The sequence below is a fragment of the Rhizobium sp. FY34 genome, from assembly GCF_005222845.1.
Lineage (GTDB): Bacteria > Pseudomonadota > Alphaproteobacteria > Rhizobiales > Rhizobiaceae > Neorhizobium.
The window spans coordinates 282,886-335,972 of sequence record NZ_STFZ01000006.1 but is presented as its reverse complement, the minus strand read 5'-3'; the positions used below and the strand labels follow the sequence as shown (position 1 = coordinate 335,972).

Below are 53,087 nucleotides of genomic sequence, written 5' to 3'. Positions count from 1 at the left end.
GGCGCAAACTCGAAAGCCAGCCATGGCGGATCATGTCTATCGGACGCAGAGAATGGGCCAATGGGTTCTGATCAATGAGGACGCGTATAAGGTTGGATCGATCCTCAGGAAGATGATCAGATCATACATCGCTTCAAGCGGAGTACCCCATTTGAGTGCCGAGCCGGACAGGACCCAACCGGGCGCTCTTCCCATGGCCGCCTCAAGCAGCGATAGCCGCTCTGGAACGGCACGAGGCGTTCTGTAGGGTGGATCGGTTGGCATCCAGAAGAAATCATCCGTGTCGAGATGTACAATCTCGAGCCGTTCTCCCAGCATTCGCCCGAGGGTCGTGGTGCCAGTACCGGAGGCACCCATAATGTGTATCCGTGTCATCTGCGCCTTCATTTCCACCCGCTATTCAACCAGACGGAATTCCAGCATCAGGTTGCGCTGCAGCATCGAGTGATTGTCATCGGAGACGAGCATGATGTGGCTGCGCCCATCGGCGCCGGCGACAACATCAATGCCTTCCATATTGTCGATCTGATAGGCCATATCGGCCTCGATCTGCACCGGTCCGTCGAGCAACGCGCCGGGGCGGATATCTTGGCCGGCGATCCGCCGGATGCGCATGCCGACGCCGCCAAGAAAACTGAAGCGGCGCTCCAGCAGCAGAAGGTCGCCACCCGGCAGGAAAGCGCCGTCCGTGACATCCCACGGATCATTACGCACCACCTTGAACTGACCCCGCACAGGCCCTTCCAGAATGGCGGCAAAAAGATTGCCGTTCCGATCGACGCTGTTCTCGGCAATGGTCAGCACGGTACCGCTGTGCGGGCTCTGAGGCGGCGCAACCACCACAGTCTCCAACCCGCCATTGCTGCGCAGCTCGCGTTTTGGAATAAGGATGTTGAGGCTGCGTAGTGGCCTTTGCGTCTCAAAGCCCGGATCGGGATAGACATCCACGCGGTGATCCCGCTCGAAGCTGACAAGAACCTGCCCGTCGCGCAGCGCAAGCCCCTCGGCATCGATATCGCCCTTGTAGTGGGGAATATTGCCGCGCGCATCGACCATGGAACTGATCGACAGGTCTGCAAGACCGGCCAGAAAGCCCTCACCATCGCGGGTGATACGGCCTGTCAGCCAGTGGCCGGTGTCCAGAACGGACACGAACTGCGAGCCATCCGGCCGGAAGCGGATGCTCGACAGCGATCCGAGCAGTTCCTCGCTGGAGGTGAATTCCAGCCCGCCAAGGAACTGGAAGGAGCCGAACCGCGTCTCATCCGAGCCGGATTTGAACTGCGTGATGCGCTTGACTGAGACCGGTGCCGCCAGCGTTTCCGCCATGACCGGAAACGCCGTGCAGAGTGCAGTGGACAGAAACAGCGCCGTCAGCGTCAAACGAGAAATGGCCAAGAGATATCAGCCCGCCCGCCGCCGACCGCGGCCAGAGCCTGCGGCATTTTCATCAAAGAGCGAGGCCAGCTGTTCCGTCATCGCGCCCGCCAGCTCATCGGCATCGACAATGGTCACGGCACGCTTATAGTAACGCGTCACGTCATGCCCGATGCCGATTGCCAGAAGCTCGACCGACGAGCGGTTCTCAATCTGGTCGATCACCGCACGCAGATGGCGCTCCAGATAATTGCCGGGATTGACCGAAAGCGTCGAATCATCGACCGGCGCGCCATCGGAGATCATCATCATGATCTTGCGCTGTTCTGGACGACCGATCAGCCGGTTATGCGCCCACATCAGCGCCTCGCCGTCGATGTTTTCCTTCAGCAGGCCTTCGCGCATCATCAGGCCGAGATTGCGGCGCGACCGGCGCCAAGGCGCATCGGCAGACTTGTAGACGATATGGCGCAGGTCATTCAGGCGACCGGGCGTCGGCGGCTTGCCACCCGCCAGCCATTGCTCGCGGCTCTGGCCACCCTTCCAGGCCTTGGTGGTAAAGCCAAGGATTTCCACCTTCACGCCACAGCGCTCCAGCGTGCGGGCCAGAATATCGGCACAGGTTGCCGCAACCGTGATCGGCCGTCCGCGCATCGAGCCGGAATTGTCGATGACCAGAGACACGACCGTATCGCGGAATTTCGTATCGCGCTCGCGCTTGAACGACAAAGGCTGCATCGGATCGATGATCAGCCGCACAAGCCGGGCCGGGTCGAGATAGCCCTCTTCAAGGTCGAAATCCCAGGAGCGGTTCTGCTGTGCCATGAGGCGGCGCTGCAAGCGGTTTGCCAGCCGGCCGACGGCACCCTGAAGATGCGACAGCTGCTTGTCGAGAAAGGCGCGCAAGCGATCGAGTTCGGCTTCGTCGCACAGTTCTTCTGCAGAAATCTCCTCGTCAAAGGCTTCCGTGAAGATGTGATAATCCACCTTCTCGTTGAAATCGTCGAAAGGACTGTTGGGGCGGCGCGTCTCGCCGGGCGTTTCGGACTGGTCGTCATCCTCATCCGACATATCGTCGTCGGAGATTTCGGCGCCATCCATTTCGCCGTCTTCAAGCTGTTCTTCGGCAGCACGGCTCTCTTCGGCCGGCGCCGCATCAGAGCCCGCATCCTCCTCGACCTCGTCATTCTCGGTCTCGTTGCTGCGCGGCTGCTCCTCGTCGTTCTCGTTCTCCATCTCCTCCGTCTGGCTCTCGTCGTCACCATAATCCTCCGCCATCTGCATGGAGGAGAGCATGTGGCGCACCAGCCGGCCAAAAGCCTGCTGGTCTTCCATCACGGATTTGAGGTTTTGAAGTTCGGTGCCGGTCTTTTCCTCGATGAACGGGCGCCAGAGATCCAGCACCTTTCCGGCACTGGCCGGCGGCTTTACGCCCGTCAGCTTTTCGCGCACCAGCATGGCCATGGCCTCGCCGAGCGGCGCATCTTCCTGGCGCTCGACGCCGGAAAAATTCGCCTTGGAATATTTTTCGGCATTCATGCTGGAAATATTGCTGGCAACGCCTGCCATGCGCAGCGAGCCGAGCGATTCGACGCGCGCCTGCTCCACCGCATCAAACACCGCGCGGGCATCCGTGCCCTGCGGCGCCATCGTCGCATGCACAGTGGTATCGTGGCAGGCAAGGCGAAGCGCCATGGAATCGCCTAGACCACGGGTCACGGCAAGTTCATGGGCGGTCGGCCGCTTGGAGATTTCCGGCAGGCGAATGCGTTCGCCTGCCATGCCCGGCCGCTCGTTGGCGAAGGAAACCTCCACCTCGCCGCTGCCGGCAATCGAGCGCACGCATCCGGTGATTGCCCGGCGCAGCGGCTCGGTATCCACCGGTCCGCCTGCCTTCGCCTTGGTGTTGTCGCCGCGGCCTGCCATGTGCCTCTACCTTGTCAGTCTGCCCTACTGCCTCAAGCGCCGAGAACCATGTTCGCAGCACTTTCCTTCAACTCCACGCCAAAGGCGCGCTGGTACTGTTCGGCCACCAGCGTGCGCTCCAGTTCGTCGCACTTGTTGAGGAAGGTGATGCGGAACGAGAAGGCCACATCGCCGAAGATTTCGGCATTTTCCGCCCAGGTGATCACGGTACGCGGGCTCATCACGGTCGACAGATCGCCATTGACGAAGGCCGAACGCGTCATGTCGGCAACGCGCACCATCTTGGATACGGTTTCGCGACCTTCCGCCGTCTTGCCGAAGCTCTTCACCTTAGCGGCAACGATATCGACTTCCTTCTGGTGCGGCAGATAGTTGAGCGTGGTGACGATGGACCAGCGGTCCATCTGCGCCTGGTTGATCTGCTGCGTGCCGTGATAGAGGCCGGTCGTATCGCCCAGACCCACCGTGTTTGCGGTGGCAAACAGGCGGAATGCCGGGTGAGGACGGATTACCCTGCTCTGGTCGAGCAGCGTCAGGCGACCGGACGATTCCAGCACGCGCTGGATGACGAACATTACGTCCGGACGGCCGGCATCATATTCGTCGAAGACCAGCGCCACATTGTGCTGATAGGCCCAGGGAAGGATACCGTCCTTGAACTCGGTGATCTGCTTGCCATCCTTCAGCACGATCGCGTCCTTGCCGACGAGATCGATACGGCTGACATGGCTGTCGAGATTGATACGCACGCAGGGCCAGTTGAGGCGCGCGGCGACCTGCTCGATATGGGTCGACTTGCCGGTTCCGTGGAAGCCGGAGACCATCACGCGACGATTGTGGGCGAAGCCGGCAAGGATAGCCAGCGTCGTATCACGGTCGAAAAGATAATCGGGGTCCAGCTCGGGCACATAGGGGTCGCCGTTGCTATAGGCCGGGACCCGCAGGTCCGAATCAATGCCGAAGACATCCCGAACAGAAACAGTCGTGTCCGGGAGGTTTGTAATATCAAGATCGATTTTGCTCATCACCACTCCACGCCGCACCTTCTCCGGTCCGGCTGCAATCCTTGCTGCCATGCACTTAGGGTCTGTTGACTATCAGGATTCACTGAATATGCGACGCAAATCCGGATACTGAACAGGCCCCAGAACGACTTAGCAGAAACCAGCCTGCTTTAACAATTGGTAGGCTTGGATGACAGCGCGAAAACGTTCTTCCGAACCGCGATCGCCGCCATTGGCATCCGGATGATGCTTCTTCACCAGTTCCTTGTAGCGGGTCTTGATTTCCGGCGCCGTGGCACCGGCCGTCAGCCCCATCGTATCGAAAGCCTTGGCTTCCAGGGTCTTCAGCTTGCGCACAACCGGCTGCGCCGCCCGCGCCCCCGCTTCACCGCTACGCACAAAACCGAAAGGATCCTTCACATGATGGAAGCTGCCGGCGGAACCGGAACGCGTTGTCGCATGCAAAGGCGCATGCTTGGCAGCCTTGTTGACGCCCACCGTCCAGGTGGGACGATGGCCGGTAATGGCTTCCTTCTGGTAGCGCGCGATCTCGCCGTCCGAGAGGCCGGAAAAATAATTGTAGCCCTTGTTGTATTCCTTCACGTGCTCGAAACAGAACAGGAAGAACTGGCCTTCGGCATTGCGACCCACGGGTGCGCGATGGGCACCCGGCTTGTCACAGCCGTCCCAGGTACAGGTCGGTGCTTCGGCAACCGGGTCCTGCTCTCTTTTCCGGCGCGTCCGGATACGGTCGAAGTATTTGGAATCCAATTTCATGTGTCACCATTATGGGGTGCAGCGAAGGGCAGGGCAAGAATTGACAAAGCGGTTTGTTGCTGGTTGATGGGACGCCCTTTGCCAGCGCAATGAATTTGACATCTGATCCCCGTTCGCGGAACGTTCTCGGATGAAATCTCGGGCTAGAACCACCAGCCTCCAGGAGCAAGCCATGTCTGTCCGTTCCCGTATCGAAGCAACATTGCAGCAGCACCTGTCTCCACAGCGGCTGGAGGTGATCGACGAAAGCCATCACCATGCCGGCCATCAGCCGGATATTACCGGCACCGGCGAAACGCATATGCGGGTGCGGCTCGTGGCAGAGTGCTTCTCCGGCATGACGCGGTTGCAGCGGCATCGGACCGTCAACGACCTCTTGAAGCCGGAACTGGATGCCGGCCTGCATGCGCTTGCGGTGGAAGCAGCAGCGCCGGGCGAAACGACGCGCTGGTAGGAAGTCAGAAAGGCCCGTCAGGCTTTCGGCGGCAGGTCTTCGGCCGGGCGGATGCGCAGCTTGGTGATGCGGTTGCGCTCCCGCTTCATCACCGTGAAGCGCTTGCCATGGAAGGTGAAGCTCTGCCGTTCATCGGGGATCAGTTTTGATTCGTGGATGACCAGGCCGGCAATGGTTGTCGCCTCCTCATCCGGCAGGTTCCAATCCAGCGCACGGTTGAGGTCGCGAATCGGCACCGACCCATCGACAACGATCGAGCCATCGGCCTCTTGGCGCACACCCTGGATTTCCAGATCGTGCTCATCGGCAATATCGCCAACAATTTCCTCCAGAATATCCTCAAGCGTCACGATACCCTGCACCTCGCCATATTCGTCGACGACAACGGCAAAATGCATCTTGCGCCGCAGGAAGGCGTTCAACTGATCCTTGAGGCTTGTCGTATCGGGCACGAACCAGGGTTTTTGGGCGATCTTGGAAATATCGAGATCACGCGGCTCCATGTCCGGTTCGGCGAGCGCCCGCAAAAGATCCTTGGCATGCACGATGCCGATGATGTTTTCCGTCGATATGCGCCAAAGCGGCATACGGGTAAACGGGCTTTCCAGCACCGCGCGCACCACCACTTCCGGCGGATCGTCGGCATTGATCGCCCGCATCACCGTGCGGTGCTTCATCACGTCGGATACTTCCAACTCCTCCAGATCGAGAAGCCCGCCTAGCCGGTCGCGGTCAGCCTTGATGAAGGAACCTTCCCGATGCAAAAGGTCAAGTGCGCCGCGCAGTTCCTCATGCGCCGTCAGCATCGAGGTGCCCGCCGACAGGTTGATGCCGAATAGCGACAGCAGAAAGCGCACCATGGCGTTGACGCCGCTCGACAACGGCCCGGCTATGGCCACATAGATCCGCACCAGCGGCGCCACGAACATCGCAAACCGGTCCGGCGCCGAAATCGCCCAGCTCTTCGGCAGAACTTCGGAAAACACCACGAGCAGAACAGTCATGACGATCGTTGCGACCGCCACGCCCGTCTGACCGAACAGGCCGAGGAAGAGGCTCGTCGTCAGCGACGAGGCCAGAATATTGACCAGATTGTTGCCGATCAGAAGCGCGCCGATCAGCCGATCCCGCCGCTCGATCAGCTGGCTCACCAGCCCCGCCCGCGCATCTCCATTGCTTTCCAGTGTGTGCATGCGCGCCCGCGAAGCAGCCGTCAGCGCCGTTTCCGAACCGGAAAAGAAGGCTGACAGAATGATCAGCAGCAGGATCGAGACCAGCGTCAGCCAGTAATCGGAGAGGAAGATCCATAAATCCGGCAAGCTCACCTCATCAGTGCTTCATCAAGGAAGGTCTTCACTTCGGAAGTCGGCACATCATCGGCCACGAAGGACTGGCCAATGCCACGGGTCAAAATGAAGGTCAGCTTGCCGCTCTTCACTTTCTTGTCCTGGGCAATCGCATCCATGAGGAGTTCCGTCGAAGGAAGCTCTCCAGGTATGTCGGACACTTCGGTTGGCAGGCCAACCGCCTTCAGATGTGCTTCCACACGCCGCGCATCATCCGGGCTTGCAAGGTTCATGCGAGCGGAAAAACGATGGGCCATGACCATGCCGATGGACACGCCTTCCCCATGTACCAGCCGGCGGCTGTCATACTGGGTGGCGGCTTCCAGCGCATGGCCGAAGGTATGGCCGAGATTGAGAAGGGCGCGACGGCCGTTTTCACGCTCGTCTTCCACCACCACATCGGCCTTGGCCTGGCAACTGGTGGCAATCGCTTCGGCGCGCGCGGCACCACCCGCAAACACCTCGCGCCAGTTCTTCTCCAACCAGTCGAAGAAGTCCGGCTTGTCGATCAACCCATATTTGGCAACTTCTGCATAGCCGGCGCGAAACTCGCGTTCGCTCAACGTATCGAGTGCGCCGGTATCCGATAAGACGAGATCCGGCTGATGAAACACGCCGAGCAGGTTCTTGCCGTGGCGGCTGTTGATGCCTGTCTTGCCACCTACGGAACTGTCCACCTGCGACAGAAGCGTCGTGGGGATCTGCACGAAGCGCACCCCGCGCCGGACAATGCCGGCGGCAAAGCCGGCCAGATCGCCGATCACGCCGCCACCCAGCGCGATAATACAGTCATTGCGCTCAATACGCGCCGAAAGCGCCATGTCGCAGACGGCCGCCAGCGGCTCCAGGCTCTTGGTCTTTTCGCCAGCGGGCAGGGTCAGCGACACGGCTTCGATGCCATCCGTCTGCAGGCTGTCCATCAGCGCTTCCAGATAGAGCGGCGCCACATGCTCGTCCGTCACGATGGCCGCCCGCCGGCCCTTCAGCCGCGCGGTGATCTCGCCGCCAGCATGGGTGATTAGATCCGGCCCGATGAGAATGTCATAGGCGCGCTCGCCAAGCGGAACATGAACCAGGCGTTCGGTATTGCGGGATGCATCGATGGTCATGGGGTCTTGCCTTCCTCAGCCAAAGCGGCGATGGCAACAAGTACATCATTCGCCATGGTTTCCTTGCGAACGTCTCGGGATTGGACGGTCATGTCGGCTTCAGCATAGATCGGGTAGCGCTGGTTCATCAGGTTTTCCAGCGTCTGCTTCGGGTTCTCGGTCTTCAACAGCGGCCGGTTGTCCCGCTTGTTGACCCGCTCCCAGAGAATGTCCAGTTCCGCCTTCAGCCAGAGCGATACACCACCGCCCTTGATGGCGACGCGCGTACGCTCATTGATGAAAGCGCCGCCGCCGGTCGAGACCACCCGAGGGCCGCCGCCGAGCAGGCGCTCGATGACGCGGGTTTCAAGCGCGCGAAACTCGGCTTCGCCATAGGTGGCAAACAGTTCGGGAATGGTCATGCGCGAAACCCGTTCGATTTCCGCATCCGTATCGACAAACGGCAAGGACAGATGCTGCGCGACCAGCCGTCCGATCGCCGACTTCCCGGCCCCCATCAGGCCGACAAAAATCAGGTTGCGATGGCCAAGGCCGGCACGGGCCCGGTCGGCGAGCGACAGGCTTGCCGTCGGAGGTTTGACAAGATCGGGCATGGTGAGTTCCAAACTGTCCTCTCGCAGTCCTTTTCCCGCACCCTATCGACAAATGCCACGGGAGCGTCAAGCCAGGAGAGACGTGAAAGCTTGAGCAATCGGCGGTTCTTGCGCTTGTCTTTCGCATTCCTCATAAGGGTAGCTGAACCTTCGGGAGCCTCAATGCCTACTCTTTTCCGTTTTCTTCTCGTTCTGGGCATCCTTGGCGGCACAGTTTATGGCGGCATGGTCGCGCTTGTCTTCCTGGTCGAGCCGAGCGCACGCGAGATCACCGTTCGGTTGCCCTCCGAGCGTCTTAACCCACCCCAGCCGTGAGGCATGAATTGACCGATCTATCCGGCGCCCATGTGGAAGCCTTTCTGGAAATGATGAGCGCCGAGCGTGGGGCAGCCGCCAACACGCTTGAATCCTACCAGCGCGACCTTGTGAACCTGCGCGATTACCTGACACGCCGGAAAATCAGCCTGATTGCGGCAACCACCGCAGATCTATCCGGCTATCTCGGCCATCTGGCAGCCCAGGGCTTTGCCGCCTCCTCGCAGGCGCGGCATCTTTCGGCCATGCGCCAGTTCTATAAGTTCCTCTATGCAGAGACCCTGCGCACCGACGATCCGACCTCGATCCTCGATGCCCCGAAGAAGGCGCGCTCGCTTCCCAAAGTGCTGAGCGAGGCGGATGTCAGCAAGCTTCTGGCGCGCGCGGTGGAAGAGGCCGCAAGCGAGGAGCCCGGCCGCATCGCCCGGCTGCGCATGCTGGCTCTGCTGGAACTGCTCTATGCAACGGGCATGCGCGTGAGCGAACTCGTCTGCCTGCCCGTGAAGGTTCTCGATCATGAGGGCCGTTTCCTGATGATCCGCGGCAAGGGCAACAAGGAAAGGCTGGTGCCCCTGTCGCGCAGCGCCATTGCAGCCCTTGCTGCCTATGGCAGGGCGCGGGCGAGCGCCGGCGAGACCGATCGCCATGCCGACAGTCCCTGGCTGTTTCCCTCCATATCCAAGGAAGGCCACCTGCCGCGCCAGGTCTTTGCCCGCGACCTGAAGGATCTAGCCGCCCGTGCCGGCATTCGCGTCGCCGCAATTTCCCCGCATGTGCTGCGGCATGCCTTTGCCAGCCACCTCTTGCAAAATGGCGCGGATCTGCGTGTTGTGCAGGAATTGCTGGGCCATTCGGACATTTCAACGACACAAATCTATACGCATGTTCTGGAAGAACGCCTGAGAGAAGTGGTGGAAATGCATCACCCTCTTGCAAAAAGCGCCAAAAACCCTGATTAGAGCCCGGGCGGAGGGCGGCAGGACCGCCAACACGATCGGAAAACGGAGCTCATGCAGACTTATCTCGACTTCGAAAAGCCCATCTCCGACCTGGAAGGCAAAATCCACGAGTTGAAGAAGCTCGCGGCGGAAGATGAGAGCATTGACACCTCGGACGAGATCCAGCGCCTGGAAGTCCGTGTTCGCGAGGCGATGCAGGACATCTATTCCAAGCTGACCGCCTGGCAGAAGACGCAGGTCGCGCGCCACCCGCAGCGACCGCATTTCGTCGACTACGCCAAGCGCCTCTTTACCGAATTCACGCCATTGGCCGGCGACCGCTCGTTTGGCGAAGACGCCGCGATCCAGGCAGGCCTTGGCCGCTTCCGTGGCCAGCCGGTGGCGATCATTGGCCAGGAAAAGGGCCATGACACCAAGTCGCGCATCAAGCACAATTTCGGCAGCCCGCGCCCCGAAGGCTATCGCAAGGCGATCCGCGTTATGGAAATGGCCGAGCGCTTCAGCCTTCCCGTGATCACGCTCGTCGATACGGCCGGCGCCTATCCGGGCGTTGGTGCCGAGGAACGCGGCCAGGCGGAAGCAATCGCCCGCTCCACCGAAATGTGCCTTTCCCTGCATGTGCCGATGGTCTCCATCGTCATCGGCGAAGGCGGTTCCGGCGGCGCCATCGCCATTGCCACCGGCAACAAGGTCTTCATGCTGGAGCACTCGGTCTATTCGGTGATTTCGCCGGAAGGTGCCGCTTCCATCCTGTGGCGCGATTCGACGCGCGCACGCGAAGCCGCCACCAATATGAAGATCACAGCCGAGGACCTGAAGGGACTGGGCGTCATTGACGACATCATTCCTGAACCGCTGGGCGGCGCGCATCGCGACCCGGATATCGTCATCGACGCCGCCGGCGCCTTGCTGGAAAGCACGCTTGCCGAACTCGGCCAGATGTCCGGCGACGAGGTCCGCAAGGCCCGCCGTCAGAAATTCCTGGCAATCGGCCGCAATCTCTGAGAGCCTGAAGACCGGGCGGCGGGGCTTACCGCCACCCGATCACACAATTGTGCTGGCATAGCCGGCACGTTCGGTTAGGATAATGTAAAGCTTACCGCTTTATTATTGTCCGCAGAATGCGGTAAGAGCAGGGTGAGCCTGCACCCGTTTGTCGACCACATGATCTGAGTCCCATGCGCTTGAAAAACATCGCTTACGTGCTCCTGATGGCAACTGCCCTGGCCGGCTGCAACGATACGATCGACAGTGCTGTCGATCTGTCGACAGTCAAGAACAAGGTGGAACAGCCGCTGCCGGATCGGATCATCACCGAGATGCAGAAGCGCGACATGCCGCGCAATTCGCCCATCATGATCCGCGTCTTCAAGGAAGAAGGCGTGATGGAGATCTGGAAGGCGAAATCCGATAGCCGCTTCGACAAGATCGCCCAGTACCAGATCTGCGCCTGGTCAGGCAAACTCGGCCCCAAGGTGAAGGAAGGCGACCGCCAGGCGCCGGAAGGCTTCTACAACCTGACGCCCGCCCACTTGAACCCCAATTCCAAATACTATCTCGCGATCAATACGGGCTTTCCGAACCGTTATGATGCCGCCAATGGCCGCACCGGTTCCAATCTGATGATCCACGGCGCCTGCTCGTCATCCGGCTGCTATTCGATGACAGATGAGCAGATTCTGGAAATCTACGCCTTTGCCCGCGATGCCTTCAAGGGCGGTCAGGGTACCGTCCAGCTGCAAGCCTTCCCCTTCCGCATGACGGCTGAAAACATGGCGCGCCACCGCACCAGCGAGCATCTGGACTTCTGGAAGATGCTGAAGGTTGGCTATGACAATTTCGAAGTCACCAAGCGTCCACCCGAGGTGAATATCTGCGAACGCAAATATGTGTTCAACCAGCAGCTTCAGGGAACTGGTTCCTTCCAGCCCGGCGCTGCCTGCCCGCCCATGTCGACGCCGCCGGCGCTGACGGCGGCTCTCGGTTCCTATGACAAGGAATATCAGATGTCCTATGCCAAGGCGTTGGACAAGCTGGATGGCAAGGTCTGGTACGAGCCGACGGAAGCTGAGCGCAAGGCCGTGGTTGCCGCCAAGCGCAAGGGCCGTGATCTGGCCTATGCACCGACCGGCACATCGCTGGAAGCCGGCAAGCTGGTCGAGCCGCAGGAATTCGAAGTCCTGATGGCGGCCCGCATGGCAAAAACCAAGCCTGTGGCCGGCACTGCACTGGCCTCAGCCGCGCCCGCACCGTCGAGCAGCAGTGCCGTGAAACAAAACCGTGTCACGCCCGTTCAGGGTGCAGCACCGGGGCTTCGCACGACCATGTCCGTGCAGACGGCAATGGCACCCACTTCAACCGCGCCGCAGCAGGCCAGCGCACCGGCGCCGGTGAATGCGACGACAACCGCTTCTATTCCGGTTCCGGCGCCCAACCCTCTGGCCTATGCCGCTGTGCAGCCGGCGAGCACGGATGATGCCAAGAAGCCTTTCTGGAAGTTCTGGTAGGCGGCGCATGGCGCCTGACCCATTACATCTGGACCTGAAGGGGCTGAAATGCCCCCTTCCCGTACTGAAGACTCGTAAGCGCCTGTCATCCATGGCAGCAGGTGAGGAGTTGTCGGTTGCGACCACCGATCCGCTGGCCGGCATAGATATCCCGCATTTCTGCCATGAGGACGGCCATGTGCTCGTGCTCAGCGAGCGCCAGCCCGATGGCCATCGCTTCATCATCCGGCGCGGTGACGACGCCCAAAAATCCGATATCGAAAAAACCTGATCAGAAGCGCATGCCGGGCACGGCCAGCGGATTGTCCTCGAGCGCCGCCCGGTCCGGCCGGTCAATGCGCGGCTGGCCGGTAAAGGCTGCAAAGAGATCCGTCACAAAGCCTTCCTCCAGCCCTTGCGTGATCAATACCATGCGCGTCAACCGCTCGGACCCTTCCGGCCAGCGCGCCAGCCGCTCCGGCGGATGGAAGATCGTCTGCACGCCATGCAGCACCAGCGGACGGTCCGGATTGTCGGAAAGCTGCACGATCGCCTTCATGCGCAACAGCTTGTCACCATGCGCCGAGCGCAGGAGATCGATGAACATCTCGATGGCCATCGGATCGATAGGCCTGTCGTGAATGAGCGAAAACGAGCGGATATCATCGCCGTGGCGGTTCACATCATGATGGTGATGGGAATGATGGGCGGCATGCCCCTGATGCGATCCGTGGTCGTCGCCATCACCATGATGATGGTCGTGATCATCGTGACTGTGATGCACATGCGTGTGAGCCTCCTCATCATGCGCATGCTCCTCGCTCAGCCAGCGCGCCACATCGGCAATCTTGCTGTCGGGATCATAAAGGCCATTGATCAGCATAGCGACTGTGCCCGCCTCGGAGCTATCGCCATCAACGCGGGGCGCGCGCGGATTAAGCTCAGCCAGGCGGCGCATCAGCGCTGAAACCACAGCTGGCTCGGCAAGGCTTTGCTTGGCAATCACCAGTCGGTCGGCAACCGCCACCTGCTTCAGGGCCTCAGGGTGGCGGGCAAGCGTCGAGAGACCATGCACCGCATCCACCACGGTCACCATGCCATCCAGCTGAAAACTCTGGGCCAGAACAGGATTGCCCATCACCGCCTGCATGACAGGGGCGGGATCGGCAAGACCTGTGGTCTCGATCACCACGCGGCGGATCGGCTTCAGGCGTCCGGTCTGGATCTGGTCGATGAGCGAGGCAAGCGTCTCGACCAGTTCGCCGCGCACGGTGCAGCACAGGCAGCCATTGGAAAGCTCCAGCAGCGTATCGCCAGACGTTTCCACGAGAAAGTTATCGATCCCCACCTCGCCGAATTCATTGATGATGACAGCCGTATCGCGTGCCTGCGGATCCTTGAGGATACGGTTCAGCAGAGTGGATTTGCCCGCGCCGAGAAAGCCGGTCAGGATGGAAACCGGAATACGTTCGCTTGGCAGGGGCATGAGCAAAATTTCCTGGGTAAGGGATCAGAACGTCGCCGGACGCGGGATCGGCACCGGCACATTGGCGATCTGGCGGGCAAGACCCGCACCACCGGTCGCGCTCTTGGCCTCATCTTTTTCAGGCGTCGGTGGGGAAATGATGGTGGCCTCGCTGAATTGCGGCGGACGCACCATCTCGGTAATATAAGGCGAATGGACGACCATCCGGCCGGCATCGTCACGACCTTCGCTGCGCACCTTGGCCGCCTTCGGATTGCAGATGTCGGCGCTGATATCCACCACCGCATCCCGATCCGGCCCATAGGGTGCAAGCGATGCCAGCGGTTCGCCCGTTCCCTGCGGCGCTGTCAGTCCCTTTTGCAGGAGATCGGCGGATTCGTCGGCGCGGCCGGCAAGGCTGTCGGAACCGAGGACGACCGAAATGACACTGCGGCCATTGCGGGTGGCAGAGGAGACCTGATTGAAGCCAGAGGCGCAGATAAAGCCCGTCTTCATGCCGTTTGCGCCATCGAAGCGACCGATCAGCATGTTGAAATTGGGATAGGTCTTGGCACCGGTGGCAATGCCTTCGAGCGCGAAATAGCCGGCATAATCGGGAAATTCCCGCTTCAATTGGACGGCCAGAACTGCAAGGTCACGCGCCGTCGTATACTGACCCTTGCCGGGAAGCCCATGCGGATTGATGAAATTGGACGACGACATGCCAATCCGCGCCGCTTCCGCATTCATCATGGCGACGAAATTCTCGGTCGATCCGCCAACGGTTTCGGCCACGGCCACGGCCACGTCATTGGCGGACTTGACGAGCAGGATCTTCAGCGCCGCATCGAGCGTCATGGATGCACCCGGCTTCACATACATCTTGCTGGCCGGCTGATCGGTGGCGCGCTTGCTCATCACCACCGGCGTTTCGAGCGACAGACGGCCGCTCTTGATCGCCCGGAAGGTCACATAGGCCGTCATCAGCTTGGTCAGCGAGGCCGGATACCATTTACGGAAGGCTTCCTGATGGGCAATCACCCGGCCGGTTCCCACGTCGATAACCATTTTCGGATTGGCAAACGCAGTGCCGGACGCGCTGAACGCCATGGCGGCAGCCAGGAGGGTAGCGAGCGACATCTTGACGGCAGGCATGCGCAACAACCGGTAATGCAAGGAGAGACCTCGTCGATCGAACGGAATTCGCATCGCGCTTATACCGTTACTCTGGCCAACCAATGGCAAATATCATTGATTCCGTCAATTCCGCGGCGCAATATCAAAGCTGCGGGCGCTTCGCCTAAGCCTTTGCCAGACACAGGAATTCCAATGCCGATCTTGAACAGAGCCGCCGAAATGCAGCAGGAAGTCAGCGCATGGCGACGTCATATCCATGAAAACCCAGGCCTTTTGTATGATGTGGAAGAGACGGCTGCCTTTGTGGAGGCAAGGCTGCGCTCATTCGGGGTTGACGAGATCGTGACTGGCCTCGGCCGCACCGGCCTTGTCGGCATTATCCGCGGCCAGGGCTCGAGCGACCGGGTGATCGGCCTGCGTGCCGATATGGACGCACTGCCACTCGAAGAAATCAGCGGCAAGCCCTGGGCCTCCAAGACGCCCGGCAAAATGCATGCCTGCGGCCATGACGGACATACCGCCATGCTGTTGGGAGCGGCCAAATATCTGGCGGAAACGCGCAATTTCAACGGCTCGGTCGCCGTCATCTTCCAGCCGGCAGAAGAAGGCGGGCGCGGCGCGCTTGCCATGGTCGAAGATGGCATGATGGACCGTTTCGGCATTCAGGAAGTCTATGGCATGCACAATATGCCGGGCATGGCGCTGGGCAGTTTCGCCATCCGCAAGGGCGGCATCATGGCAGCACCGGACAAGTTCTCCATCCGCATTACCGGACGGGGCGGCCATGCGGCCGAACCCCACCGCACCGCAGACCCGATCGTTGTTGGCGCGCAGGTCGTCGGCGGGCTGCAGATGATCGCCGCGCGCAATGCCAATCCGCTGCGTTCCGTCGTCGTCTCTGTCACGCAGTTCCATGCCGGCACCACCCATAACATCATTCCGGAAGAAGCTTTCCTCGCGGGCACCGTGCGCAGCCTTGATGAAGCTGTGCAGGACCTGGCCGAAAGCCGCATCCGCCAGATCGCCGAGGGCATTGCTGCGGCCAATGATTGCGTGGCCGACGTCGAGTATGAGCGCGCCTGCCCGGTGACAATAAACCATCCCGACGAAACCCTGCATGCGGCAAAGGCCGCCATCGAGATTGTTGGCGCGCGAAACGTCAATACGGACGTCGATCCCAGCATGGCCGGCGAGGATTTCGCCTTCATGCTGCAGGCGCGACCAGGCGCCTATATCCTGATTGGCAATGGCGAAAGCCCGGGGCTTCACAATCCCGCCTATGACTTCAACGACGAAGCCATCGGCTATGGCATTTCCTACTGGGTAAAACTTACCGAACAGCGCCTGAACGACTGAAATGAGACCTGAAAGGGGAAAAGCCGGGCCACGCGGCGGCCAAACTTTTGCAAGCACACGGCTTGTATCTTGTCCGCCGCGCCGGGCTGAGCTATGTACCGACACGAGCTGCCCACATAGCTCAGCAGGATAGCGCACAGGATTCCTAATTCGATGCTCTTGATCGGAGAAGGCTAATCGGATCATAAGCATAAGCCTCTACGGTATCGACCAAGTACCGAATAGGCACCGAAAACTGCCAAATTGGTCCCGTAGCTCAGTAGGATAGAGCGCGAGATTCCTAATCTCGAGGCCACTGGTTCGAATCCAGTCGGGATCACCACCTGCACTTGTGACCGACCCGGATCATCAAGGTGTCGTGGAAACGCTCAAAAGGTTTGTCCCTACGAGCGCTGATATGTCCCTGACGCTTTAATAGGTCTGTCCCCAACCCTTCGATACCCCAGGACGCGCTCGAGTACCCGCATAGCGCCTATGCTGGCGGGACAACTCTAGACTTCGAACGCATCAGAGCCCGAGCGCAAGCTGATTGCGCAGGGGGTGCTGACTACCGCCTTATCCGAGCTGTCGATCAAGGAAGTTGCGGCGGGCCTCCTCTAGAAACTTCATTTTCCTTCGGGAGACAGATACCTGTGAGTCATGGGCGGCTATCTGAGCCAGCAGGACCTTCTGCTCCTCGGCGCTCGGAACATTGATCCTATAGTCGCTGACGAATTTCGCTGGCACACGCTTCTGACCGCCCATTCCAGTCATGTGAGGCGTTGCCTCGGTACGAAATGCGGCTGTTTGTATGAAATTGTGAATGATAACCGGATCGAGGTCACCTTTGCTTCGCAGCACGTGAAACTCGGTTGTGCCGAAACCGATACCATTTTGCAACTGAGTTGCGAGCGCGCCTTTTCCGTTCTCCATGCAAGGCGTAATCTTCGCGAAGAGCACGTCATTTTCACGGAAGTAAGTGTAGCCCTTCTGCACTTCCCTAAGCGGGCGCACCGTACGCTCTGTAATCTCACCCTCGGTGTTAACCGCGGCCATTGGCAAGAATGTAATCGCCGTGTCGCCATCAAGTCCCATAGCCTTGATCTCCGACTTGCTGGGGTTGAGCGTGAAGACATCTCCGATATGTAGAGCCTCACGTCCAGTTGCGGGCCGCAACGCCGCACGAACGATATCGTGCTTTGCCGTGATGGACGCCAAGGCTTCCTGCTCGCGGATTGCGACTGCTTGCTCAAGGTCGTTAAGCCGTTTGATTAGCCTTCTCTGCTCTTCTATGGAAGGTAAAACAATCTCAATGCCTTTGATCGCATCTTGCCGCAATTCGATCTGACCGCTTTGCCCCTTTGCCAGTCGTTCGATCTTGTCAAATCCATAGTGCCACAGTGCGTAAAGAACGTATTCCGGGAGGGCTTTTGATGGATCGATCCGGAGAATGGTGACGTGGCTATCGACCGTGACCTTGCCTTCGTCACGATCATAGAGAGTTACCCTGCCTGCGGTGCCCGTGCCTGTTGAATTTACAAGGATGTCGTCTCGCCTGAGCAATTTTTCTGGATCAACCCGGAAATCGGGATCGAGGTAGTGGCGCTCCGACAGGTCGATGGAACGCATACCCTTGAGTTGCCCCGACTTCAGAACGGCGATCGACGTCTTTTCCGTAGCATAGGAGGGCGATTTGCCCCTCGCGCAAAATGTTACCAGGTCACCGATCGTCGTGACCGGCCATTTCCCAGTTTTGGCTTTCGCCGCAACGGCGGTCGAGATCGTGTTTTCGAAATCAACAGCGCTGAACGACAGAAGCTCTGAGAGGCGCACAGTCTGCGCCCAAGACCTGAGTTCCCGAGGAACTTCGATCTGCTCCTTTCTGAACGACCGCCGGATCAGCGTGGATATCTTTCCCTCGGCGCTTCTGTCGTTCTCGTCGTAAAGCATTGAAGAGTTTGGCTTTCCCTCGTAAGGCCATAGCCCCTCGAAGCCCATGCGTTCCTTGAACTCATATCCCAGAAAGCGCTTCTGCTCAGCTGCCGTTGTCGGCGAATTCACGAGCAGCGTTCGCTGTGCGTAGGACAGGAGGAAGAAGAGGACCTTCTCCCTTTCATGGTCCTGCACAAACTTCAGAAAATCCGCCGACGCTCGCGATACGTCGGCTTCGGCCGACGTTTTACCTTTCGATGAGGTATAGGCCTGGCGATAAGCCATGTAGAGCTTGTGCGATGAAGACTGACCGTCCCGGACGATCGCCACGTATTCTTCAGTCGATATTCCCCAGACTGATTGCACGTACGTGGTCAGAGGATTCGCTATGCCGTTGATCGTGATTTCGGCAAATGTCTTAAACATCACGTCGACGAGACGTTGTACCGCCTTCCAGGCATCGTCTGGCTTCCTCCTAAGGAATAACGTTGCCGTCGTTACGTTAGCCTTCATGAAGGTCATCGAACCGAGGACCACGATGGAGACGATATCAAAATATTTCAGAAGTATCTCACGGGCACCACTCTCGATACCGATGTTGGAGAGGATGCTGACCGGGAATATGACGCCTGCAACACCGCCATCCTTCAAAAGCTGTTTGGTACGCTCTGCGAAGAGGCATTCGATGTCGTCGCTCTTTTCGGTCAACTTCGGCCAAAGCGTGAATGATTTTTCACCGTCCTTGATCGTCTGGCGGCATTGAGCGACCGAGTAAGGTGGGTTGGCCGCTATGATGTCAAAAACCTGGTTGTCCATTCCCCCCTGGTCAGAGTGGACTTTCAATATGCCGTGATACTCCTGGCTGAGCTGAAAATTGTCGAGCCCATCACCGCGAAACAGGTTGGCCTCACCGTCACCGTTCAAAAAGCACGATACCTTCGCCGTCTTGGCCAGGCGGTAGTCCTTCTCGATGCCGTAAACGAACTCTTTGGCCCACAGGTAATTCTCACCCCAAGCGCGAAGGTTCGCACGCTGGGAATTCGTCAGCTCTTTCTCATTTGTGGACTTCAACACCTCGTCGACACGATCCATGCCTTCGGTCAGAAAATGACCACTGCCGGCTGCATAGTCGAGGATGTAGGGAAGGAAGTTCGGATCAGCGCTCGAGATTTTGTCCCTGACAATGTCTTCGACGGGCAGACTGTCCATCACGAACCGAGCAACAGGAATTGGAGTGAAGAATTGACCGGATTCCTGTTTTACACTCGTGTTTAGGAGGCGCTCAAAGAACTCACCCATGAATGGTTGCTTATGTGTATACCGGAGCCGCTTACCCTGGAGGAGGCGAACGACATCACGAACAACGGCGGCGTTCTGCTGGAACGTTTTCCGGTCGTAGACTTCGATGAACGCGAATTCATTATTTTTGTAGAGACGCAGTTCGGTGAACATCCGCTTGATGTCCGCCTTGTCATCGTCCTGGAGAGTGACCAGGCGGCTCTCGATTTCAGAAACGGAATGGTCCGTCACGACCATTTTCAGGTAGTCTTTCAACCCTTTGCGATACAGATCGTTGAGCCTGCTAAGCACTTCCTCGGGGCTTTCCTCCGGAAGCCACTGGAAGTCCAGAGCAGCGTCTTTGTCGGATTTTTCCTCGTCCTTTATCTTGCAGATAAACAGATTGAATATCTTGTTGAAAGCGTTTGGCTTATCCGAAATGACATGACGCCTGAGAATTTCTGCGAAAGCGTTGAAAACCTTCTTACCGTCGTCGGACGCCATGTCGTGGAGGTCCGAAACGCGAAGCCGGCGCTGTTTGGGCTGATAGGGAGCCCCCTCGAAGATGCCCGCCTCGAATGTATGTCCATCCCAGGAGGCGTGCGTTTCACCGAGGTTGGAACCTGATAGACCTAGTGTCTCCAGAGAAACATATTCCCGCTCGATTTTCCCCCCGGAAATCTCCGAGGTGTAGAGGACGAGGTAGAGCGCGTCCCGATCCTGCAGCCAGTAGCTCAATAGCTGCCCACCTCGGCTGATAAGGTCGAATTTCGCGGAACCGTAGTCTTTACCGGGAGCCTTGCATTCGATCATCATAAACGCTTTTCCATCGCGTTTGATGAGTATGTCCAGGTACTTGTCGCCGACCCCCACCGGATAGGACTTTTCGAGCACAATACATTCGGGCGCATAGCCCTGCATCAACAGCTTGTCCACGCATTCAAGAACGACCCGATTTTCAGGCTTGGAAAGATCGCTTATCGTCCGCCTGTTTTGTTCAATCGAGCCGTAGTCAACGACCAGACCGCCGTCTTCGCGCTCCGAAATTTCCAAGCAAAAGCCGCCCCGGCCGTAACGCTTTGACCAAGTCGATTTCTTGCCATCGGACAAGGAAAAACCCAGCAGTTCGACAATGTCTTGCGGTCGGCTCATTGTATTCTCTTCTCTTCGGCGGATACCCCGATTCTATTGATAGAAGTCGGCGTAAGGCAAATTTCGCATTTCGCCGACGACTATGTCGTTTCAATCGTTTCCATCGGGTTCATGATTGATGAACTATTTTGGCATCCGACCAGATCGGTGTAATTCCTGAAGCCAGGTACCCGAGTTTATGACCGCTAGAAGTTGGGCGACATCTCATCTGCTTCGGTCACGGCAAACACCTCAAACTCCTCCCTGAGGTCTTCGAATGACATCGGATCGCACCCGTAGGTGCTGACGTCGGCAAGATTGACGATGTAGTCGGACATGATGCGGTTGGCACTGAACATGGCATACGTCTCCTGTTCCGCGCGCCGACGGCGGCGGGTGTGGGTCTCAATCGAATTGGAGCAAGGCGGCGACCCCTCTCGGGATCAGCGACCTATTCGAAACGGGAGACGGGCAATGGACATGCTAAAAATCCCTGATGACTGACGAGTGCGGAAAACGCCGACGCGGCGTGAGCCGGCACGGTCATATTCGCGCGGTAATCCTGCGAACCTGGTTCATCAATTTTGTCCTTTGAGCGGAATGGTCGTCGCTCAGGCCGTCGACAGATAAACCGGATTTGCGGGGTGTCAACCGGGCTCCTCCCGAAAAAGTTGACGAATCTTTTTTTGCAGGGCCCGGTTGATTTTCACTTTTTGTTCGCTATTTGTTTTCGCTATGACCCAACATCAGCATCACCTCATACGAATAGGTTGACCCCCGCCACCGCGATGACCGCGGTGACGTCCAACCCTTTTTGACCGAGGATGCCATGGGAATTGCCAAGCAGGCCGCAATCTTGCGCGCCGCCAGAAACTCCGCGTCGATCAGAAGCTATCACCCTGCGGGTACCGTGAAGTGCGACGGCGTGCGCCTGTTCCGCTCTCAGGCCGCACGCGATGTCGGCTGCATTCTCGATGTGAACCCTTCGGTCACCGCTTGGCGATGCATGCCATCCCCGTTCGGCGCTGACGGGATCGCCCATGTTCCCGATTTCCAGGTCTTCGACGAGGACGGCCGCACCCGTTATCTGGACGCCCCTGATCGCATTGTTTCCGTGGATGTCGCAATCATCACGGCGGAAGCCAGGCGTATCGGCGCTCACTACAAACTGCTCGATCGTTCCGAAATCTACGATGGATTCAGGCTGCGCAACGCGCGGGACCTGTTGCGCTATGCCGCCCATGAAACACCTCTCGGTGACAGGGTCCGCCTGCTGGCGGCGCTCGACGAACACGGCTCCCTGCCGCTCGCTGAATGCCTCAAGGCATTCCAGGAAACGAAGCCCGTCCCGGGCATCGCATCTCTCATTCTCCATGGCTTTGTCGAGGTCGATCTCGACGAGGCCCCGCTCGGCCCCGAGACGGCCGTCAGACGGATATCGCGGTGACGTCATCACCGCTGCCGTCCCTTTGCCTATGGAGAAGCTCCCAATGTCCTACGGATTTGCCAACCGGCCGAAATCCCCGCCACATCTGACTATCGCGGTTGCGCGATGCGGCGTCCGCGCCGCTCTCAGGCCTTTCCTTCGCCGCTGGAGGCTGGCCTTCATCGCGGTGCTCGTCACTCCGGAGAGTACGGCCGACTATTACCGCCGCGCCGTCTCCAGCCTCATCGACGACCCTACGAATGTCGACGAGTACGGGAATGATGCCGCCGTCGTGTTCACCGTTGCGGAAACCACAATCGACCCGCGCACTGTCTTCGATCGCATCAAGAATGCGCGCCAGGTCGTCGTTGTTACCGAGAACCGTGACTACCTCCCGACCGACTTCATCGCGGGTGCCGATCTGGTGGTGGACATCGCAAGTCCGACACCCGAGCACTTCATCGCGGCGGCGAGGGAGGCCAAGATGCCCGGAATGACCCTTGCACATGCCGAGTACTTATCGACGAAGTCGCTGGATGCCATCCTGGCAGGTGTCAGGCCGACACGGCCCCTGATGAGTTCGGTGCGCCAGATGAAACGCATGGAGGCGCAGGCAGTTGAGCCTAAGCCCCACCCCGCGAAGCCTGCCCCGCTGGGTCTCGCCGACATGCATGGCTACGGCAAGGCGAAGGACTGGGGCCTCCAGCTTGCCGCCGATCTCGATGCATGGCGCGCAGGCGAGATCGCATGGGAAGACGTAGACCGCGGCGCGCTGCTGTACGGTCCGCCAGGCTGCGGAAAGACCTCCTATGCAAGGGCTCTGGCAACGACCTGCAATGTCCACCTGATCGTGGCCTCGGCCGCGCGGTGGCAGGCGCAGGGGCATCTCGGCGATTACCTCAAGGCGATGAGAACGGCCTTCAAGGACGCCAGGAAGCATGCGCCAAGCCTGCTCTTCATCGATGAGTTCGACTCCTTCGGCGATCGTGAAAGCCCCACCTCCGATGATCATCATCGCGACTATCGTCGCCAGGTCATCAACGGCCTTCTGGAATGCCTTGACCCGTCCGAGGGCCGCGACGGTGTCGTCGTGATCGGAGCCACGAACAATCCCGACGGCATCGACCCCGCCCTGCTTAGATCGGGCCGGCTCGAAACCATGATCGAAATCCCGCTCCCAGACGCGGCCGCGAGACTGGGCATCCTGCGCCAGCACCTGAAAGGCCAGAAGATCGAGGGCGATCTCGGAAAGGTCGTTTCAACAACACGGTCGTGGTCAGGTGCCGACCTCGAGAAGCTTGCCCGCGACGTCCGCCGTCTCGCACGCCGACGCCGTAGCGCCATCACCGACAGCCTGCTTCTGGAAGTAATGCCCAAGCGATACGTCATGACGGATGACGAGCTTCGCCACGCTGCCGTTCACGAGGCCGGACACGCCATGGTCGGCGTACTGCTTGAGTGCGACGTGCTGATCGGTGTCCACATCGAACGCGACGTTGCCGCAGGCGGTGTGCGACAGAGTGCCGGCCGCGCCAGTTTTGAGCCTGCCGATGGCATCATCAGGACGTCTGTCCACTACGACGACAGGATCGCCATGCTCCTCGGCGGCATCGCGGCGGAGACCGTCGTGTTCGGGGCTTACGCCGACGGCGCGGGAGGAGCGCGTGGTTCGGACCTTGCTCTCGCCACGGATTTAGCCACGCGCGCGGAGCGCCACTATGGCCTTGGCGCGACGCTGTCGGTGGAACTCGGCCACGGCAGCCATCCGCTGGAGAGCATCCGCAAACGCGATCCCGAGCTTCGGCGGCTCGTCGAACACCGCCTTCGCAAGCAGTTCGACCGCGCGGTCCGGATTCTGACGGAAAGACGCTCCGCCCTCGATGGCCTCGTAGATCGCCTCGTCGCCCATGGACATGTCACAGGCGACGAGGTCCGCGCGATGCTGTCGAAAGGCTCCAGAGATACCGCATCCGTCGCCCCTTGACGGCTAGCGGGCGGTGCCGAGCCTCGTCTCCGGAGGCTCGGCACCGAAAAAGTTAATAAAGCACGCGTCCGCGGGTCAGACTTTAAGAACCTGTTAACTTCTGACGCGTAGGTAGCCGGTCCGGCCGAGGTGCACCATAACAGTGCACCAGAGCTCAGGATCAAAACGCCCTGTTATCGGGCGGCACGAAAACGGAGAAGCGAAATGCTCATACTACGAATAGGAGGTTTTGACTTCTCCGAACGAGGCTAGTCCTCTTTGTGAAAAGGCATCTCCTCCAGCCAATCTTGTGTGTCGCGTAGTGACAAGATGGAAGGAGCCGAGCTTGAACATCACCCATACCGTCGCGCGCAACATCGCGCTCAAGAAGGCCGGACTCGGCTTTGTCGTAGACCATCGCCGTTCCGCGGTGCCTGCGGCCGCATCCTCGCGCCACTACGAGTCGCCTGTGCTCCAGCTCAAGGTGAAGCACGGCCGTACCGAGGCCGGGGGCTGTAAAATATCGCGGCGGTTCTGACGACAGTCAGAACCGCGAAATTCCCCTTTACTGGAACGAGCCTACCGAAGGGCATGCCACGCGGCGTCCGGCGCTTCGTCAGGCGAAGACCGCGCGCGGCTTCACGATCTTCAAGGGCACCGTGGTTTTCCACGAAAGCGAGCTTGAGCACCGTGTCTCGACGGTCATCCAGGCGCGTCCCGACGTGCGTGAACTCCATTCGCAGTTCCCCATTCTGCCGTTCGCAGACGACGATGGCGTGATCCACGATCACACCATCGATTACTATGTGGTCTTCGATGACGGCTACCGCGTCGCCGTCGCGGTCAAACACGCCCGCAAGCGGGCGCAAATCCTCGACATGTTCGACCGTATCGCACGGCATGATCACTCCCATGTCGCAGACGACCTGCGTCTCATGACGGAAGAGGATGCGACCTACGAGGCGTTCTACAACGCCCACGACATCCTGCGTGCCCGGGAGCATTTCGACGAGGTCGAGTACGAAGCCGCACGATCCATCGCCAAGCGTCTCGTCGGACGCTTCCGCTTCGCCGAACTTCTGCGCGGGTGCCGCCACGTCGGAGCGCGACGCGATGCGGTGTGGCAACTCATCGACCGCGGCGAGCTGGTCCCGCTCGGCCCCGGGCGAATTTCCGACCTGAGCTGGCTGACCGCGCCCTCCTGATCCCCCCTTTCCAACACCGCCCTATCGTTTTCAACGGAGCATAGAGATTGCCATGCCGAACTACGCCCTGCCTGCACGCGTTTACCACCACTCGATCGTGGAGCTGGACGACACCGACCGCTTTACGACCGGCGGGCAAAACTACATTCCGCTACGCGACGACGGTGACGGCTACGTGATGCGTCACGAGGACGATGGCCGTGAGATTTTCATGGCTCACACGGAAATGCATCGTCTGCTGATGGAGAAGCGGGCGACTATCCACTACGGATACAACAGCGTTCCCCAACAGAGGCTGCGCCTCATTTGGGGCGATGAGACCTTCGAAGGCCTTGATCCCGAAAAGCGCGTCCTGCCCAGTTTCCGCCAGAAGCTCATCCAGCGTTACGAGGATGAATGCATCAAGGCGGGCGAGGCTATCCCGCGTTCGGAAGCGAAGCTCCAGCATCTCCTCGATGCATGGGCTGAAGAAATTCTCGGTGCCAAGAAGGGAAAGCGACGCAGACGCAGCGATCGTAAAATCACCTCGTTCGGGGCACCGACAGTGCGCCAGTTCAATCGGGACTATGCCGAATACTTGAGGTGCGGCAGGGAGACGCTGGCGCTCGCCCATCGCCATCATGGCCCCGGCAAGCGGCTCTTCATGAGCTGCCCAGACAGCATGGCGATCGCCCACCGCGGCGCGCGCCGCTACCTGTCGCGAAAGAAGCCCACGAAGGCCGACTGTTACCTGCAATATCGGGCCGAACTCTACGAGATCAACCAGTCGCGGACGACGAAGCTTCACCAGGTTTCCCGAACCAAGTTCGAGTCCATGATCAATCGGTTCGACGAGTTCGAGAAGGACGCGAGCCGCAATGGCGAGAAGTGGGCCATCGACAAGTACGCGAGGAACCTTCGGACCTACGACATCCTCGCCCCCGGCCAGCGGGTCGAGATCGACGAGGTGAATGTCGATCTCATGACGCTTCTCGTGGAGACCGGCCTGTACGAAGGTCTGCCCGAGTGGGTGCGCAAGAACATCCCGAAGGTGCGCATCTGGTTCGTGGCGGCGATCGATGTGGCGACACGCTATGTGCTCGCCTTCAGGGCGACATTCAATCCGACCGCGAATGCCGCAATCTCGGCGCTTCGCATGATCATGTCGGACAAGCGCCTCCTTTCGCAGTCGGTCGGTGCGAAGACGCCGTGGATCGGCATGCTGAGACCGAAGGAGGTCTATTCGGACAACGGATCGGCGTTCATCTCCGAGCGCACTCGCGCCGTCATGCAGGCTGCGCTTATCGGCACGACCTGTCCTCCTGCGGGGGACCCTGCGCGCCGGCCGTTCATCGAGAGCCTTTTCCACTCGATCGGGCCGATGATCGCCAACTACTTCGACGGCCGCACCTTCGGTTCGATTGCCGAGAAGGGTGATTACAAACCGGAGGATTTCGCCTCCGTGTCCACGGACGAGTTCGTCCGGATGTTCACCTATGCGGTCTGTGACATCTACCACAACAAGCCGCATGCCTCGCTCGGGGGGAACTCCCCGCACAACGCCTGGGTCCGCGCCACGCAGGAGTATCGTGTCAGGCACGTCCCGTCGGATGAAGAGATGCTCCAGATTTTCGGGGAGTCCGCAACCCGGACGATCTCCGACGACGGCATCACGTACAAGGGCATCACCTACGGCAGCGACGAACTCAATGTCCAGCGCATGCGCCACGGCAAGAAAGAGTTCGAGATCAAGGCCGATCCGGAAAATGTCCGTTGGATTGCCGTGAAAGGCGACGAGGGCTGGTTCACCGTTGAGAACACCGTTGGCCTCGTCGACGACATCTCGCTCGCGGAGTGGACGGCCGCGCGAAAGGAAGAACTCGCGCACAATGCCACGGAAGCCGAGGACGGCATGGCGGCGATGTATGAGGCCGTCAACAGGCTGCGGCGCGCGGGTGAGAACGCGACCGTCCGCGCCCAGCTGAATCCCGCGATCCCCGATGCGGAAGAGCATGAGCGCATGGAGCGTGAAGTCATGCGCGGCTGGAAGGCCGGCACGCGACGTCCGGGTCCCTTGCCCGAACTCGTCTCGGAGATGTCGCCACCTGTCGACCCTCTCCGCGGCCCGTCAAAGAGCGCCTTGCCGATCGGCCAACCGAAATCCGCAGCCTCGGCAACCGCTCATGCGACCGAGGACAGCCCCCCGTCGCAGGTGAAATCCCTTCCCTCCACTCTCGACTACAACGAGGACGACTGACATGACCGACACCAATCACATCGAGACGGCCGAGTTCGCCGCCATCAAGGCCAGGATTCGCGCCGACTATCTGACGACCGGTCGCGATACGAAGCTGGCGTCATATCTGCGGGAGATGACCGTCAACGTCGAAGATTGCGAGTTCGGCGTCGGCTCCAAGCGGCGCGCCCTTTTCGTGATCGGGGAGTCCGGAAGCGGAAAGACCCGATCGCTCCAGTATCATTTCGCGACGATGCCGGAATTTCGTCCCTACCGAAACGAATACGGGGAGACCGTGTCGCCTGTCCTGAGCATCGATGCGCCTCGGCCTTGCAACACTAAGGCGCTGGCGATCACGATCCTCGAGACGATGGGGTTGCCAACTCGGAAACGCATGACGGAAGACGCAATCTTCAATGTCCTCAAGTCACAGCTTCGCGAGCGTGGGATCAAGTACCTCCACGTGGACGAGATGCAACATGTCATGCGACACAACACGCCGGCCGCGATCCGCCACGTCCAGGATACACTCAAGAGTCTCGTCCAGATCGGCGACTGGCCGTTGCACACGATCTATTCCGGCGTTCCCGAGCTAGCCGCATTGCTGAGGGGTGACCCCCAGCTTGCGAACCGCTCCCGTGTCCTGCGGTACGAGGCCCTCAGCTGCCCGGCGGATGCACAGTGGATCGGGAACATCCTCAGGAAGGTGGCGACCGAAGGATGCGACTTGTCCTTGTCGGCAGAACTTCTTGATGAAGATTTCCCCGAAAGGCTTTGCCGCGGGGGCAATGGTGCATTCGGATCGATCATCGCGATGGTGCAGGAGGCCTGTTTTCGAGCCCTTGAACGGGGCCGCAAATCTGTCTCGATCAAGGATTTCGCCCGCAACTACGAGCGTGACACGGGTTGCATGCCCCGTGACAACCTCTTCAGCGCCTCCCGTTGGCGTGACCTGGTACCAGACCACGCGCTTGCAGACCTCGCTCCCGAAACAACCCCGCGCAGGAAAGGAAAGTCCCGATGAAGCTCCCTGTCTCTGTCCCGTTTCACGACGACGAAACGCCGCTTGGTTTCGTTTCCCGCCTCGCTGCGGCGAACGGCTACCCCTCCATGGGAGCCTTCCTCGATTGCACCGAAACGACCGCTCTCTCGATCGCCCGCGGTAGCGCCGAGGCGATGGCCTTTCTGGAAGCCTGGTCCGGAGAGGACCGCGAACGTTTGGCCAAGTTCGCGATCCGGAATGCTGACGATCGGCTGGGCTTCGCACTCGGGAATGCGCTTTTCGGCAGGGACCACCGCCGCGGCAACGCGCACCGGTTCTGCACACGGTGCATTCAGGACGACTTTCGGTTTGGCACGGGACGCAAGTTCTCGCGTCCGTATGTCCGGGCCTGGTGGGAAACGAGAGCGATCGAGACATGCCCGATCCACGACACATTGATCACCGAAGTCGCACGCGAAAACAACGAGGATGACTTCACCCAATTTGTCCGCTCCAACGAGCATCTGCTTTCCGAAGACAACAGGGCCGAGGGTAACGGCGCGCCGAGGGAATTGGACCGCTACCTGATCGGGAGAATTCGAGGTGAGGTCTCCAATCCTTTCCTCGACAGCTTCGAGGCCTATGTCGTCGCAGGGCTGTCGAAATACTTCGGCCGCTTCCTGCGTCGCTATCGCGGCCCAGACTGGCTTGACGATTCAGAGCGCGGGTTTGACGCCGTAAAGCTGGGCGAAGCCCATATTCGATCAGTGGTGTCGGAGCTTGTGCTCGGAGAAAGCGCCGCGCTGGAGGATGAGTCCGCGCCCATGGAACCAATTCCGAGATGGCTTCGGCGCAATCTCGACGCCCCCGCCTACGCGACCCTCATCGAGCTATTTCAAGACTTGGCGGAAAGGACAATGCCTTTGGGAGAAGGCGATATCTGTATTCTGCCTACCCGCAAGCGCTACCGTCACACCGTGCGGTCGGCGAGCGTGGAGTACGATTTGATGGAGCCACGAGTCACAGAACTCATGACGAAAGCCGGTCTACTGGAGCCCGAGGTGGAAACCAAGATGAAGCCTTCGTTCGACGCGGAGCTGGCGAGGCCAATCCTTGAAGCCGCACGTGACACTCTGTCTCTTACCGAGGCCACTGCCATCCTGGATTTGAACGGGCCGAGACTTCACGAGATCATTGATGCCGGTCTTCTGCCACGGGTGGAAACTGATCGCGGGGACCTTCGCATCTACACCCGGATCAGGAAGCAGGACCTGACTGATTTTCAGACGCGCCTGTTCGAACGATCGAAGATCGAGATCGATCTCGAGGACTATCTGCCAATTGTGAATGCCGCCCATCGGTGCAACTGCCAGCTTCGGGAGTTGGTCGAGATGGTCCTGGATGGCCAGCTTCATGATATCGCTCGAACCGATGACAGCTTTACGTTTCCACACCTCCTGGTGAACTTGAAAGAAGCTCAGGAGACGAGGCGGCTCGTGACCAAGCAGGCGATCGGGACCGAACTGCTGGCCATCAAAGAGGCCGCCGCTGTATTGAAGACAACGCAGGCCAAGGTCTATCCGCTGGTCGCGAGCGGCATGCTTGCAGCGGTCGAGAAACTGAATCCCGCGACACGTCGAATGCAGTCGTTCATCGAACCGAAAACGCTTGAGACTTTTCAGAGTCTGCATATCTCCGTGGCGGACATTGCCGCCATCTACGGCACCCGCGCCGACATCGTCGTACACCGAATGGAGCAATTGGGTGCCGAGCCCAGCTTCGATCCAGCGAAACGGTCAGGACGATATTATTGGCGGCGCGACTTGGACAAGTTCACTTTCGAGCCGCAGGCGGCCTAGCATCATTACCAACATTCGACGTTTCAAAGGCTCCGGTTTCGGGGCCTTTTTTATTGGCCAGCGGCCAGGAGACGCCCTCCGGGGACATAGCAATTAAAGCGTCAGGGACACATTTACTTGATCACCCTGAAAAAGCGCAATGAAATCAATGATACTGGCGCGGGTCAGGGACAAACCAATTAAACCGTCCCATGTCGCAGGCCCGCCAAAGGCGGGCCATGCAATCGTTGCCTCAATCAGTTCCAGCGCTCGAACGTGCGCGTACCGCTCACCATGCCACCACGCGGACCGGTACGGGTTACATCGCAGGAAAAATCATTGGCGCTGCAGGTTCTGACCCGCGACATGGAATTGCCATAGGGGCCGATACTGTTGCGCGTCGATGTACATTCGCCGCCTGAGCAACTGCGGTTCTGACTGGTTGCCCCGCCATAAATGCCCGTTGCGCTGCTTGAAGCAGCACAATTGCCATTGGCGCAGGTGACAGACCGGCCATAGGAATCGATCCGTGCCGGTGCACCAGCCGGATAGGCGCCATAATAGGTGTTCCAGGAGCCGTACCAGGGATAGGCCCGGTAATAATTGTTCCAATAGGCCTGGTTGAAGGCGACGACGGTGATGCCAACGGACGTGGCAACCGGCGCAGAGAGAACGACAGGGGCACCATTGAAGACGACCTGGATATAGTTCGCCGAAACCCAGCCGCGATAGGGGCCGAAGGCGATATCGCACCAGCTATAGCCGGCAAGGCAGCCGTGCGTGACGATGCGCATGCCGACCGGCACCGTGGTGACGACGGGATAGGCTGTTGAGGGACCGGCACGAAGATTGACGTTTCCAGTCGATACGGCAACGGTCGCAGCCGTTGCAGTGGATAGGCCAGCGGCCATAAGCGCAAGCGCAATCAGTAGTCTTTTCAGCATGTTTGCCTCCATATGGGCTTGCCGCCCTTTCGGCGGCATGGACAAAGACTGAGCCTCGCGCATGGCTACAGCTTTTCGCCAACGTTGTGTTTTGTATCGATTTGTATCCGACCTGGATGTTGTCGCGCACCGCAAGCGCCGAGAGCGGGCCGCCGGCCCGCCACAATGAGGGAACGCCCGGCGGATGGGATGGGGATTTAGTCCGCCGGGCGTGGGGCACCATCGCGTAATGCTGCCATTTCTGCCGGAAGTGCTGCCATCTCGGCCCGTGGGGGTGCGGCCCTGGTACACTACGGTTGCTGACCCCATCATTGCCTTATAGAAGGTCGCGGCCTCCGCAATGAGAGGGGGGTGCAATGCCGGCGAAAAGGTTGGATTTGGTCGGTTCCGGCACCCCCAAGGGCTTTATGAACCTTCCGCCACCAGCAATTCCCGTTCACCAGTAATGTCAGAGTGAAGGCCGATGTTTGCTGCCGATTGAACGGCGCATGTCATGATGTTGAATGTGATTGCCTATTTGTAACATTTTGTAGCATCTCCCGTTTTCTATTGATTTTCCGGCTGCGAAATGTCTCCTCCCACCATGGAACCAGATGCCAAGACGATCCTCATCGTAGACGATGACCCGGAAATTCGCCGCCTTGTCGCCGATTTTCTAGGTCGCGAAGGTTTTGTCGTCGAACTTGCCGAAGATGGACGCGATATGGACCGGGCGCTGGAGCGGCTGCAGCCCGATCTCGTCGTGCTGGATTTGATGCTGCCCGGCGAGGATGGCTTGTCCATCTGCCGGCGCCTTCGGGCGGCAAGCGACTTGCCGATCCTGATGCTGACGGCCAAGGGCGAAGAGGTGGACCGCGTCGTCGGCCTGGAAATCGGCGCCGATGATTATGTGGTGAAACCGTTCGGGCCGCGCGAACTTCTGGCGCGGATTCGCGCGCTTGTACGTCGTGCCTCTGCAAAACCGGTTGCGACGCTAACGCGCCGCTTCGCCTTTGACCGCTTCATTGTTGATCTGGAAGCCCATCAGCTGACAACCGATGCCGGTGAGATCGTGCCACTGACCAACGCGGAATTCGAGCTGCTCTCCTGTTTCGTGCTGAGGCCCCGCCGCGTTTTGTCGCGCGACCAGATCCTCGATTGGATCCATGGGCGCAGCGCCGACCCCTTCGATCGCACGGTCGATATCCTGGTATCGCGGCTGCGCAAGAAGCTCGATGCGCTGGACCCCGGCTGCAACCTCATCAATACGATCCGCAACGGCGGTTATCTTCTGACCGTGCCCGTCCGGCAGGTACCCTAGTGGTTCGATTCCGACATTCAGGCTTCCGAATAAGCAAGCAGGAGTATGATAGAGGTGGGGTTTGGACTTCCGGCACGCTTCTTTGCGATTGGCTCAAGCGCGCTGCTCGGCCTATGGCTTGTGTTGATTTCCTTTTTCTACTGGTCCAATGACCTGTCGCAGATCGAAACGCGTCTGCCGACCGGCCAATTGACTGCGATTGTCGAGCTCGTGGATGCGACCCCTGCAAGCCAGAGACCGCAAGTGCTGCACGCACTCGACTCCGTCATCCTGTCCGTTGCGCTTCTGCCGGGCAAAGACCAGCCACGGCCCGCCGAGGAATTGCGCGATGACGCGGATTTTTCAGCCTATCGCGCAGCGATCGGCGAGCGGCTTCTGTCGGTGCATAACGTTGACACGACAGACGGCATGATGCGCTCGCGTTCGCTGCGGCAAACCGCCCGACCGCTGGTGTTTGTCATTGCCATGGGTGGCGACCAGGTGCTCGTCATTTCGGCACGCACGCCCTTTATCGTGATGTTCTTTGGCCTTCCCGCCGGCGTTGGCGGCGGCCTGTTCGGCACTCTGTTTGCCTTCGTCGCCTTCGTGATGCTGCACCGGGAAATCCGCCCGCTGACGCGGCTGGCCAAGGCATTGGATGCAATCGATCCCTCCGGTGAACTGGTGCCGCTGCCGGTCATTCGCTCCACGACACCGGAAATTCGCGCGCTGATCCGCGCTTTCGAGCAATTGCAGAGCCGGTTGCGGGTGATGACGCGATCCCGCATGGCCCTGTTTGGCGGCATTCAGCACGATGTGCGCAGCTTTGCGACACGATTGCGCCTGCGGCTTGAACGGCTTCCCGATGCCAACGAACGCGAACGCGCCACTGCCGATATCAACGACATGATCGACCTCCTCGACAATGCGCTCCTCACCTCGCGTGCAGGCGTCGGCGCGCTTGACGAGGAAATGCTGGACATCGCCGACCTGTTGCGCAGTGAAATGGCGGATCTCTGCCGCGCCGACCTGCCGGCCAGGCTGGAAGCGATCCACTGCCGGGGTGAGGCCTGGATTATCGGCGACCGCCTGGCGCTGCGCCGGATGATCGGCAATATCATCGACAATGCAGTGAAGTATGGACAATTCGCCCATGTAAGCCTGACAGCTGATGAGCAGACGATCCGGGTCATGATCGAGGATAATGGACCGGGATTTGTGCAAGGCAATGAGGAATTGCTGCTCGAACCTTTCGTGCGCGCCGAACCGTCTCGGGCACGTGCCACCGGCGGCGCCGGCCTTGGCCTTGCCGTTGCACGCACACTTGTCGAGGCGCAGGGCGGCACGATCGACTTGGGCAATGGCAGGCGTGGCGGACTGGTGACGCTATCCCTGCCACGCTTCGTGCCCGATTGAACCCGCAAGCCCCGCATCTCCCAGGATCACGGCATGGGAGCAGACGCAATATTCCAGCCCATCCAGTCGCTGATCAGCCACCAGCCCCCCAGAAATATGAAGCCGGTAAAGGCCAGCGCTGCAACTGCAAGCAAAAGACCGCCGGCCACCGCCATGCCGTCGCGTTGCGCAAGGCCGAGCGCAATGAAGAAGATCGACAGGCCCGGCAGAATATTGCCGAAGGGAATGGGCAGCGCAATCAGCACGGACATCACGAAAATGATGGCACCGAGAAGGCGGAACGAAACCGGCCCGCAAAAGACATGCCAGCGTGGCCGCAACCAGGTTTCCAGCCAGGCAAGCTTCGGACCAAGGCGAACGGCCATGGCCACAAGCAGAGCCTGCGGCACCTTCACCTGCGCAAGCCTGTCAGGCAGAAGAAATCGATCGGCACCGATGACAAGCTGGATCGACAAAAGTGCGAGCGCCGTACCAAAGACCATGCCGGCCGGCAGACCTGGTGTCGGGATGATGGCGGGGATCGAAAAAAACAACAGCACCAGCGCGGTTGCCTTTTCCCCCAGCACGGACAGCAGTCTGCCAAGCGTCGCCGGCCCTTGGCCGAACTGTTCCGGCAATCCCAACAGGATGGGTGCCAGACCTCTTTCCACTTCACTGCGCATGTAAGACAATCGGGTGCAGCAGACAGGCAGGAGGTGGCAGAACAGGCGCAGCAGGTAAACAGGGCTTGATCGGCACGGAAGGTTTCCCAAGGGCGAAGGTTTGCGACACTCAGCCCGCCGCGTGTTTCATCGCGCTCAAGCCGGAAGCATCGTGCATGTGGGAAAGCCATGCGCGCTTGGCAAGGGCGCAGCAGGTAGGTAACACCGCAAAGCCAGCCACCAATGGTAGCGCTATCAACAATGGCCTAACTTCGATCGCCGGCGCGGATAGCCTCCATAAAGCGCATGCTTTCATGGTTAAGGCGGGCCTCGTCCATGAAGGCATCAAAGCATTCCAGCAGCTTGCTGCGCCGGCGCGCCACTTCGCTTTCCGGAAGTGGAGAACGTGTGAAGGAACCTATGCCTGTGAGGAAGGCCTGCGCCGAGGCGCTCAGCGATGGAAGAAGGTCTATTAGATAGACGCTCGGCTCTCGCTCATCGAGTACGGAAGCAACATAGCCAAACAACACTTTGGGAATAGCCAGCGCTTCCTGCCAGTCACAGGATGCGACAAGTTCCCGTATGAAATGCCCATCTACATGTTCTATCGTCATGGTCCATTCCTTGCCAGGGATGTTGAAACCGGAAGAAGGGTGCAGTCATTGCCCCTTTTTTTCTTCCGCCGACCGCATGCTCTTCGACCCGGATCAACGTGCCGCAGTACCATTCGGCCCAGCATCTCCAGTCATTCGACGAAAGCGGTAAATAATTTGGAAAAATGACTAAACAGAGACGCAAGGAAGTCAACTGGCTTGCGTTTTGCAAGGAAAATTTGAATCCGCTACGTTTCAGAATGAAACATTTATTCTCCAGAATCACAATTCGGCCTGTGCATAACCTTGCCTCTGCCTCAGAATGAGCCAGGCCGGACACAGGCTTTCGGCTTCGTCAGACCGGTCGGATATGCTCCATGCGGAAGCCAAGACCGATGAGGCGGCCAGCAATATGCGCCAGCAGCGGAAAGCGGGCAATCCCGCGAATGAAGGCGGGCGGTCCCTTGCGCTTTTCGTCACTGGCCTCATCCTTGCGACGACCGGACCGCATCATCAGTTGCAGCTTCTGTGTCGCCCTGGTGGGAAACAGGCGGCGTTTTTCGACAGCCGCAAGATGCGCATCGGTCAACTGACCCTCGCGCAGGGCCTTGCCCAGAATATTGCCGGCCGCAACAGCATCCTGAATGGCAAGATTGACGCCGACGCCACCGATGGGCGACATGGCATGGGCTGCATCGCCGATCGCCAGCAAACCCGGCCGCCACCATTGCTTCAGCCGGTCGATGCGCACCTGCAACAGGCTGACATCATCCCAGCTGCCGATTTCCCCCATGCGATCAGCCGGCAATGGCGAGACCTCACGCACCTTGGCGCGGAAATCCTCCAGATCGCCAGCACGATAGTCGGCAAAGGTACCGCGTCGCACGATATAGCCGCATTGCCAGTAATCGCCGCGATCAATCAGCACAAAGCCCTGGCGCGGCCCGGCATGGCCCATTGTTTCCGCCGGATCGCCCTTCTGTTTCGACAGCTTCATCCAGACGACCTCGCTGGGCAGGCCAAAACTTTCAACCTCAAGGCCCGCCTTTTCCCGCACGATGGAATGCCGGCCATCGGCTGCCACCACCAGCGTGGACTTGAGGGTGAGCGGCCCGTCCGATGTGTCGAGCGCCAGGCCCGTAACACGGCCGCCCTCTTCCAGCACATCGGTCACCCTGGCGCTCATCAGCAGCCGGAAATTTGGATGGCACGACGCTTCCTTTGACAGAAAATCGAGAAAGTCCCATTGCGGCATGAAGGCGATGAACTTGTTGCGCACCGGCAGGCGGGAAAAATCGGCCATGGTGATGGTGCGGCCACCCATTTCGGCCGAAAGCTTTGGCGCACGCGTATGCGGCAGCTTCAGGAAGGCCTCTTCGAGACCAAGTTCATGGATGACTTCGAGCGTCGAGGGGTGAATGGTGTCGCCCCGGAAATCGCGCAGGAAATCACTGTGCTTTTCCACCACCGTCACATCGACCCCGGCGCGCGCCAGAAGCAAGCCGAGCATCATGCCGGCAGGTCCACCGCCCGCGATGGCGCATGTGGTTGTCAGGACTGACCCAGCCATATTGCTTCTCCGCCGATACCATGCATTTCCAATCTATCGCATCTGGCACCGGCGGGCATGAAATTCAATGCGGCGCATCCGCCCTTGTGACCCGGCTCCGGCCCCTGTAAACGAGCGGGGACCAAACCGGACCTTTCGCATGACCAGCTTGAAGCGCAGCATCACCATTCTCGGCTCCACCGGCTCGATCGGTACGAATACGTTGGATGTCGTCACCCATCTGGGCGGTCGAGATGCGTTCGATGTGGTGGCGCTGACGGGGGCCGGCAATATCGAGCTTCTTGCCAGGCAGGCTAAAGCACATGGCGCCAAACTGGCCGTAACAGCGGATGAAAGCCAGTATGTGGCGCTGCGCGACCTTTTGTCGGGCACAGGGATCGAAATCGCTGCCGGCGAAACGGGGCTTTTGGAAGCCGCCAGCGCCCAGGCCGATGTGGTCATGGCCGCCATTGTCGGCACCGCAGGCCTTGCTCCCACGCTGGCAGCCGCCAGACGCGGGGCGGATATCGCGCTGGCCAATAAGGAATGTCTGGTCTCGGCCGGCGATCTGTTCGTCTCGGCGGTCAGGCAAGGCGGCGGCCGGCTTCTGCCCGTCGACAGCGAGCATAATGCCATCTTCCAGGTTCTGGAGGAAAACCAGCGCCACGCCATCGAGCGAGTGATCCTGACGGCTTCCGGCGGCCCGTTTCGCACCTTCACCCGCGCCCAGATGGCCGATGTGACGATGGAAACGGCGCGTGCCCATCCCAACTGGTCGATGGGTCTGAAAATCTCCATCGACAGCGCCTCGATGTTCAACAAGGCGCTGGAAATGATCGAGGCCATGCACCTGTTTGGGCTCACGCCGAGCCAGGTGGAGGTGATCGTGCATCCGCAATCGATCATCCATTCCATGGTGGGTTACACGGATGGCTCGATCCTCGCCCAGCTTGGCAGCCCGGACATGCGACACGCCATAGGCTATGCACTCGAATATCCGCGCCGCGCCCATCTGCCAGTCGAACGGCTGGATTTCGCCAGACTTGCAAGACTGGATTTCGAGGCGCCGGACGAGATCCGCTTTCCCGCCCTTCGCCTGGCAAAGCTTGCAATGACCCGCGGCGGCGTGCAGGGCGCCGTGCTGAACGGCGCCAAGGAAGTGGCGCTCGAAGCCTTCATTGCCGGCGAGACGGGGTTCCTGACCATGGCCGAGATCACCGAAGCCGTGATGGAGGAACTTGCCCATCTGCCGCAAGCCGGCAGCATGGACGACGTGTTTGCGGCAGACCTGGAAGCCCGCCACGCCGCCAAGCGCCACCTGGCGTAACCTCATTCAGGCGGCCTGCACCTCGCTCAAAAGTTCAGGATGTCGATCGAGCAGGCGCAACAGCTTGACCAGCGCAATTGGCGGCTGGGTCTTGCCGGTTTCGTATCGGGAAAAAGCATTGACACCGCCTCCGAAGATTTCACCCGCCTGTCTCTGGTCGAGTTTCAACTTGCGACGAACAGAGGCGATATAGGCCGGATCAACAAGCACCGCATTCACCTGCCGCTGAAACAGCCCGACGAGGTCGCTGAGCCGGTTGCCATTCTCCGCATCCAGCACCACTTCGCCGCAAGAGGGACAATAGTCTCCCTCAATGGCAGACAGGATCGTCTCTTTGCCCTTGTAGGTATAGGGCATATTCCGCGTCTCATGGACAAGTTCAGCACCACCGCAGCAGGGGCATTTCATCCTCAAAGCTCCTTGAACGACACGATCAGCACATCATCGATGACGGTCAGCTTGAGATAAACCGCATCCCCGAGATCCGTCTGTGTTCGGTAGACATCCTGCCAGATCGAATGGTCGGCATGCGTGGTCATTGATTTGAAGAAATTCTTCATCGTCAAAGCAAGAAGCACGCGACACATTCCATCCAGATCCACGATGCCGAGCGCTCGAGCACCGATAAAAGCAGACCCCGTGGCCCGGACCCGGCCACTCGTCACCAGCCGATGGACGCGCTCAAGCGGACAATGCGGTCTTTTCTTCTCCATGCAAATAACCTAATTGGTTAAATGACGCAAGCTCAGGCGTTTCGGCGGCGCCCTTCCATAAGGTCGAGAATGGCGCGGGCGGCATCGAGCACATTTGTGCCGGGGCCAAAGACGGCGGCGACGCCTGAGTCCAGCAGGAACTGGTAATCCTGGCGCGGGATGACGCCGCCAACCACGACGATGATGTCCTTGGCGCCCTTTGCCTTCAAGGCTTCGACAAGCTGTGGGGCAAGCGTCTTGTGTCCGGCCGCAAGCGACGACATGCCGACCACCTGAACCTTTTGCGTCACAGCCAGATCCGCCGCCTCTTGCGGCGTCTGGAACAGCGGGCCGGCCACGACCTCGAAACCGATATCACCGAAGGCCGAGGCAATCACCTTGGCGCCGCGATCATGACCATCCTGACCAAGCTTTGCCACCAGCATTGTGGGGCGAATGCCGGTGGCCTTGGCAAAGACGGCGAGACGGTTGGTCAGGTTTTCATATTCGGGATCACCCTCATAGGCCGGGCCATAGATATTGGAGACCACGTCCGGCACGGCGACATGATCGCCAAACACCTGGCGCATAGCATCGGAAATCTCGCCGACGGTAGCACGAGCACGCGCCGCTTCGACGGCCGCCTCCAGCAGATTGCCCTCACCCGTCTCGGCAATCTTGACGATCGACGCGAGAGCTTCTGCCACACGCGCCGGATCACGCTGGCGCCGCAGCTGTTCCAGCCGGGCGATCTGGGCATTGCGCACGGCTGTGTTGTCGATGGCCAGAATATCGATGGGCTCTTCGTTTTCGAGCCGGTACTTGTTGACGCCGACGATAATCTCTTCAGCCCGGTCTATGGCGGCCTGACGGCGGGTGGCGGCCTCCTCGATCAGGCGCTTCGGCAGACCATCGGCCACGGCCTTGGTCATGCCGCCAAGGCTTTCCACCTCTTCGATCAGCGCCCAAGCCTTGTCCGCCAGTTCCTTGGTGAGGCATTCGACATAATAGGAACCGGCCAGCGGATCGACCACCTTGGTCACGCCCGTCTCATGCTGAAGGATGAGCTGCGTATTGCGGGCAATGCGGGCGGAAAACTCGGTGGGCAGGGCAATCGCCTCGTCCAGCGCATTGGTATGCAGCGATTGCGTGCCGCCTAGTACGGCAGATAGCGCCTCATAGGCCGTGCGGATGACGTTGTTATAGGGATCCTGCTCGGCAAGCGACACGCCGGAGGTCTGGCAATGGGTGCGCAGCATCAGGGAACCCGGCTGTTTCGGCTCGAACTCCTGCATGATGCGCGACCAGAGCAGGCGCGCGGCGCGCAGCTTGGACGCCTCCATGAAGAAGTTCATGCCGATGGCAAAGAAGAAGGAGAGCCGCCCGGCAAATTCATCGACATTCAGCCCCTTGGCGAGAGCCGCGCGCACATATTCGCGGCCATCGGCCAGCGTGAAGGCAAGCTCCTGCACGAGCGTCGCACCCGCCTCCTGCATATGATAGCCGGAAATCGAGATGGAGTTGAAGCGCGGCATTTCCCTGGCCGTATAGGCGATGATGTCGGCAATGATCCGCATGGACGGTTCCGGCGGATAGATATAGGTGTTGCGGACCATGAACTCCTTCAGAATGTCGTTCTGAATGGTGCCGGAAAGCTCCGAGCGCAAACAGCCCTGCTCCTCGCCCGCGACGATGAAGCTGGCGAGGATAGGGATGACCGCGCCGTTCATGGTCATGGACACCGACATGTCCTTCAGCGGAATGCCGTCAAACAGGATCTTCATGTCCTCGACACTATCAATGGCAACGCCTGCCTTGCCGACATCGCCTTCGACGCGCGGATGATCGCTGTCGTAACCGCGATGGGTGGCGAGATCGAAGGCAACCGACAGGCCCTTCTGACCGGCGGCAAGATTCTTGCGGTAAAAGGCATTGCTTTCTTCCGCCGTGGAGAAGCCGGCATATTGGCGGATCGTCCAGGGGCGACCGGCATACATGGTGGCGCGCGGGCCGCGCACGAAGGGTGCAAAACCCGGCAGGCTGTCGAGGTGATCCATGCCCTGGAGGTCGTCCGCCGTATAGAGCGGCTTGACATCGATGCCTTCCGGCGTCTGCCAGGTCAGCGTCTCGGGCGCCGCCTTCAGTTCCTTCTCGGCAAGGGCCTGCCAGTCTACGATGGTTTTCTGCGACATCGTCGGTCTCCTCACCTCAAGTTGTCGTTGTTATTTCGGCGGATCTGGCATCGACCGGCAAATTGACCAGGGTGCCACCCGGTAGTATTATGCGGGCACAATCAGGATGGATCTGCCATGACTGTAAAGACATCTGTCTCCATTTCCGATCAACAGGACGCCTTTGCCCGCCGACTGGTTGAGGAGGGACGCTTTTCGAGTGTGAGCGCCGTTGTGCAACAGGGACTGGAACTGTTGCGCGAAGAGACGGAGATGAAAGAGGCGGAACTGGCAGCGCTACGGGCCTTGATTGAAGAGAGAAGCAAGGGGCCCTTTTTGAGCGCGGAGGAAAGCAGTCGCCGTATTGACGCGTTGATTGCAGCCAAGAAAGTTCAGTATGGGCTTTGATCTGTTCCGGTCCCCTGCAGCAGACCGTGACCTCGACCTGATTTTCGATCATCTGGTAGAGTCCTACATCTCGCTCGGAGACGACTTGCAGGACGCACTTGCTCGTGCGGCAGCACGTTTGAAAGCCATCGACCGAGATATGCTTGCGCTCGTCCATGCTCCGCACCAAGGGAATCTGCGGCATCAAATTTCGCCGGGATTGCGCCAAGTGACCAAGAATAGTGCGACTTTCTATTTCAAAGTGGATGAAGAAAAGCACGAGATGCGGATCCTGGCAGTATTCTTCGGCGGCCAGGATCATGAAAAGCACATCCTCAAACGGCTCGGCAACCGGCCTAGCGACGCATGACCATTTATCCGAGCCGCAAGACCCCATCTCACTCGAACTCCATGATCAGCTCATCCACCGCGAGGCTCTGACCGGCAGAGGCCGCGATGCGCTTGACCGTGCCGCGCCGCTCCGCTTTCAGCACGTTTTCCATTTTCATCGCCTCGACGGTTGCCAGCGTCTGGCCGGCTTCCACCGTTTCCCCAGCCACGACAGCAACCGAAGTGATGACACCCGGCATGGGGCAGAGCAGCATTTTCGACGTATCCGGCGGCAGCTTGACCGGCATGAGCTTTGCCAGTTCCGCAACACGCGGCGAACGCACGCGGGCCATGACATCCATGCCGCGCAGGCGAAGGCGGATGGCCGAACCGACGAGATCCACCTTGACGCCCAGGCTCTCGCCATCCACGGCAAAATGCGCATGGGTTCCGCCCGGATGCCACGTGCTCACAACCGACAGGCTGTCGCCGCTGTCCTTGAACGTCGCCAGTTCGGTATCAGCGCCGCCCGACAGGCTGACCGCATGATGGACATCACCCAGCTGCACCATCCAGTCGCTGCCCACCACGCGGGCATGATTGCCGATCGTGCCGGAAATCTGCGCAGCGCGCGCCTGCACCCGGCGCTGGATGACGGCTGCAATAGCGCCAAGCTTTTGCGAGGACGCCGCATCCGGCACGACGCCGGTAAAGCCTGAAGGAAATTCTTCCGCGATATAGGCCGTGGTGATCTTGCCGGAACGGAAGCGCTCCTGTTCCATGACCGCCGAAAGGAAGGGCAGGTTATGGCCGATGCCTTCCACTTCAAAATCATCGAGTGCGGCAGACATAGCCTCGATGGCGGAAGGCCGATCCGGCGCCCAGGTGCAGAGCTTGGCGATCATCGGATCGTAATACATCGAAATCTCGCCGCCTTCGAAGACGCCGGTATCATTGCGCACCAGAGTGCCATCCGGCCTTTCGCCTTCGGCGGGCGGGCGGTAACGCGACAGGCGGCCGATGGAGGGCAGGAAATTGCGGAAGGGATCTTCCGCATAAAGCCGGCTTTCAATGGCCCAGCCATTGAGCTTCACATCCTCCTGGCCAAAGGACAGTTTATCGCCCGATGCGACGCGGATCATCTGCTCGACAAGATCGATGCCCGTCACGAGTTCCGTCACCGGATGTTCCACCTGCAGGCGGGTGTTCATTTCCAGGAAGTAGAATTTGTTGGCCTTGCCATCGACGATGAACTCCACCGTGCCGGCGGAATGGTAACCCACGGCTTTCGCAAGCGCGACGGCCTGCTCACCCATGGCACGCCGGGTCTCCGGCGTCAGGAAGGGCGATGGCGCTTCCTCGATGACTTTCTGGTTGCGCCGCTGGATGGAGCATTCGCGCTCTCCCAGATAAAGCACGGTGCCATGCCTGTCGCCGAGCACCTGGATTTCGATATGGCGCGGTTCGGTGACGAATTTCTCGATGAAGATGCGGTCATCGCCAAACGAGTTCTTCGCCTCGTTCTTCGAGGATTGGAAGCCTTCGCGAGCTTCGGCATCGTTCCAGGCAATGCGCATGCCCTTGCCGCCACCGCCGGCAGAGGCTTTGATCATCACCGGATAGCCGATGGAGGCGGAAATGGTCACGGCCTCGTCGGCATCGGCAATCAGGCCCATATGGCCGGGTACGGTGGAGACACCGGCTTCGGCCGCCAGTTTCTTCGAGGTGATCTTGTCGCCCATGGCCTGGATGGCGCCAACCGGCGGGCCGATAAAGGTAATCCCTGCCTTTTCCAGCGCCTCAGCAAACAACGGGTTTTCCGAGAGGAAGCCATAGCCGGGATGCACCGCATCGGCGCCGGTCTTGCGAATGGCATCCAAAATCCTGTCGATGACGATATAGGACTGGTTGGAGGGCGCCGGTCCAATATGCACCGCCTCATCCGCCATGCGCACATGCAGCGCATTGGCATCCGCATCCGAATAGACGGCGACCGTCTTGATGCCCATGCGCCTGGCGGTCTTGATGACCCGGCAGGCGATTTCACCCCGGTTGGCGATGAGGATTTTGGAGATCATTGTGCAACCTCGCCGACCTTCGAAAACGTGCAAGCTTCCAAGAACTCAACCCCGAACCACGTAAGCACGTAGTATTGAAGCCATATTATGCCGCCAGGAACTTCGATGTTTTTTATGAAGTATTCTTTCAGTATATTTAAGCTAACCAAAGCCTCCTTTAGTTCCTCTTGGCCGCGCACATACGGCGTACCAGAAAGCTCATATGCCTCGCCACTCTCCGCATTAAATCCGCCAGCATTATAAAAAACGCCCGGAACATCTAGTAAAATTGATATTTTTTTATCCATTTCATCTACATCAAATGCGCCTTTTGCATAAATTTTCCCAAAAATATTATTTACGGACTCTCTGACTGAGTGTTCGTCATAATCAAGCGGCACATCTCCGAAATCTTTATCTGATGCTTTGCTGATGTTGTCGTTAAGAAGCTTAACGTGAAGTGTGTCAAGCTTACTTAGAATATCTACTGCGATAGCTTGATTTGGGTTTGGACTCGAAGTCGCGCTGACCAATAGATTTGCCCAGCTATCAATAAGTAGATTGTCATCAGGATCCGTCCATGACGCTTTTTCCAAAAGAGGGATCAGTATACGATTGGCTACCGGTTGAGGCATCGCACTCTCCAAGGCCAATCGTTTTGAAGCACGTTTGGCAATCTCTATGAGAACATCCTCTCGCTGGAGTCTTATAAGATCGCCTCTCAGTCCACGGTGCTCCGTGAAGGGTCTAATTGCATCTGTCAAAGAATCGACGAGACGACCCATGGCCGATGTAGGCACCTCAGCTTTTACTTCTGCTTTCGCAGATAGACCTATATCAAACTTTAAAGGGAGTTTTCCCTCGGTCATACGTCAACCCTCCCCCATCTCTTCAAAGGCGGCCGGAAAATTCTTGCGGGCCAGCGCTTCATTCAGCTTCAGCTTGGCAAAATAGGATTGCGGATCAAACCCGCGCTCGGCGACCAGCAATTCGCGCCCGAACAGGCGGCAGAGACGCTCGCCATCCAGATTGCCGCGCTCGAAAGGCTCTGCCCCGAAATGCTGCCAGAGCGCCTGCACGAAGCCGATATCAGCCAGCGCCACCGTCGGATCCATGGTGCGGTGACGAGGCATGGAGGTGAGCTTGGTGACCTTGGAATTGGCGCGGCGTAGCGTGAATTGCCACTGCGTGCCCAGAAGGCCTGCGGGAAAGCCGCGATGCTTGGGCATTTCAGGGATTTTTGCCATCAGGACTGTTCCGATCTCATCAGGGGCTTCCACATGGCATCACACCTCGAACACATCATCGAAGGATTCCGGAAAATTCTGCCTCGCCACCCGCTCGTCTATCTGCAGCAGGGCCTCATAGGAGGTGGGATCAAAGCTTCTATCAACCGCCACCACTTCGCGCCCGAACAACAGGTTCAGCCGGGCGGCATCAAGATTGCCGCGCTCGAAAGGCTCATCGCCGAACTGGTGCCAAAGGGCATGCAGGAAGGCCGCATCAATGCGGTGCTCCTTGGTGCCGGGCCGTGCCTTGCGCGGTATGGCCTTGATGGGCGTGGCGCCCTTGCCATTGGCCCGGCGGATGGTGAACTGCACGCCGGTGCCCGGCATGCCGGAGGGAAAGCCGCGATGTTTGATCATGTCGGGCGCGTTGGCCATGCTGTATTCCTTCAAGCCTTGGCGATCTTGTCCTGCGTCTTAGTCTCGAAGTCTTGTGCTTCGTGACGCTCGCGCAACTGGGTGGAGGGATCACCGGATGTGCGGTTGACCATGGCGCCGCGCTTGACGCCTGGCCGCTCGCCGACCTGGCGTGTCCAGCGCTGCACATGCTCGTATTCATCGACGGAGAGAAAATCTCCGGCATCATTATAGGCATCCTTCAGCGCCAGCCTTCCATACCAGGGCCAGATCGCCATATCGGCAATCGTGTAGACGCTGCCGGCCATGAATTCATGATCGGCCAGATGCCGGTTCAACACATCCATCTGCCGCTTGACCTCCATGGCATAGCGATCAATGGCATATTGGATCTTGATCGGCGCATAGGCGTAAAAATGGCCGAAACCGCCGCCGAGAAAGGGGGCAGACCCCATCTGCCAGAACAGCCAGTTCACCGCTTCGGTGCGGGCACGAAGCTCCGTCGGCAGGAAAGCGCCGAACTTTTCAGCGAGATAGGTGAGGATCGAGGCGGATTCGAACACTCTCAGCGGCTTGCCCCCATCCTTCGGCTGATGGTCCATCAAGGCTGGGATCTTGGAATTGGGGTTTACCTCGACGAAGCCCGAACCGAACTGGTCTCCCTTGCCGATATTGATCAGCCAGGCATCGTATTCGGCACCGGAATGACCGGCCGCCAAAAGCTCTTCCAGCAGGATTGTCACCTTCACGCCGTTCGGTGTTCCGAGCGAATAAAGCTGCAACGGATGGTTGCCGACCGGCAGTTCCTTGTCCTGCGTCGGCCCGGCAATCGGCCGGTTGATGCTGGCGAATGCGCCGCCATTACCGGGCTCCCAGGTCCATACTTTTGGCGGCTGGTAGCCGGCAGGCAAATTGTTTTCGGGCGGAAATTTGGCGTCGGTCATAAAATTCTGTCCTTGTTCTAGAACCCGGCGCAGTGGCGGGCCAATCCGGATATAGGAACCAGATTGCCGCCGCCGCAGGCCGGGCGTCATTTTTTATGCGCGGCTCAAACTCATTCGGCCGCCTCTGCCGGAGGTTTTGCGCCGGGATATCTTTTTCCCTTCAGCATTCCCTCCACGCTCAGGTCCTCATCGAGATCTGGCCAGTGGACACCATAAGGCGACAGCTCGATCTTGTTGCGCGCCTCCGGTCCCGCCGCCAGAAGAGGCGGATACCACCACAACGGGGTCACCAGCATCGCACCGTCGGCAAGTTCAACCAAGAGCGAAACCTCCGTGCAGTAGGCACGGATGGGCTCGAGCAGCTCATGTTCAATTTCCAAAGTGTTCATGCCACTTCTCCAGAAATTCATCCCGATGGTCTTCTACCACATTCAGCAAGGCGTTGAGTTCCTGATCCGTGCAACGCTGGTTGCGTGCGATGGCCAGACGCTCCAGCCAGACCTTGGTTTCCTTTCGGTCCTTGCGGATATGGATGTGAGGCGGCTCATCCCGGTCAAGACTGTAGAACTCGAACCGCCAGCCCTTCCATTCGAAGACCTTCGGCATCGCCCTGCCCTCACAGCGGAATCGTATCGTGCTTCTTCCAGTGCGTCGTCACCTGCTTGTTGCGAAGGCTTGCAAAAGCGCGAGCAATGCGGCGGCGCGATGAATGCGGCATGATCACCTCATCGATGAAGCCGCGCTCAGCTGCCACGAAAGGATTGGCAAACCGCTCCTCATATTCACGGGTGCGCTCGGCGATCTTGTCGGCATCGCCCAGTTCGGAGCGGTAGAGAATTTCGGTGGCGCCCTTGGCGCCCATGACCGCGATCTCGGCCGTCGGCCAGGCATAGTTGACGTCTGCGCCAATATGTTTCGAGGCCATCACATCATAGGCACCGCCATAGGCCTTGCGGGTGATCAGCGTCACCATCGGCACGGTCGCCTCCGAATAGGCAAACAGCAGCTTGGCACCATGCTTGATGACACCGCCATATTCCTGCGCCACACCGGGCAGAAAGCCGGGCACATCCACCAGCGTCAGGATCGGGATGGAAAAGGCATCGCAGAAGCGCACGAAACGGGCCGCCTTGCGCGAGGCATCGATATCGAGGCAACCGGCCAGCACCATCGGCTGGTTGGCCACGACGCCAACCGTCTGGCCTTCCAGCCGGATATAGCCGGTGATGATATTGCGGGCAAAGGCTTCCTGGATCTCGAAGAAATCGCCCTCGTCGGCAATCGCGTGGATCAGTTCCTTCATGTCATAGGGCTTGGCGGCACTATCCGGGATCAGGCTGTCGAGACGCATTTCAAGGCGCGCCGGATCGTCGAAGAAAGGCCGCACTGGCGGCTTTTCGCGATTGTTCAAGGGTAGGAAATCAAACAGCTGGCGCACCGCCTCCAGCGTCTCCACGTCGTTCTCGTAGGCCGCATCGGCCACAGAGGATTTTTTCGTATGGGTGGAGGCGCCGCCGAGTTCCTCCGCCGTGACGATCTCGTTGGTCACCGTCTTCACCACATCCGGACCGGTGACGAACATGTAGGATGAGTCACGCACCATGAAGATGAAATCGGTCATGGCCGGCGAATAGACGGCACCGCCGGCACAGGGCCCCATGATGACGGAGATCTGCGGAATGACGCCCGAGGCTTCCGCATTGCGGCGAAAGACTTCCGCATAGCCGGCCAGCGATGCAACGCCTTCCTGGATACGCGCGCCGCCGCTGTCATTCAGCCCGATCACCGGCGCACCAACCCGCACGGCCATATCCATGATCTTGCAGATCTTCTGCGCATGGGTTTCCGACAGCGAACCGCCGAGCACGGTAAAATCCTGGGAAAACACATAGACCTGACGGCCATTGATCGTGCCCCAGCCGGTAACGACCCCATCGCCTGCCACCTGCTGTTCCGCCATGCCGAAATCGACGCAGCGATGCGTGACATACATGTCGTATTCTTCAAAGGAGCCTTCATCGAGCAGCACATCGATGCGCTCGCGCGCCGTCAGCTTGCCCTTGGCATGCTGGGCATCGATCCGCTTCTGGCCGCCGCCCAGACGGGCCTGCGCCCGCCGCGCTTCCACTTCTGCCAAAACTGCGCGCATGCCGCCTCCCTGAAAATGCTTTGTCGCTGTTGTATCGCGTTGAAGCGACAGGCGAAACATGGATTTTCGTTGAATAGGTGGCAATGTGTAAGTTATAAATCTGCAAAGTGTATTTTGCAAAGTTGCGAACATGGCGATCGGCAAGCTTTATATCGGACGCAAGGTGCGGGAACTGCGCGATGGCGTGCGCGCCACCCAGGCGCAATTTGCCGAACGGATCGGCATTTCCACCAGCTATCTCAACCAGATCGAGAACAACCAGCGCCCGGTCTCGGCCTCCGTGCTGCTGGCGCTGGCAGAAACATTCGGCATCGGCATCGGCGAGCTTTCCACCGGCGAGGGTGACCGGCTTCTCTCGGCCCTTTCGGAAGCACTGACCGATCCGCTATTCCATGGCTACACCGCCAATCTTCAGGAATTGAAGCTTGTCACGCAAAATGCCCCCGGCATGGCCCATGCGCTGATTGCCGCGCATCAGGCCTATCGCCGCGCCAGCGAGCAGCTGGCGAGCATGGACGACAGGCTGGGACGCGCAGCGCTTTCGGAAGCCACACCCTATGACGAGGTGCGCGACTATTTCCACTTCGTCGACAATTACATCCATGACCTGGATGTGATGGCGGAGAAACTGGCCGCAGAGCTTTCCCTTGGCGGCGGCGAGAACCATGGGGCGCTCCAGCATTTCCTGTCCGTCCGTTTCGGCGTGACCGTTGAGCGGGCCGTGCTGAAGGATGACTTGATCCGCAGCTATGCGCCAGCGACACGCAGGCTTTCGCTGAATGCCTATGCGACGCCCGCCACGCGCGATTTCCAGATGGCGTTGCAGATTGCTCAACTCTACGCCGCCGATGTGATTGACCGCATTGCCCGCGAGGCGGGGTTTCGTGCAGCCGAGGCCACGGAAATCTGCCGTATCGGGTTGCAGAATTATTTTGCCGGCGCCTTGCTGCTGCCCTATGAGGCCTTCCTGAAACGCGCCCGCGACTTGCGCCACGACCTCGAACTTCTATCGGGGCATTTCGGCGCAAGCATAGAGCAAATCTGCCATCGGCTCAGCACGCTTCAAAGACCGGGACAAAAGGGCGTTCCGATCTTCTTTGCCCGTGTGGACCGCGCCGGCAATATTACCAAGCGCCACAGCGCGGCCAAGCTGCAATTTGCCCGCTTCGGCGCCGCCTGCCCCTTGTGGAATGTGCATCAGGCTTTCGAAATGCCGGGGCGCATTATCCGCCAATTGGCCGAAACGCCGGACGGCGTGCGCTATCTCTGTCTTGCGACGCAGATCACCAAGGGCAGCGGCGGCTTCCACGCGGTCCAACCACGCTACGCCCTGGCACTTGGCTGCGAGATTTCCTATGCCGACAGCTTCGTTTATGCCGATGACCTCGATCTTGCCAACCGCGCCGCCTTCGAGCCGATCGGCATTTCCTGCCGAATCTGCGAACGACCAAACTGTCCGCAGCGCGCCATGCCGCCGCTGAAAAGCCGGCTCGCCGTGGACCACGACAACCGTTCGATCGTGCCGTATAGGATTATGTAAATCCATAGGCCTCAACGAAAAAGCGGACCGCGTTGCCGCGATCCGCTTTTGAAAATCAGCACCTGTGTGACGGATCAGGCAACTGCCCGCGCCAGTGCACAACGCGACCAGAGCTGGTGCAGGGCACCGACCAGATGCTCGATATCGGCATCCGAATGCAGCGGCGTCGGCGTGATGCGCAGGCGCTCCGTCTTGCGCGGCACGGTCGGATAGTTGATCGGCTGCACATAGACATCCGAATGGTCGAGCAGCAGGTCCGAGATCCATTTGCACTTGGCCGCATCGCCCACCATGACCGGCACGATATGGCTGGGGTTTACCATATGCGGAATGCCGCGCGCATCGAGCGAGGCCCGCAGCTTGCGCACGCGGTCCTGATGACGGGCACGCTCGAAGGGGCTGTTCTTCAGGTGACGGATGGAAGCCACGGCACCGGCGGCCAGCGCCGGCGGCAGTGCGGTGGTGAAGATGAAGCCCGAGGAAAACGAGCGGATGAAATCGCAGACCGCATGCGAACCGGTGATATAACCGCCCATCACACCGAAAGCCTTGCCGAGCGTGCCTTCGATGATGGTGATGCGGTCCATCAGGCCTTCGCGTTCGGCAATGCCGCCGCCGCGCGGACCATACATGCCCACCGCATGCACTTCGTCGAGATAGGTCATCGCGCCATATTTATCGGCGAGATCACAGATTTCCTTGATCGGCGAGATATCGCCATCCATGGAATAGACGCTCTCGAAGGCAATCATCTTCGGCGCCTTGGGATCGGCAGCCTTCAACTTGGCTTCCAGATCGTGGAGATCGTTATGCTTCCAGATGACGCGCTCGCACTTGCCATGACGAATGCCTTCGATCATCGAGGCGTGGTTGAGCGCATCGGAAAAGATGATGAGACCGGGGATCTTCTGGCCAAGCGTGCCAAGCGTCGCCCAGTTCGAAACATAGCCGGAGGTGAAGATAAGGGCGGCTTCCTTGCCGTGCAGATCGGCAAGTTCCTGCTCCAGAAGAACATGGTAATGGGTGGTGCCAGAAATATTCCGGGTGCCTCCCGCACCCGCGCCACAGTGATCGATCGCCTCTTTCATCGCGTCGATCACGGCAGGATTCTGGCCCATCCCGAGATAATCATTGGAACACCAGACGGTGACATCGCGTTTGCCTTCCGGGGTGTGACGCGTCGCGCGCGGAAACTGCCCACGGTGACGTTCGAGATCGGCGAACACGCGGTAACGGCCTTCCGCATGAAGGCTGTCCAGCTCGCCCTTGAAAAATGCCTCGAAATCCATGTCTACACTCCAGAACCTGCACTGTTTTTTGGGTTCTGCACGCCGCCGCGTCAACCCCGGCAGGCATGATTGCGTCCCAACTGCGGCATTTGGCCCAATTTTTTGAACTATTCCAATTTGAATTTATGAACTCAACGATAAGAGAAAGTTGATTCACATCAAGATTGACAAAAAAATGGGCGGCTGACGCCGCCCAAGCTGCCTTCTGTGACTGTCAAAGAGAGGATTGAACCGCTCGCTTGGCCATGACCCGCACCAGATTGGCGCGATATTCGGCTGTTGCATGCATATCTTCCATCAACAGGCCCGGATCGACGGAGATGCCGGCGACTGATTCGGGCAGATAGGATGCACCAAGTGCGGCCTCCATCTCCGGCACGCGAAAGACACCGCCAGAACCAGCGCCGGTGACCGCCACACGCACGCCGGATGCCGTCTTTGCCACAAACACCCCGGTCAGCGCATAGCGTGAGGCCGGATTGGCAAATTTGGCATAGCCTGCCTTGTCCGGCGCCTCGAAACGGATGGCGGTGAGAATTTCCGTATCCTGCAGCGCCGTCTCGAACATGCCTTGGAAGAATTCATCGGCCGGGATCTCGCGCCGATCGGTGATGATGGTGGCATTCAGCGCCAGCACGGCCGAGGGATAATCGGCTGCCGGATCATTATTGGCCACGGATCCGCCGATCGTGCCCATATGGCGCACATGCGGATCACCAATCATGCCCGCCAGATTGCAGATGGCGGGACACAGGGCGCGGATCTCTACCGACGAGGCGACATCGGCATGCGGGGTTGCTGCCCCGATGCGCACCGTGCGGCCTTTGACGGTAATGCCCTTGAGGCCGGCGATATGGCGCAGGTCGATCAGGTCCGATGGCGCAGCAAGCCGCTGTTTCATCGTCGCAATCAGCGTCATGCCGCCGGAAATATAACGCCCCTCATCCTGTGAGGCGCGCAGGTTGACGGCTTCGTCAACCGAGGACGTACGATGGTAGCTGGTGGCATACATTGTCTGTCTCCTTCCCTTCTTGAGCCCTTATTCGGCAGCCTGACGCATCTGCACAGCCTGCAGCGCGCTCCACACCTTGAGCGGCGTGGCAGGCATGGAGAGCGTATTGATGCCGATGGCATCGGTGATGGCATTCATCAGCGCCGGCGGCGAACCGATGGCACCCGCCTCGCCGCAACCCTTGATGCCGAGCGGATTGCCGGGACAGGGCGTGTTCTGGTGCGACAGCGAGAAGGAGGGAAGATCGTCCGCCCGCGGCATGGCATAATCCATGTAGCTTGCCGTCAGAAGCTGGCCATTGTTTTCGTCATAGCGCACCTCTTCCAGCAGCGCCTGACCAATGCCCTGCGCCAGCCCGCCATGCACCTGGCCTTCGACAATCATCGGGTTGATGATATTGCCGAAATCATCGGCTGCGACAAACTGCAGGATCTCGGTCTTGCCGGTTTCCGGATCGATCTCGACCTCTGCAATGTAGCAGCCCGCCGGAAAGGTGAAGTTGGAGGGATCGTAGAAGGCGCTTTCCTTCAGGCCCGGCTCCATGCCGGAGGGAAGATTGTGCGCGGTATAGGCGGCCAGCGCCACCTGGAACCAGGGAAGGCTCTTGTCGGTGCCGGCCACTTTCACATCACCGTTTTCGATGACGATATCGGCCTCATCGGCCTCCATCAGATGGGCAGCGATCTTCTTTGCCTTCATCTCCACCTTGTCGAGCGCCTTGACGACCGCCGACATGCCGACGGCACCGGAGCGGGACCCATAGGTGCCCATGCCCATCTGCACCTTGTCGGTATCGCCATGCACAATGTTGACACTGGCGATCGGCACGCCGAGACGATCCGCCACCAGCTGGGCAAAAGTTGTCTCATGG

General features: G+C 59.4%; 49 protein-coding genes, 1 tRNA gene and 1 pseudogene (1 of these 51 running past the window's edge). 21 read left to right on the top strand and 30 right to left on the bottom strand.

Features of this window, described 5'->3' with window-relative positions; genetic code table 11:
- Positions 1-87 precede the first annotated feature (87 nt).
- From E8M77_RS24140 to E8M77_RS04835, 5 genes and pseudogenes are all read right to left on the bottom strand, one after another.
- A pseudogene (locus tag E8M77_RS24140) lies at positions 88-375 on the bottom strand (adenylate kinase); the annotation flags it as partial.
- 21 nt (positions 376-396) lie between these two features.
- Complete coding sequence (locus E8M77_RS04850; RefSeq protein WP_246659122.1) at positions 397-1,398, bottom strand: esterase-like activity of phytase family protein; 1,002 nt, start codon at positions 1,396-1,398, stop codon at positions 397-399.
- Positions 1,399-1,404: 6 nt separating this feature from the next.
- Positions 1,405-3,303, bottom strand: coding sequence for a cobaltochelatase subunit CobT (gene cobT / locus E8M77_RS04845; protein WP_137129483.1), 1,899 nt, complete (start codon positions 3,301-3,303; stop codon positions 1,405-1,407).
- Positions 3,304-3,335: 32 nt separating this feature from the next.
- Entirely contained in the window at positions 3,336-4,328 is a 993-nt protein-coding gene (cobS, locus tag E8M77_RS04840) for a cobaltochelatase subunit CobS (protein ID WP_137129482.1), read from the bottom strand.
- A 129-nt stretch (positions 4,329-4,457) separates the two neighbouring features.
- The gene (locus tag E8M77_RS04835) at positions 4,458-5,084 is read right to left on the bottom strand and encodes a J domain-containing protein (protein WP_137129481.1); all 627 of its coding nucleotides are present in this window, start codon (positions 5,082-5,084) and stop codon (positions 4,458-4,460) included.
- 172 nt (positions 5,085-5,256) lie between these two features.
- Between E8M77_RS04835 and E8M77_RS04830 the strand changes: the two genes are divergently transcribed.
- Positions 5,257-5,538, top strand: a complete 282-nt coding sequence (locus tag E8M77_RS04830) for a BolA family protein (protein ID WP_137129480.1) — start codon at positions 5,257-5,259, stop codon at positions 5,536-5,538.
- 17 nt (positions 5,539-5,555) lie between these two features.
- Here E8M77_RS04830 and E8M77_RS04825 read toward each other — a convergent pair whose 3' ends face one another.
- Genes E8M77_RS04825 through E8M77_RS04815 form a run of 3 tightly spaced genes read right to left on the bottom strand, consistent with a single transcriptional unit; the run spans position 5,556 to position 8,586 of the window.
- On the bottom strand, positions 5,556-6,857 hold the full coding sequence (locus tag E8M77_RS04825; RefSeq protein ID WP_137129479.1) for an HlyC/CorC family transporter: 1,302 nt from the start codon (positions 6,855-6,857) through the stop codon (positions 5,556-5,558).
- Between the two features lie 2 nt (positions 6,858-6,859).
- On the bottom strand, positions 6,860-7,993 hold the full coding sequence (aroB, locus tag E8M77_RS04820) for a 3-dehydroquinate synthase (protein WP_137129478.1): 1,134 nt from the start codon (positions 7,991-7,993) through the stop codon (positions 6,860-6,862).
- Positions 7,990-8,586, bottom strand: a complete 597-nt coding sequence (locus E8M77_RS04815) for a shikimate kinase (RefSeq protein WP_137129477.1) — start codon at positions 8,584-8,586, stop codon at positions 7,990-7,992. Before E8M77_RS04815 ends, aroB begins: the two co-directional genes overlap by 4 nt.
- A 162-nt stretch (positions 8,587-8,748) precedes the next feature.
- On the opposite strand from E8M77_RS04815, the gene E8M77_RS23825 reads away from it, so the two are divergent.
- The 5 genes from E8M77_RS23825 to E8M77_RS04795 all read left to right on the top strand — a co-directional run bounded on the left by E8M77_RS23825 (position 8,749) and on the right by E8M77_RS04795 (position 12,638).
- Entirely contained in the window at positions 8,749-8,901 is a 153-nt protein-coding gene (locus E8M77_RS23825) for a hypothetical protein (RefSeq protein WP_170975744.1), read from the top strand.
- An 8-nt stretch (positions 8,902-8,909) separates the two neighbouring features.
- Complete coding sequence (gene xerD, locus E8M77_RS04810; RefSeq protein WP_137129476.1) at positions 8,910-9,860, top strand: site-specific tyrosine recombinase XerD; 951 nt, start codon at positions 8,910-8,912, stop codon at positions 9,858-9,860.
- Positions 9,861-9,911: 51 nt separating this feature from the next.
- Entirely contained in the window at positions 9,912-10,865 is a 954-nt protein-coding gene (locus E8M77_RS04805) for an acetyl-CoA carboxylase carboxyltransferase subunit alpha (protein ID WP_137129475.1), read from the top strand.
- Between the two features lie 173 nt (positions 10,866-11,038).
- On the top strand, positions 11,039-12,367 hold the full coding sequence (locus E8M77_RS04800) for a murein L,D-transpeptidase family protein (RefSeq protein WP_137129474.1): 1,329 nt from the start codon (positions 11,039-11,041) through the stop codon (positions 12,365-12,367).
- 7 nt (positions 12,368-12,374) lie between these two features.
- Positions 12,375-12,638 (top strand): sulfurtransferase TusA family protein, encoded by a 264-nt coding sequence (locus E8M77_RS04795; RefSeq protein ID WP_137129473.1) that lies wholly within the window; start codon positions 12,375-12,377, stop codon positions 12,636-12,638.
- Here E8M77_RS04795 and E8M77_RS04790 read toward each other — a convergent pair whose 3' ends face one another.
- Positions 12,639-13,832: a GTP-binding protein gene (locus E8M77_RS04790; protein WP_137129472.1), complete on the bottom strand. Its 1,194-nt coding sequence runs from the start codon at positions 13,830-13,832 to the stop codon at positions 12,639-12,641.
- Positions 13,833-13,856: 24 nt separating this feature from the next.
- Entirely contained in the window at positions 13,857-14,951 is a 1,095-nt protein-coding gene (locus E8M77_RS04785; protein ID WP_246659128.1) for a D-alanyl-D-alanine carboxypeptidase family protein, read from the bottom strand.
- A gap of 189 nt (positions 14,952-15,140) precedes the next feature.
- Between E8M77_RS04785 and E8M77_RS04780 the strand changes: the two genes are divergently transcribed.
- Together E8M77_RS04780 and E8M77_RS04775 are read left to right on the top strand one after the other, a co-directional pair.
- Positions 15,141-16,304, top strand: coding sequence for a M20 aminoacylase family protein (locus E8M77_RS04780; RefSeq protein WP_137129470.1), 1,164 nt, complete (start codon positions 15,141-15,143; stop codon positions 16,302-16,304).
- 245 nt (positions 16,305-16,549) lie between these two features.
- Positions 16,550-16,626 (top strand) — tRNA-Arg (locus tag E8M77_RS04775).
- A 233-nt stretch (positions 16,627-16,859) separates the two neighbouring features.
- Here the strand turns inward: E8M77_RS04775 and E8M77_RS04770 are convergent.
- Both E8M77_RS04770 and E8M77_RS23820 read right to left on the bottom strand, forming a co-directional pair.
- A complete protein-coding gene (locus E8M77_RS04770; RefSeq protein WP_137129469.1) occupies positions 16,860-20,645 on the bottom strand; it encodes an N-6 DNA methylase in 3,786 nt (1,261 codons plus the stop codon).
- Between the two features lie 185 nt (positions 20,646-20,830).
- Positions 20,831-20,983, bottom strand: a complete 153-nt coding sequence (locus tag E8M77_RS23820) for a hypothetical protein (protein WP_170975743.1) — start codon at positions 20,981-20,983, stop codon at positions 20,831-20,833.
- Positions 20,984-21,453: 470 nt separating this feature from the next.
- On the opposite strand from E8M77_RS23820, the gene E8M77_RS04765 reads away from it, so the two are divergent.
- The 7 genes from E8M77_RS04765 to E8M77_RS04735 all read left to right on the top strand — a co-directional run bounded on the left by E8M77_RS04765 (position 21,454) and on the right by E8M77_RS04735 (position 30,274).
- Complete coding sequence (locus E8M77_RS04765; RefSeq protein ID WP_137129468.1) at positions 21,454-22,071, top strand: hypothetical protein; 618 nt, start codon at positions 21,454-21,456, stop codon at positions 22,069-22,071.
- Between the two features lie 43 nt (positions 22,072-22,114).
- Positions 22,115-24,034, top strand: a complete 1,920-nt coding sequence (locus E8M77_RS04760; protein ID WP_137129467.1) for an AAA family ATPase — start codon at positions 22,115-22,117, stop codon at positions 24,032-24,034.
- Positions 24,035-24,359: 325 nt separating this feature from the next.
- Entirely contained in the window at positions 24,360-24,551 is a 192-nt protein-coding gene (locus E8M77_RS04755; RefSeq protein WP_137129466.1) for a hypothetical protein, read from the top strand.
- A 121-nt stretch (positions 24,552-24,672) separates the two neighbouring features.
- The gene (locus E8M77_RS04750; protein WP_246659121.1) at positions 24,673-25,218 is read left to right on the top strand and encodes a hypothetical protein; all 546 of its coding nucleotides are present in this window, start codon (positions 24,673-24,675) and stop codon (positions 25,216-25,218) included.
- A 52-nt stretch (positions 25,219-25,270) separates the two neighbouring features.
- Complete coding sequence (locus E8M77_RS04745; protein WP_137129464.1) at positions 25,271-27,454, top strand: Mu transposase C-terminal domain-containing protein; 2,184 nt, start codon at positions 25,271-25,273, stop codon at positions 27,452-27,454.
- A gap of 1 nt (position 27,455) precedes the next feature.
- On the top strand, positions 27,456-28,457 hold the full coding sequence (locus E8M77_RS04740) for an ATP-binding protein (RefSeq protein ID WP_137129463.1): 1,002 nt from the start codon (positions 27,456-27,458) through the stop codon (positions 28,455-28,457).
- Positions 28,454-30,274 (top strand): TniQ family protein, encoded by a 1,821-nt coding sequence (locus tag E8M77_RS04735; RefSeq protein WP_137129462.1) that lies wholly within the window; start codon positions 28,454-28,456, stop codon positions 30,272-30,274. Before E8M77_RS04740 ends, E8M77_RS04735 begins: the two co-directional genes overlap by 4 nt.
- 236 nt (positions 30,275-30,510) lie before the next feature.
- On the opposite strand, the gene E8M77_RS04730 is transcribed toward E8M77_RS04735, so the two are convergent.
- Positions 30,511-31,197: an SH3 domain-containing protein gene (locus E8M77_RS04730; protein ID WP_137129461.1), complete on the bottom strand. Its 687-nt coding sequence runs from the start codon at positions 31,195-31,197 to the stop codon at positions 30,511-30,513.
- Positions 31,198-31,780: 583 nt separating this feature from the next.
- Here E8M77_RS04730 and E8M77_RS04725 point away from each other — a divergent pair.
- Both E8M77_RS04725 and E8M77_RS04720 read left to right on the top strand, forming a co-directional pair.
- Complete coding sequence (locus tag E8M77_RS04725; protein ID WP_137129504.1) at positions 31,781-32,497, top strand: response regulator transcription factor; 717 nt, start codon at positions 31,781-31,783, stop codon at positions 32,495-32,497.
- Positions 32,498-32,551: 54 nt separating this feature from the next.
- Positions 32,552-33,892 (top strand): HAMP domain-containing sensor histidine kinase, encoded by a 1,341-nt coding sequence (locus E8M77_RS04720; protein WP_246659120.1) that lies wholly within the window; start codon positions 32,552-32,554, stop codon positions 33,890-33,892.
- Between the two features lie 26 nt (positions 33,893-33,918).
- On the opposite strand, the gene E8M77_RS04715 is transcribed toward E8M77_RS04720, so the two are convergent.
- The 3 genes from E8M77_RS04715 to E8M77_RS04705 all read right to left on the bottom strand — a co-directional run bounded on the left by E8M77_RS04715 (position 33,919) and on the right by E8M77_RS04705 (position 36,696).
- Positions 33,919-34,554 carry an exopolysaccharide biosynthesis protein gene (locus E8M77_RS04715; protein ID WP_137129459.1) on the bottom strand — a complete coding sequence of 212 codons (636 nt, stop codon included), beginning with the start codon at positions 34,552-34,554 and terminating at the stop codon, positions 33,919-33,921.
- 245 nt (positions 34,555-34,799) lie between these two features.
- On the bottom strand, positions 34,800-35,147 hold the full coding sequence (locus tag E8M77_RS04710) for a hypothetical protein (RefSeq protein ID WP_137129458.1): 348 nt from the start codon (positions 35,145-35,147) through the stop codon (positions 34,800-34,802).
- 334 nt (positions 35,148-35,481) lie between these two features.
- A complete protein-coding gene (locus E8M77_RS04705) occupies positions 35,482-36,696 on the bottom strand; it encodes an FAD-dependent oxidoreductase (protein ID WP_137129457.1) in 1,215 nt (404 codons plus the stop codon).
- Positions 36,697-36,835: 139 nt separating this feature from the next.
- Here E8M77_RS04705 and dxr point away from each other — a divergent pair, with 139 nt between their 5' ends.
- Positions 36,836-38,002, top strand: coding sequence for a 1-deoxy-D-xylulose-5-phosphate reductoisomerase (dxr, locus tag E8M77_RS04700; protein ID WP_137129456.1), 1,167 nt, complete (start codon positions 36,836-36,838; stop codon positions 38,000-38,002).
- A gap of 6 nt (positions 38,003-38,008) precedes the next feature.
- Here the strand turns inward: dxr and E8M77_RS04695 are convergent, their stop codons facing one another.
- From E8M77_RS04695 to scpA, 3 genes are read right to left on the bottom strand one after another with little or no spacing between them, the layout of a single operon-like run.
- Positions 38,009-38,410, bottom strand: a complete 402-nt coding sequence (locus tag E8M77_RS04695; RefSeq protein ID WP_137129455.1) for a type II toxin-antitoxin system MqsA family antitoxin — start codon at positions 38,408-38,410, stop codon at positions 38,009-38,011.
- Between the two features lie 2 nt (positions 38,411-38,412).
- Positions 38,413-38,715 (bottom strand): type II toxin-antitoxin system MqsR family toxin, encoded by a 303-nt coding sequence (locus tag E8M77_RS04690; RefSeq protein ID WP_137129454.1) that lies wholly within the window; start codon positions 38,713-38,715, stop codon positions 38,413-38,415.
- 32 nt (positions 38,716-38,747) lie between these two features.
- Positions 38,748-40,886 (bottom strand): methylmalonyl-CoA mutase, encoded by a 2,139-nt coding sequence (gene scpA / locus E8M77_RS04685; protein WP_137129453.1) that lies wholly within the window; start codon positions 40,884-40,886, stop codon positions 38,748-38,750.
- A 117-nt stretch (positions 40,887-41,003) separates the two neighbouring features.
- Here scpA and E8M77_RS04680 point away from each other — a divergent pair, with 117 nt between their 5' ends.
- Together E8M77_RS04680 and E8M77_RS04675 are read left to right on the top strand one after the other, a co-directional pair.
- Entirely contained in the window at positions 41,004-41,273 is a 270-nt protein-coding gene (locus E8M77_RS04680) for a type II toxin-antitoxin system ParD family antitoxin (RefSeq protein WP_137129452.1), read from the top strand.
- A complete protein-coding gene (locus E8M77_RS04675) occupies positions 41,263-41,622 on the top strand; it encodes a type II toxin-antitoxin system RelE/ParE family toxin (protein WP_137129451.1) in 360 nt (119 codons plus the stop codon). Before E8M77_RS04680 ends, E8M77_RS04675 begins: the two co-directional genes overlap by 11 nt.
- Positions 41,623-41,650: 28 nt before the next feature.
- Here E8M77_RS04675 and E8M77_RS04670 read toward each other — a convergent pair whose 3' ends face one another.
- The 8 genes from E8M77_RS04670 to E8M77_RS04635 all read right to left on the bottom strand — a co-directional run bounded on the left by E8M77_RS04670 (position 41,651) and on the right by E8M77_RS04635 (position 48,375).
- A complete protein-coding gene (locus E8M77_RS04670; protein ID WP_137129450.1) occupies positions 41,651-43,660 on the bottom strand; it encodes an acetyl/propionyl/methylcrotonyl-CoA carboxylase subunit alpha in 2,010 nt (669 codons plus the stop codon).
- The gene (locus tag E8M77_RS04665) at positions 43,657-44,508 is read right to left on the bottom strand and encodes a hypothetical protein (RefSeq protein ID WP_137129449.1); all 852 of its coding nucleotides are present in this window, start codon (positions 44,506-44,508) and stop codon (positions 43,657-43,659) included. Before E8M77_RS04665 ends, E8M77_RS04670 begins: the two co-directional genes overlap by 4 nt.
- Before the next feature lie 3 nt (positions 44,509-44,511).
- A complete protein-coding gene (locus tag E8M77_RS04660; protein WP_137129448.1) occupies positions 44,512-44,886 on the bottom strand; it encodes a hypothetical protein in 375 nt (124 codons plus the stop codon).
- Positions 44,887-44,925: 39 nt separating this feature from the next.
- Complete coding sequence (locus E8M77_RS04655; RefSeq protein WP_137129447.1) at positions 44,926-45,303, bottom strand: hypothetical protein; 378 nt, start codon at positions 45,301-45,303, stop codon at positions 44,926-44,928.
- 11 nt (positions 45,304-45,314) lie between these two features.
- A complete protein-coding gene (yghU, locus tag E8M77_RS04650) occupies positions 45,315-46,226 on the bottom strand; it encodes a glutathione-dependent disulfide-bond oxidoreductase (RefSeq protein WP_137129446.1) in 912 nt (303 codons plus the stop codon).
- A gap of 110 nt (positions 46,227-46,336) precedes the next feature.
- Entirely contained in the window at positions 46,337-46,615 is a 279-nt protein-coding gene (locus tag E8M77_RS04645; RefSeq protein ID WP_137129445.1) for a DUF2442 domain-containing protein, read from the bottom strand.
- Positions 46,596-46,832 carry a DUF4160 domain-containing protein gene (locus E8M77_RS04640; RefSeq protein WP_137129444.1) on the bottom strand — a complete coding sequence of 79 codons (237 nt, stop codon included), beginning with the start codon at positions 46,830-46,832 and terminating at the stop codon, positions 46,596-46,598. The genes E8M77_RS04645 and E8M77_RS04640 overlap by 20 nt, the downstream gene beginning before the upstream one ends.
- 10 nt (positions 46,833-46,842) lie before the next feature.
- Entirely contained in the window at positions 46,843-48,375 is a 1,533-nt protein-coding gene (locus tag E8M77_RS04635; protein WP_137129443.1) for an acyl-CoA carboxylase subunit beta, read from the bottom strand.
- Positions 48,376-48,505: 130 nt separating this feature from the next.
- On the opposite strand from E8M77_RS04635, the gene E8M77_RS04630 reads away from it, so the two are divergent.
- On the top strand, positions 48,506-49,915 hold the full coding sequence (locus E8M77_RS04630; RefSeq protein WP_137129442.1) for an XRE family transcriptional regulator: 1,410 nt from the start codon (positions 48,506-48,508) through the stop codon (positions 49,913-49,915).
- A gap of 74 nt (positions 49,916-49,989) precedes the next feature.
- On the opposite strand, the gene hemA is transcribed toward E8M77_RS04630, so the two are convergent.
- The 3 genes from hemA to E8M77_RS04615 all read right to left on the bottom strand — a co-directional run.
- Complete coding sequence (hemA, locus tag E8M77_RS04625; RefSeq protein ID WP_137129441.1) at positions 49,990-51,204, bottom strand: 5-aminolevulinate synthase; 1,215 nt, start codon at positions 51,202-51,204, stop codon at positions 49,990-49,992.
- Between the two features lie 214 nt (positions 51,205-51,418).
- Entirely contained in the window at positions 51,419-52,216 is a 798-nt protein-coding gene (locus tag E8M77_RS04620; protein WP_137129440.1) for a xanthine dehydrogenase family protein subunit M, read from the bottom strand.
- A 27-nt stretch (positions 52,217-52,243) separates the two neighbouring features.
- Positions 52,244-53,087, bottom strand: the final stretch of a protein-coding gene (locus E8M77_RS04615; protein WP_137129439.1) for a xanthine dehydrogenase family protein molybdopterin-binding subunit. It continues 1,523 nt past the right edge of the window; 844 of the gene's 2,367 nt are visible here — the last part of the coding sequence; the start codon falls outside the window, past its right edge; its stop codon occupies positions 52,244-52,246.

Bases quoted from the DNA above. Each gene is read 5' to 3' on its own strand.
- cobT (WP_137129483.1), bottom strand. From the start codon at position 3,303: ATGGCAGGCCGCGGCGACAACACCAAGGCGAAGGCAGGCGGACCGGTG.
- cobS (WP_137129482.1), bottom strand. From the start codon at position 4,328: ATGAGCAAAATCGATCTTGATATTACAAACCTCCCGGACACGACTGTT.
- E8M77_RS04835 (WP_137129481.1), bottom strand. From the start codon at position 5,084: ATGAAATTGGATTCCAAATACTTCGACCGTATCCGGACGCGCCGGAAA.
- E8M77_RS04830 (WP_137129480.1), top strand. From the start codon at position 5,257: ATGTCTGTCCGTTCCCGTATCGAAGCAACATTGCAGCAGCACCTGTCT.
- aroB (WP_137129478.1), bottom strand. From the start codon at position 7,993: ATGACCATCGATGCATCCCGCAATACCGAACGCCTGGTTCATGTTCCG.
- E8M77_RS04815 (WP_137129477.1), bottom strand. From the start codon at position 8,586: ATGCCCGATCTTGTCAAACCTCCGACGGCAAGCCTGTCGCTCGCCGAC.
- E8M77_RS23825 (WP_170975744.1), top strand. From the start codon at position 8,749: ATGCCTACTCTTTTCCGTTTTCTTCTCGTTCTGGGCATCCTTGGCGGC.
- E8M77_RS04805 (WP_137129475.1), top strand. From the start codon at position 9,912: ATGCAGACTTATCTCGACTTCGAAAAGCCCATCTCCGACCTGGAAGGC.
- E8M77_RS04800 (WP_137129474.1), top strand. From the start codon at position 11,039: ATGCGCTTGAAAAACATCGCTTACGTGCTCCTGATGGCAACTGCCCTG.
- E8M77_RS04795 (WP_137129473.1), top strand. From the start codon at position 12,375: ATGGCGCCTGACCCATTACATCTGGACCTGAAGGGGCTGAAATGCCCC.
- E8M77_RS04790 (WP_137129472.1), bottom strand. From the start codon at position 13,832: ATGCCCCTGCCAAGCGAACGTATTCCGGTTTCCATCCTGACCGGCTTT.
- E8M77_RS04785 (WP_246659128.1), bottom strand. From the start codon at position 14,951: ATGTCGCTCGCTACCCTCCTGGCTGCCGCCATGGCGTTCAGCGCGTCC.
- E8M77_RS04780 (WP_137129470.1), top strand. From the start codon at position 15,141: ATGCCGATCTTGAACAGAGCCGCCGAAATGCAGCAGGAAGTCAGCGCA.
- E8M77_RS04770 (WP_137129469.1), bottom strand. From the start codon at position 20,645: ATGAGCCGACCGCAAGACATTGTCGAACTGCTGGGTTTTTCCTTGTCC.
- E8M77_RS23820 (WP_170975743.1), bottom strand. From the start codon at position 20,983: ATGTTCAGTGCCAACCGCATCATGTCCGACTACATCGTCAATCTTGCC.
- E8M77_RS04765 (WP_137129468.1), top strand. From the start codon at position 21,454: ATGGGAATTGCCAAGCAGGCCGCAATCTTGCGCGCCGCCAGAAACTCC.
- E8M77_RS04760 (WP_137129467.1), top strand. From the start codon at position 22,115: ATGTCCTACGGATTTGCCAACCGGCCGAAATCCCCGCCACATCTGACT.
- E8M77_RS04745 (WP_137129464.1), top strand. From the start codon at position 25,271: ATGCCGAACTACGCCCTGCCTGCACGCGTTTACCACCACTCGATCGTG.
- E8M77_RS04740 (WP_137129463.1), top strand. From the start codon at position 27,456: ATGACCGACACCAATCACATCGAGACGGCCGAGTTCGCCGCCATCAAG.
- E8M77_RS04735 (WP_137129462.1), top strand. From the start codon at position 28,454: ATGAAGCTCCCTGTCTCTGTCCCGTTTCACGACGACGAAACGCCGCTT.
- E8M77_RS04730 (WP_137129461.1), bottom strand. From the start codon at position 31,197: ATGCTGAAAAGACTACTGATTGCGCTTGCGCTTATGGCCGCTGGCCTA.
- E8M77_RS04725 (WP_137129504.1), top strand. From the start codon at position 31,781: ATGGAACCAGATGCCAAGACGATCCTCATCGTAGACGATGACCCGGAA.
- E8M77_RS04715 (WP_137129459.1), bottom strand. From the start codon at position 34,554: ATGCGCAGTGAAGTGGAAAGAGGTCTGGCACCCATCCTGTTGGGATTG.
- E8M77_RS04710 (WP_137129458.1), bottom strand. From the start codon at position 35,147: ATGACGATAGAACATGTAGATGGGCATTTCATACGGGAACTTGTCGCA.
- E8M77_RS04705 (WP_137129457.1), bottom strand. From the start codon at position 36,696: ATGGCTGGGTCAGTCCTGACAACCACATGCGCCATCGCGGGCGGTGGA.
- dxr (WP_137129456.1), top strand. From the start codon at position 36,836: ATGACCAGCTTGAAGCGCAGCATCACCATTCTCGGCTCCACCGGCTCG.
- E8M77_RS04695 (WP_137129455.1), bottom strand. From the start codon at position 38,410: ATGAAATGCCCCTGCTGCGGTGGTGCTGAACTTGTCCATGAGACGCGG.
- E8M77_RS04690 (WP_137129454.1), bottom strand. From the start codon at position 38,715: ATGGAGAAGAAAAGACCGCATTGTCCGCTTGAGCGCGTCCATCGGCTG.
- scpA (WP_137129453.1), bottom strand. From the start codon at position 40,886: ATGTCGCAGAAAACCATCGTAGACTGGCAGGCCCTTGCCGAGAAGGAA.
- E8M77_RS04680 (WP_137129452.1), top strand. From the start codon at position 41,004: ATGACTGTAAAGACATCTGTCTCCATTTCCGATCAACAGGACGCCTTT.
- E8M77_RS04675 (WP_137129451.1), top strand. From the start codon at position 41,263: ATGGGCTTTGATCTGTTCCGGTCCCCTGCAGCAGACCGTGACCTCGAC.
- E8M77_RS04670 (WP_137129450.1), bottom strand. From the start codon at position 43,660: ATGATCTCCAAAATCCTCATCGCCAACCGGGGTGAAATCGCCTGCCGG.
- E8M77_RS04665 (WP_137129449.1), bottom strand. From the start codon at position 44,508: ATGACCGAGGGAAAACTCCCTTTAAAGTTTGATATAGGTCTATCTGCG.
- E8M77_RS04660 (WP_137129448.1), bottom strand. From the start codon at position 44,886: ATGGCAAAAATCCCTGAAATGCCCAAGCATCGCGGCTTTCCCGCAGGC.
- E8M77_RS04655 (WP_137129447.1), bottom strand. From the start codon at position 45,303: ATGGCCAACGCGCCCGACATGATCAAACATCGCGGCTTTCCCTCCGGC.
- yghU (WP_137129446.1), bottom strand. From the start codon at position 46,226: ATGACCGACGCCAAATTTCCGCCCGAAAACAATTTGCCTGCCGGCTAC.
- E8M77_RS04645 (WP_137129445.1), bottom strand. From the start codon at position 46,615: ATGAACACTTTGGAAATTGAACATGAGCTGCTCGAGCCCATCCGTGCC.
- E8M77_RS04640 (WP_137129444.1), bottom strand. From the start codon at position 46,832: ATGCCGAAGGTCTTCGAATGGAAGGGCTGGCGGTTCGAGTTCTACAGT.
- E8M77_RS04635 (WP_137129443.1), bottom strand. From the start codon at position 48,375: ATGCGCGCAGTTTTGGCAGAAGTGGAAGCGCGGCGGGCGCAGGCCCGT.
- E8M77_RS04630 (WP_137129442.1), top strand. From the start codon at position 48,506: ATGGCGATCGGCAAGCTTTATATCGGACGCAAGGTGCGGGAACTGCGC.
- hemA (WP_137129441.1), bottom strand. From the start codon at position 51,204: ATGGATTTCGAGGCATTTTTCAAGGGCGAGCTGGACAGCCTTCATGCG.
- E8M77_RS04620 (WP_137129440.1), bottom strand. From the start codon at position 52,216: ATGTATGCCACCAGCTACCATCGTACGTCCTCGGTTGACGAAGCCGTC.